This window comes from Bradyrhizobium sp. (genome assembly GCF_016213215.1).
Classification (GTDB): domain Bacteria; phylum Pseudomonadota; class Alphaproteobacteria; order Rhizobiales; family Xanthobacteraceae; genus Bradyrhizobium.
Window position 1 is genome coordinate 1 of the sequence record NZ_JACRAW010000002.1, and the last position, 57671, is coordinate 57671.

Annotated in this window: 47 protein-coding genes and 1 pseudogene (1 of these 48 running past the window's edge); 30 read left to right on the forward strand and 18 right to left on the reverse strand. The window is 62.7% G+C overall.

The features are described from left to right. Nucleotides 1-501: 501 nt before the first annotated feature. On the forward strand, nt 502-861 hold the full coding sequence (locus HY852_RS00095; RefSeq protein WP_291601477.1) for a rhodanese-like domain-containing protein: 360 nt from the start codon (nt 502-504) through the stop codon (nt 859-861). 41 nt (nt 862-902) lie between these two features. Here the strand turns inward: HY852_RS00095 and HY852_RS00100 are convergent, their stop codons facing one another. Further along, the gene (locus HY852_RS00100; protein WP_291601478.1) at nt 903-1961 is read right to left on the reverse strand and encodes a class I SAM-dependent methyltransferase; all 1059 of its coding nucleotides are present in this window, start codon (nt 1959-1961) and stop codon (nt 903-905) included. Nucleotides 1962-2296: 335 nt separating this feature from the next. Between HY852_RS00100 and HY852_RS00105 the strand changes: the two genes are divergently transcribed. After that, nucleotides 2297-3349, forward strand: a complete 1053-nt coding sequence (locus HY852_RS00105; RefSeq protein WP_291601480.1) for an AraC family transcriptional regulator — start codon at nt 2297-2299, stop codon at nt 3347-3349. 308 nt (nt 3350-3657) lie between these two features. On the opposite strand, the gene HY852_RS00110 is transcribed toward HY852_RS00105, so the two are convergent. Further along, entirely contained in the window at nt 3658-4260 is a 603-nt protein-coding gene (locus tag HY852_RS00110) for a CinA family protein (RefSeq protein WP_291601482.1), read from the reverse strand. A 3-nt stretch (nt 4261-4263) separates the two neighbouring features. Then, nucleotides 4264-5457: a bifunctional 2-C-methyl-D-erythritol 4-phosphate cytidylyltransferase/2-C-methyl-D-erythritol 2,4-cyclodiphosphate synthase gene (locus HY852_RS00115; RefSeq protein ID WP_291601484.1), complete on the reverse strand. Its 1194-nt coding sequence runs from the start codon at nt 5455-5457 to the stop codon at nt 4264-4266. A 285-nt stretch (nt 5458-5742) separates the two neighbouring features. Between HY852_RS00115 and dusB the strand changes: the two genes are divergently transcribed. The 10 genes from dusB to HY852_RS00165 all read left to right on the forward strand — a co-directional run bounded on the left by dusB (nt 5743) and on the right by HY852_RS00165 (nt 18567). Continuing rightward, entirely contained in the window at nt 5743-6744 is a 1002-nt protein-coding gene (gene dusB, locus HY852_RS00120; protein WP_291601486.1) for a tRNA dihydrouridine synthase DusB, read from the forward strand. Next, on the forward strand, nt 6741-7916 hold the full coding sequence (locus HY852_RS00125; protein ID WP_291601487.1) for a nitrogen regulation protein NR(II): 1176 nt from the start codon (nt 6741-6743) through the stop codon (nt 7914-7916). Before dusB ends, HY852_RS00125 begins: the two co-directional genes overlap by 4 nt. A gap of 9 nt (nt 7917-7925) precedes the next feature. Continuing rightward, nucleotides 7926-9368 (forward strand): nitrogen regulation protein NR(I), encoded by a 1443-nt coding sequence (gene ntrC, locus HY852_RS00130; protein WP_291601488.1) that lies wholly within the window; start codon nt 7926-7928, stop codon nt 9366-9368. A 229-nt stretch (nt 9369-9597) separates the two neighbouring features. Then, nucleotides 9598-11967, forward strand: a complete 2370-nt coding sequence (locus HY852_RS00135; RefSeq protein ID WP_291601489.1) for a PAS domain-containing sensor histidine kinase — start codon at nt 9598-9600, stop codon at nt 11965-11967. A 17-nt stretch (nt 11968-11984) separates the two neighbouring features. Beyond that, complete coding sequence (locus HY852_RS00140; protein ID WP_291601490.1) at nt 11985-13355, forward strand: sigma-54 dependent transcriptional regulator; 1371 nt, start codon at nt 11985-11987, stop codon at nt 13353-13355. A gap of 233 nt (nt 13356-13588) precedes the next feature. Continuing rightward, the gene (gene hfq, locus HY852_RS00145) at nt 13589-13837 is read left to right on the forward strand and encodes an RNA chaperone Hfq (protein WP_006613906.1); all 249 of its coding nucleotides are present in this window, start codon (nt 13589-13591) and stop codon (nt 13835-13837) included. 11 nt (nt 13838-13848) lie between these two features. Continuing rightward, nucleotides 13849-15228: a GTPase HflX gene (gene hflX, locus HY852_RS00150; RefSeq protein WP_291601491.1), complete on the forward strand. Its 1380-nt coding sequence runs from the start codon at nt 13849-13851 to the stop codon at nt 15226-15228. Between the two features lie 44 nt (nt 15229-15272). Further along, a complete protein-coding gene (locus HY852_RS00155; protein WP_291601492.1) occupies nt 15273-16193 on the forward strand; it encodes a hypothetical protein in 921 nt (306 codons plus the stop codon). 231 nt (nt 16194-16424) lie between these two features. Then, complete coding sequence (locus HY852_RS00160; protein WP_291601493.1) at nt 16425-17135, forward strand: hypothetical protein; 711 nt, start codon at nt 16425-16427, stop codon at nt 17133-17135. A 208-nt stretch (nt 17136-17343) separates the two neighbouring features. Continuing rightward, entirely contained in the window at nt 17344-18567 is a 1224-nt protein-coding gene (locus tag HY852_RS00165) for a TadE/TadG family type IV pilus assembly protein (RefSeq protein ID WP_291601494.1), read from the forward strand. 24 nt (nt 18568-18591) lie between these two features. On the opposite strand, the gene mazG is transcribed toward HY852_RS00165, so the two are convergent. Continuing rightward, nucleotides 18592-19407, reverse strand: a complete 816-nt coding sequence (gene mazG, locus HY852_RS00170; protein WP_291601495.1) for a nucleoside triphosphate pyrophosphohydrolase — start codon at nt 19405-19407, stop codon at nt 18592-18594. Nucleotides 19408-19531: 124 nt separating this feature from the next. On the opposite strand from mazG, the gene queC reads away from it, so the two are divergent. Next, on the forward strand, nt 19532-20248 hold the full coding sequence (queC, locus tag HY852_RS00175) for a 7-cyano-7-deazaguanine synthase QueC (RefSeq protein WP_291601496.1): 717 nt from the start codon (nt 19532-19534) through the stop codon (nt 20246-20248). Nucleotides 20249-20295: 47 nt separating this feature from the next. Here queC and HY852_RS00180 read toward each other — a convergent pair whose 3' ends face one another. The 4 genes from HY852_RS00180 to nthA form a co-directional block, all read right to left on the reverse strand. Then, nucleotides 20296-22794, reverse strand: coding sequence for a patatin-like protein (locus HY852_RS00180; RefSeq protein ID WP_291601497.1), 2499 nt, complete (start codon nt 22792-22794; stop codon nt 20296-20298). A 135-nt stretch (nt 22795-22929) separates the two neighbouring features. Beyond that, nucleotides 22930-23325 carry a nitrile hydratase accessory protein gene (locus HY852_RS00185; protein ID WP_291601498.1) on the reverse strand — a complete coding sequence of 132 codons (396 nt, stop codon included), beginning with the start codon at nt 23323-23325 and terminating at the stop codon, nt 22930-22932. Further along, nucleotides 23325-23984, reverse strand: a complete 660-nt coding sequence (nthB, locus tag HY852_RS00190) for a nitrile hydratase subunit beta (RefSeq protein WP_291601499.1) — start codon at nt 23982-23984, stop codon at nt 23325-23327. The genes HY852_RS00185 and nthB overlap by 1 nt, the downstream gene beginning before the upstream one ends. Continuing rightward, on the reverse strand, nt 23984-24610 hold the full coding sequence (nthA, locus tag HY852_RS00195; RefSeq protein WP_291601500.1) for a nitrile hydratase subunit alpha: 627 nt from the start codon (nt 24608-24610) through the stop codon (nt 23984-23986). The genes nthB and nthA overlap by 1 nt, the downstream gene beginning before the upstream one ends. 122 nt (nt 24611-24732) lie before the next feature. Between nthA and HY852_RS00200 the strand changes: the two genes are divergently transcribed. From HY852_RS00200 to HY852_RS00230, 7 genes are all read left to right on the forward strand, one after another. Continuing rightward, nucleotides 24733-25539 (forward strand): enoyl-CoA hydratase/isomerase family protein, encoded by an 807-nt coding sequence (locus HY852_RS00200; RefSeq protein WP_291601502.1) that lies wholly within the window; start codon nt 24733-24735, stop codon nt 25537-25539. 392 nt (nt 25540-25931) lie between these two features. Beyond that, nucleotides 25932-26252, forward strand: coding sequence for a DUF1476 domain-containing protein (locus tag HY852_RS00205; protein ID WP_291601504.1), 321 nt, complete (start codon nt 25932-25934; stop codon nt 26250-26252). Between the two features lie 210 nt (nt 26253-26462). Next, entirely contained in the window at nt 26463-27554 is a 1092-nt protein-coding gene (locus HY852_RS00210; protein WP_291601506.1) for a hypothetical protein, read from the forward strand. A gap of 278 nt (nt 27555-27832) precedes the next feature. Further along, nucleotides 27833-29032 carry a methionine gamma-lyase gene (gene megL / locus HY852_RS00215; protein ID WP_291601508.1) on the forward strand — a complete coding sequence of 400 codons (1200 nt, stop codon included), beginning with the start codon at nt 27833-27835 and terminating at the stop codon, nt 29030-29032. A gap of 346 nt (nt 29033-29378) precedes the next feature. Beyond that, nucleotides 29379-30398: a TRAP transporter substrate-binding protein gene (locus tag HY852_RS00220; protein WP_291601510.1), complete on the forward strand. Its 1020-nt coding sequence runs from the start codon at nt 29379-29381 to the stop codon at nt 30396-30398. A gap of 19 nt (nt 30399-30417) precedes the next feature. Further along, on the forward strand, nt 30418-32304 hold the full coding sequence (locus tag HY852_RS00225; protein WP_291601512.1) for a TRAP transporter large permease subunit: 1887 nt from the start codon (nt 30418-30420) through the stop codon (nt 32302-32304). A 26-nt stretch (nt 32305-32330) separates the two neighbouring features. Further along, entirely contained in the window at nt 32331-33974 is a 1644-nt protein-coding gene (locus HY852_RS00230) for an acyl-CoA synthetase (protein ID WP_291601514.1), read from the forward strand. 17 nt (nt 33975-33991) lie between these two features. Here HY852_RS00230 and HY852_RS00235 read toward each other — a convergent pair whose 3' ends face one another. From HY852_RS00235 to HY852_RS00260, 6 genes are read right to left on the reverse strand one after another with little or no spacing between them, the layout of a single operon-like run. Then, nucleotides 33992-34789, reverse strand: a complete 798-nt coding sequence (locus HY852_RS00235) for an MBL fold metallo-hydrolase (RefSeq protein ID WP_291601517.1) — start codon at nt 34787-34789, stop codon at nt 33992-33994. Then, the gene (locus HY852_RS00240; RefSeq protein WP_291601518.1) at nt 34786-35577 is read right to left on the reverse strand and encodes a TatD family hydrolase; all 792 of its coding nucleotides are present in this window, start codon (nt 35575-35577) and stop codon (nt 34786-34788) included. The genes HY852_RS00235 and HY852_RS00240 overlap by 4 nt, the downstream gene beginning before the upstream one ends. A 12-nt stretch (nt 35578-35589) precedes the next feature. Then, a complete protein-coding gene (gene metG, locus HY852_RS00245; RefSeq protein ID WP_291601520.1) occupies nt 35590-37605 on the reverse strand; it encodes a methionine--tRNA ligase in 2016 nt (671 codons plus the stop codon). Nucleotides 37606-37653: 48 nt separating this feature from the next. Then, on the reverse strand, nt 37654-38700 hold the full coding sequence (locus tag HY852_RS00250) for a DNA polymerase III subunit delta' (protein WP_291601522.1): 1047 nt from the start codon (nt 38698-38700) through the stop codon (nt 37654-37656). Beyond that, nucleotides 38697-39383: a dTMP kinase gene (gene tmk, locus HY852_RS00255; RefSeq protein WP_291601523.1), complete on the reverse strand. Its 687-nt coding sequence runs from the start codon at nt 39381-39383 to the stop codon at nt 38697-38699. The genes HY852_RS00250 and tmk overlap by 4 nt, the downstream gene beginning before the upstream one ends. A 1-nt stretch (nt 39384) precedes the next feature. After that, entirely contained in the window at nt 39385-40644 is a 1260-nt protein-coding gene (locus tag HY852_RS00260) for a D-alanyl-D-alanine carboxypeptidase family protein (protein WP_291601525.1), read from the reverse strand. Between the two features lie 155 nt (nt 40645-40799). On the opposite strand from HY852_RS00260, the gene HY852_RS00265 reads away from it, so the two are divergent. Next, nucleotides 40800-41753, forward strand: coding sequence for an alpha/beta hydrolase (locus HY852_RS00265; protein WP_291601529.1), 954 nt, complete (start codon nt 40800-40802; stop codon nt 41751-41753). A 16-nt stretch (nt 41754-41769) separates the two neighbouring features. Here the strand turns inward: HY852_RS00265 and HY852_RS00270 are convergent, their stop codons facing one another. Further along, on the reverse strand, nt 41770-42708 hold the full coding sequence (locus HY852_RS00270) for a septal ring lytic transglycosylase RlpA family protein (RefSeq protein ID WP_291601531.1): 939 nt from the start codon (nt 42706-42708) through the stop codon (nt 41770-41772). Nucleotides 42709-43485: 777 nt separating this feature from the next. Here HY852_RS00270 and HY852_RS00275 point away from each other — a divergent pair. Then, nucleotides 43486-43623, forward strand: a complete 138-nt coding sequence (locus tag HY852_RS00275; protein WP_291601533.1) for a hypothetical protein — start codon at nt 43486-43488, stop codon at nt 43621-43623. A 113-nt stretch (nt 43624-43736) separates the two neighbouring features. On the opposite strand, the gene HY852_RS00280 is transcribed toward HY852_RS00275, so the two are convergent. Beyond that, nucleotides 43737-45503, reverse strand: coding sequence for a methyl-accepting chemotaxis protein (locus HY852_RS00280; protein ID WP_291601535.1), 1767 nt, complete (start codon nt 45501-45503; stop codon nt 43737-43739). Between the two features lie 618 nt (nt 45504-46121). On the opposite strand from HY852_RS00280, the gene HY852_RS00285 reads away from it, so the two are divergent. From HY852_RS00285 to HY852_RS00315, 7 genes are all read left to right on the forward strand, one after another. After that, nucleotides 46122-47702, forward strand: a complete 1581-nt coding sequence (locus HY852_RS00285; RefSeq protein ID WP_291601537.1) for a methyl-accepting chemotaxis protein — start codon at nt 46122-46124, stop codon at nt 47700-47702. A 17-nt stretch (nt 47703-47719) separates the two neighbouring features. Continuing rightward, entirely contained in the window at nt 47720-48871 is a 1152-nt protein-coding gene (locus HY852_RS00290) for a hydrogenase small subunit (RefSeq protein ID WP_291601539.1), read from the forward strand. Beyond that, complete coding sequence (locus tag HY852_RS00295) at nt 48868-50661, forward strand: nickel-dependent hydrogenase large subunit (protein WP_291601541.1); 1794 nt, start codon at nt 48868-48870, stop codon at nt 50659-50661. The genes HY852_RS00290 and HY852_RS00295 overlap by 4 nt, the downstream gene beginning before the upstream one ends. Before the next feature lie 18 nt (nt 50662-50679). Continuing rightward, complete coding sequence (gene cybH, locus HY852_RS00300) at nt 50680-51372, forward strand: Ni/Fe-hydrogenase, b-type cytochrome subunit (RefSeq protein WP_291601542.1); 693 nt, start codon at nt 50680-50682, stop codon at nt 51370-51372. A gap of 18 nt (nt 51373-51390) precedes the next feature. After that, on the forward strand, nt 51391-51879 hold the full coding sequence (locus HY852_RS00305; RefSeq protein ID WP_291601544.1) for a HyaD/HybD family hydrogenase maturation endopeptidase: 489 nt from the start codon (nt 51391-51393) through the stop codon (nt 51877-51879). A gap of 579 nt (nt 51880-52458) precedes the next feature. Next, entirely contained in the window at nt 52459-54468 is a 2010-nt protein-coding gene (locus HY852_RS00310) for an acyltransferase family protein (RefSeq protein ID WP_291601546.1), read from the forward strand. A 175-nt stretch (nt 54469-54643) separates the two neighbouring features. Next, nucleotides 54644-56518: a caspase family protein gene (locus tag HY852_RS00315; RefSeq protein WP_291601548.1), complete on the forward strand. Its 1875-nt coding sequence runs from the start codon at nt 54644-54646 to the stop codon at nt 56516-56518. A 62-nt stretch (nt 56519-56580) separates the two neighbouring features. On the opposite strand, the pseudogene HY852_RS00320 reads toward HY852_RS00315, so the two are convergent. Continuing rightward, a pseudogene (locus HY852_RS00320) lies at nt 56581-56899 on the reverse strand (transposase); the annotation flags it as partial. Here HY852_RS00320 and HY852_RS00325 point away from each other — a divergent pair. Beyond that, on the forward strand, nt 56895-57248 hold the full coding sequence (locus tag HY852_RS00325) for a hypothetical protein (protein WP_291601550.1): 354 nt from the start codon (nt 56895-56897) through the stop codon (nt 57246-57248). The pseudogene HY852_RS00320 and the gene HY852_RS00325 sit on opposite strands and share 5 nt — an antisense overlap. 153 nt (nt 57249-57401) lie before the next feature. Here HY852_RS00325 and HY852_RS00330 read toward each other — a convergent pair whose 3' ends face one another. Beyond that, nucleotides 57402-57671, reverse strand: partial view of a DegT/DnrJ/EryC1/StrS aminotransferase family protein gene (locus tag HY852_RS00330; RefSeq protein ID WP_291601551.1) — the final stretch only. The gene runs 981 nt beyond the window's last position; the window shows 270 of its 1251 coding nt (coding positions 982-1251); its start codon lies beyond the right edge, outside the window; the stop codon is at nt 57402-57404.

A 57671-nucleotide genomic window follows, 5' to 3' on the forward strand; every position in this document is an offset into this window, starting at 1 on the left:
GCAAAACGCCTCCGCGGGCTTGACGCCAGCTTCGGGCGCCAGGACCACACGATTTGGCCGTCCGCGCACGTCCCCGCCCGGCTGCCGAAGGCTGGCGTGTGCTCACCCTCGAAGCCTTGAGCGAAGACGCTTTCAGCGCCGTTCGTCCACGCGAAAGCCTTGCTCACGGACTTGAGGTCCGCCCTGCAACGCCACTTCGCGCACGACGCAGTCGCGTCCACCGCATCCCAAGCCCGCGTTTCGTGACGACGTACGACCGCCCCTCGTATCGGGTGAGACGAGCGACCTATACGCCAAATCCGAATTCGGTAAAAGAGAAATGTTTTTGCCGCGGGGGCTTGACGGGTTTTGCGGCGATTTGCTCGTCGGGCGGTGGGGCAGCGGGCCGAGCCCTGCGATCAGCCGCCGTTGCAGGTTGCGCCGGGTGAATTTGTGCATATATTCAAAGGAATGAATGTAGGTCGGCTCGGCCGACGCGTTGCTTGGATAGGGGATCGGTTCATGGGTCTGTTCGACAGGCTGTTCGGCGGCGGCAGCGCGGGCAACCGCCTGCAGGAGGTGGACGCGGCCACGGTGCGCCAATGGCAGCAGAATGGAAATTGCCTGCTGATCGACGTTCGCGAGGACCGTGAGTTCCGGTCCGAACGAATTCCCGGTGCGCAGTTGGCACCCTTGTCGCGGCTGGAGCGATCCCTGCCTGCGGTGCCGGTGGGCAAGAAGGCCGTGTTCCTGTGCCAGAGCGGAGGGCGCACCCGGATGCAGGCCGGCCGCCTGGCCGACTGCGGACTGGATGACGCCTATGTTCTGAAAGGCGGCCTGATGAGCTGGAAGGCAGGCGGTTTTCCCACGGAGCGCGGGTAGCGCTCCGCGAGTTTCGCAAGCTTCTCATCAATTGCCTGGGCCTAGATCCTCGCTTCGAGAATCAGGTTGAAGGGTGTCTCTGTCGCCCGGCGGAAGCGATTCAGGCCGCCTTGTCGCGCGATGTCACGGAGCCTCGCTTCGCCGGCCTGAGCGCCGAGAGCCAGGCCAACCTCCTGGTCAAGCGAGGCCGGCGTGCAGATCATCGTCGAGGCGGCGTAGTAGACCCGCCCGACCGGAGTGAGATTGTCCTGCAAGCGGTCACCGGCAAAGGGCTCGACGAGCATGCAGGTGCCGTCGTCGCTCATGGCTTCGCGCGTGTGCTTCAACGCACCTATCGGATCGCCCATGTCGTGCAGGCAATCAAAGAAACAGACCAGGTCGTACCCTTGCGCAGGGTAGGTCTTGGCGTTGTGAACGTCGAAGTGAACGCGATCACCCAATTCAGCCTGCCTGGCGGCCCGCCGCGCAGCCTGGATCGAACCCTCGTGATAGTCGAAGCCGAAGAATTGCGAGTTGGGGAATGCTTGGGCCATCAACAGCGTCGATACGCCGTGTCCGCATCCGACATCGGCGACCTTCGCGCCTCGCTCAAGCTTCTCAACGACGCCCTCGAGCGCGGGAAGCCATTCCTGCACTAGGTGATGCTTGTAGCCGGTACGAAAGAAGCGTGCGGTGCCGCAGAACAGGCATTCGCTGCGCCGATTCCAGCCGACCCCTTTTCCCGTCTTGAACGCCTCTGAGATCTTCGGCTCGTCAAGAAATGTCGCGGCAACCACGTTGCCCACCGCACCGAGGAATACCGGGCTGTCCGCATCGGCGAGCGCCAGTGCCTGCTCGGGCAGCATCGAGAACTTGTCGGATGCGTTGTCATATTCGACATAACCGGAAGCGGCCTGGGCCGCCAGCCACTCGCGCACATAGCGTTCGCTTGTGCCGGTGGCACTGGCGAGTTCCCATGAATTCATCGGCCCCTTTTGCGCGAGCGTCTTGTAGAGCCCGAGCTTGTCGCCGACCAGCATGAGCGACGCGTTCATCGCCGCGCCCACGTCGCCGATCAACTTTCCCATGAATGCATTCAGCCTGTCACTATCGACGTCCATGCTGACCTCCATGAAACTTTGAGAACCGTGGCAGCGCTTGGACACTGCAGGCGCCGGCTCACTCGCAGTTCAGCGTCTCTTTTTGTGGGTCACGGTATTGGAGGAAAGGTTCAGCACGGCGATGTGCTTCGCGAGAAGCGATTAACCCAAAGCAATTGCGTCCATCGCGGAATGGAACATCGGGTTCCGTGCTCGCGATTGCGCTCCTCTTGCGCGCCTCTCTTGCCTACAATCTGCCTACAATCGAAGCTTGAGGTGAGATCTCTCGCGATTGCACGCCAATCATTCGGCTGTTCGCGCCGCAGCCCGGCGACGGACCCAGGACGGTTCCTGTCATGCACACCGAAAAATCCGGCCGGTTCGACTCGATACCGACCGCCACAGGTGGAATCGCCCGACTGGCATGCGCGCGATTGCGCGAACTCGGCAAGGCCGTCGCGGCCGTCGTGTCGAGGGCGGGGCTGACGCCGGAGGAGGTCGGCGATCCCGCCATCAGGCTGGAGGTGCATAGCCAAATCAAGCTCCTGGAATTGGCCGCCGAAGAACTCGAAGACGAATTGCTCGGGTTCCATTTGGCGCGCAGCTTCGATCTGCGCGAGATCGGTCTGGTCTACTATGTGATAGCGTCGTCAGAGCATCTTGCAGATGCGCTCCGCAATGCCGAGCGGTACAGCCGGATCATGAATGAAGGCGTTCGCCTGCGTTTCGGCCTGCATGATCGAACGGCCACGATCGCGCTGGATTACGTCAACGTCGACCGCCATGCCGATCGGCAGCACATCGAGTTTTGGCTGGTGACGCTGATTCGAATTTGCCGGAAGGTAACAGATGGCCGTTTGGCACCTTCGAGCCTGAAGATGAAGCATGTTCGAAACGGGATGCCCGCGGAATTCAGGACATTCTTCGGCAGCGATATCGAATTTGGGGCCGATGCCGATGCAATTTCATTTCCGGAGGCGATTGCATTGCTTCCCCTTGTGGGACGCGACGGCTACCTCAACGAGCTGTTGCGGCAGTACGCGGAGGAGGCGCTGGCGCACAAGCCCCGAGAGCGCCCCACGCTCCGTTCGAAGGTGGAGGAAGTACTGCCGAACCTTCTGCCGCACGGCAGAGCCGTAGCATCGCACGTTGCGCCGCGCCTCGCGATGAGCTCGCGAACACTGTCGCGCAAGCTTGGTGAGGAAGGGACTTCCTTCGGGGAGATCCTGGATGGATTCCGGTCGGCGCTCGCCAAGCGCTATCTCGACGACGAGAGGTTGCCTGTTTCCGAAGTCGCCTGGCTGCTAGGCTATCGCGAGGTCAGCTCGCTGACGCATGCGTTCAAGCGGTGGACCGGCATGACTCCAAGGCAATTTCGACTCGCCCGACCGGACTCAACTCAAGCGTAGGTTTGTCCTGTTAGCCGGCCCGCACCGGTCAGCTGGTGAATGCATCCGGGTGCTCATCGCGTATGCCTCCCCCTTGAGACGACGAGCATCGGGCGCGAAGTCGCAAATTCTTGGCCGAGGATCACAAGACTGGCGTGCCGGTGTTTGCTAGTCCCGCGGCCCCAATTGAGTCGGCGAATAGACTCATAGGCCCGGTGATCCAATGGCGCGAGTAGATTTGATGTTCCTCATTTCCATGGCTTGGCTTCTCTGCCTGGTCGGCGCCGCCGCCTGGCTGCTGATCGCGGGTTAGCGAACCCGCTTTTCGCTCATATCCGCGGCGGCCTTCGTCGCTTGACCGCGTGCCTGCGCGGCGAGCGGGCGATGCGCGGGCGCAGGCGGCTTGCGGCTTCGCGGCGCGGCTTTGTCAGGGCCTGCGCGGGGCGCGCCAATTCCGTCAGCATGCGCAGGGCTTCGACCACCGAACGCTGGCGCACCGCGCTGCGGCCGATGGCGCCAAAGCGGCATTCGCGATGGGTGATCCGTCCGTCGCGCGCTGCGGCGGCGAGATGGACGAGGCCCACCGGCTTTCCGGGCGTCGCGCCGCCGGGACCGGCGATGCCGGTGATAGCGACGGCAAGGTCGACGCCGGCACGTTCCAGGGCGCCGACCGCCATGGCGGTGGCCGTCTCCTTGCTGACTGCGCCGAAGGTCAGAAGCGTGCTCGCCTTGACGCCCAGCATCGCGCGCTTGGCCTCGTTGGAATAGGTGACAAATCCGCGGTCGATGACGTCGGACGAGCCGGGGATATCGGTGAGCGCGGCCGCGACCATTCCGCCGGTGCAGGACTCGGCGGTCGCGATCGTCAGCTTGCGCATTCGGCAAAGATCGAGCAGCGAGCGGGAGAGGGCGCGTGCGTCGCTGCCGCTCATGGCTTACTCGCTCCAGTTCTCGCTGAACGGCAGGCGGATCGTGGCGCTCGCGGTCGCCGCAATGCCTTCCTCGCGTCCGGTAAAGCCGAGGCGCTCGCTTGTCGTTGCCTTCACGGCGACGCGCGAGATGTTCACGCCCGTGATCTCGGCGATGCGCGCGCGCATCGCATCGCGCAAGGGACCGATCTTCGGCCGCTCGCAGATCAGCGTCACTTCGAGATTGGCGATCCGCCCCTCCCGCGCGGCAACGCGATCGACCGCATGTTTCAGGAAGCGGTCGGAGGAGGCCCCTTTCCACTTCGGATCGCTCGGCGGGAAATGCGAGCCGATATCGCCGTCCGCCAGGGCGCCGAGGATCGCATCGACCAGCGCGTGCAGGCCGACGTCGCCGTCGGAATGGGCGAGAAACCCCTTGGTGTGCGGCACGCGCACCCCGCAGATCATGACGTGGTCCCCCTCGCCGAAGGCGTGGACGTCATAACCGGTGCCGGTCCTGATGTCGCCGAGCTGTGCGGCAAGGCGCGCTTCCTCGCGCACGAAATCTTCCGGGGTGGTGAGCTTCATGTTGGCACCATCGCCTTCGAACGTCGCCACCGTCAATCCCGCCCACTCCGCGAGCGCGGCATCATCGGTGAAATCGGAACGGGTTTCGCGCGCCGCGCGGCGGTGGGCGTCGAGAATGGCCTCGAAACGGAAGGACTGCGGCGTCTGCGCGATTCGCAAGCGCGCTCGCCCCGGCGTGCCCTCGACATCACCGCCATCGCCGACGACCTTGATGGTATCGGCGACCGGAATCACGGGGATCGCGGCCCCTGTGCGACCAGCGGCTTCGATGGCGCGGGAGATCAATCCCGCAGAGACAAAAGGCCGCGCCGCGTCATGGATGAGGACGATGTCCGGCTTGTGCTTCGCCAGCGCCTCGAGCCCGGCGTGGACCGAAGCCTGCCGCGTCGCGCCGCCTTTGGCCGGCGGCTCGTGGCGGAGGCCCGCGACCGCAGAAACGAACATCGCCGTGTCATCCGGATTCGTCACGGGCTGCACTGCGAAAACGTCGGGGTGACAGCTGAACGGTTCCATGGCACGGAAAATCACCGGCCTGCCGCCGATTGAGCGATATTGTTTCGGCCCTCCGGCGCCGGCGCGCAGGCCGCGCCCGGCAGCGACAAGGACAACTGCTGTCCGCTCTGATTTTGCCATGGGACTGAACTGCTCAAACCGGGTGGTGATTGTCGGAAAACGAGTGGTCGGCGCGCACTGCCTCTAACACGCCGCGCGTTAGAAAACCGAGCGATTCCAGGGGCGCTGTGGAAAGCCAGTTCGTGTTGCGCTGCACTTGCAATAACGATAGAACTGTCTAAACAGTAGGCATGACGCTTGACTGCACAAGAATTGTGCGCAACATAGATCCAGACGGGCGCGATGAGGCCCTGTCCCAACCACGAGAGATCCGTGTCCACGGCGGTAAGTTTGCGAGCTAGGTCGTTGAAAATCGGCGATATTCCAGTCGTCAACCCGGTTCTTCTCGCCCCCATGTCAGGCGTCACCGACGCGCCGTTCCGGCGCTTGGCGGCTGATCTTGGCGCCGGACTGGTCGTCTCGGAGATGACCGCCAGCGACGAGCTCGCCAGCGGCGATCGCATGTCACGCCTGCGCTGCGAAGCGGCCGGAGTTGGACCCCACGTGGTTCAGCTTGCCGGCTGCGAGGCGCGCTGGATGGCGGAGGGCGCGCGCATCGCGGAGGCCGGGGGCGCCGACATAATCGATATCAACATGGGGTGCCCGGCGCGCCACGTAACAGGCGGGCAGTCCGGCTCGGCCCTGATGCGCAACCTCGATCATGCGGTGAAGCTGATCGAGGCCACCATCGCCGCGGTGAAGGTGCCGGTCACCCTGAAGATGCGCCTCGGCTGGGACGACACTTCGCGTAATGCTCCCGAATTGGCGCGGCGCGCGGAAGCTGCCGGCGTCAAGCTGATCACCGTGCACGGCCGGACCCGCTGCCAGTTCTACAAGGGTGCGGCCGACTGGGCGGCCGTACGCGCCGTCAGTGAGGCGGTCTCGATCCCGCTCGTTGTCAACGGCGACATCACCTCGTTCGAAACGGCGGTCGCCGCGCTCGCGGAATCGGGCGCCGACGCCGTCATGATCGGACGCGGCGCGCAGGGCCAGCCCTGGCTGCCCGGCCAGATCGCCCGCCGCCTGCAGGGCGGAGGCGCGGAAGATCTGCCGTCGCTGCCGCAGCAGCTCGATTACGTCAGCCAGCTCTATGAAGGCGTGTGCCGCCATTACGGGTTGCGTATCGGCCTTCGTCACGCGCGCAAGCATCTCGGCTGGGCGCTGGACGTTGCGGCGCGCTGCAGCCGCGCACCCGCCGAGCGGCTCAAGAGCTGGCGCCGCAACATCCTGACCTCGGATGATCCGCACCACGTGCAGCGATCGCTCAAGGATGCCTTCGACGATTTCGCATGGAGGGCTGCTGCATGAACAGAGTTGCCGAACAGCGGCCGCCGCAGACATCCGAGGGGGACGCGATCCTGAACGCCTTGCCCCACCCGGTGCTCCTGGTCGCGCCCGATGGCAAGATCGTCGACGCCAACATGGCTGCCGAATCCTTCTTCGAGATCTCGATCCAATTCTTGAAGCGCCAGTTCCTCCGGGATCTCGTGCCGTTCGGCACCCCGTTGCTCGCGCTGATCGACCAGGTGCGCACCAACAATTCGCCGGTCAACGAGTACAAGGTCGATCTCGGCACCCCGCGCAATGGCGGCGATCGCCAGGTCGACCTGCACGTCGCGCCCTTGTCGGAGCGGCCCGGCCATATCGTGGTGATGCTGCAGGAGCGCACCATCGCCGACAAGATGGACCGGCAGCTCACCCATCGCAGCGCCGCGCGCTCGGTGATCGCGCTCGCCGCGATGCTGGCGCACGAGATCAAGAATCCGCTGTCGGGCATCCGCGGCGCGGCGCAGCTGCTCGAACAGCAGGCGTCCTCGGAAGACCGGATGCTGACCCGCCTGATCTGCGACGAGGCCGACCGCATCGTGACGCTCGTCGATCGCATGGAGGTGTTCGGCGACGACCGCCCGGTGGCGCGCGGCCCGGTCAACATCCATTCGGTGCTCGACCACGTGAAGCGGCTGGCGCAGTCGGGCTTTGCCCGCAACATCCGCTTCGTCGAAGACTACGATCCTTCGCTGCCGCCGGTTCTCGCCAATCAGGACCAGCTCATCCAGGTGTTTCTCAACCTGGTTAAGAACGCCGCCGAGGCGGTCGTCGATCTCGGCAGCGACGCGGAGATCCAGCTCACCACGGCGTTTCGGCCCGGCGTTCGGCTGTCGGTGCCGGGCCAGAAGTCGCGCGTCTCGCTGCCGCTCGAATTCTGCGTCAAGGACAACGGGCCGGGTGTGCCGGAAGACCTGTTGCCGAACCTGTTTGATCCGTTCGTGACCACCAAGCAGACCGGAAGCGGGTTGGGCCTCGCTCTGGTCGCGAAGATCGTCGGCGATCACGGCGGAATCATCGAGTGCGAGTCGCAGCCGCGGAAGACCACCTTCCGCGTGCTGATGCCGATGTACAACCAAGGCAAATCAATCGATCGAAGCAGTCGAGACGGCGCGCCGGGTACGCTGTCGCATGCCTCTGAAGGTGCAAAATGAGGAACATCGATGCCCGCAGGTAGCATTCTCGTCGCCGACGACGATACGGCCATCCGTACGGTCTTGAATCAGGCTCTGTCGCGTGCCGGCTACGAGGTGCGGCTGACCGGCAACGCCGCGACGTTGTGGCGCTGGGTAAGCCAGGGCGAGGGCGATCTCGTCATCACCGACGTGGTGATGCCGGACGAAAACGCCTTCGACCTTCTGCCACGCATCAAGAAGATGCGGCCGAACCTTCCGGTCATCGTCATGAGCGCGCAGAACACGTTCATGACCGCCATCCGTGCCTCCGAGCGCGGCGCCTACGAATACCTGCCCAAGCCGTTCGACCTGAAGGAGCTGATCGGGATTGTCGGGCGCGCGCTGGCCGAACCGAAGGAGCGCTCGCCAAGCCAGGCCGACGATGCCGAGATGGAATCGATCCCGCTGGTCGGGCGCTCGCCCGCCATGCAGGAGATCTACCGCGTGCTGGCGCGCCTGATGCAGACCGATCTCACGGTGATGATCACGGGCGAATCCGGCACCGGCAAGGAGTTGGTGGCGCGGGCGCTGCACGACTACGGCAAGCGCCGCAACGGCCCGTTCGTCGCGGTCAACATGGCGGCGATCCCGCGCGACCTGATCGAATCCGAGCTGTTCGGCCATGAGCGCGGCGCCTTCACCGGCGCCAACAGCCGGGCCTCCGGCCGGTTCGAGCAGGCTGAGGGCGGCACGCTGTTCCTGGACGAGATCGGCGACATGCCGATGGAGGCGCAGACGCGCCTGCTCCGCGTCCTGCAGCAGGGCGAATACACCACCGTTGGCGGACGCACGCCGATCAAGACCGACGTGCGCATCGTCGCGGCGAGCAACAAGGACCTGCGGGTTCTGATCCAGCAGGGGCTGTTCCGCGAAGACCTGTTCTTCCGCCTCAACGTCGTGCCGCTGCGGCTGCCGCCGCTGCGCGAGCGTATCGAGGACCTGCCCGACCTGGTTCGTCACTTCTTTGCGCTTGCCGAGAAGGATGGCCTGCCGCCGAAGAAGCTCGACGCGCTGGCGCTGGAGCGGCTGAAGCAGCACCGCTGGCCGGGCAACGTGCGCGAGCTGGAGAATCTCGCCCGGCGCCTGGCGGCGCTCTATCCCCAGGACGTGATCACGGCTTCCGTCATCGACGGCGAACTCGCGCCGCCACCCGTCAACTCCGGCAGCAACGTGCAGCAGGGGGTCGACAATCTCGGCGGAGCAGTCGAGGCCTATTTGTCCTCGCACTTCCAGGGCTTCCCGAACGGACTACCGCCGCCGGGCCTCTATCACCGCATCCTCAAGGAGATCGAGGTGCCGCTGCTCACCGCCGCCCTGGCGGCGACCCGCGGCAACCAGATCCGGGCGGCGGACCTGCTCGGGCTCAACCGCAACACGCTGCGCAAGAAGATCCGCGACCTCGACATCCAAGTCTATCGCAGCGGCGGCTAGTTCCGCCTGTTATTGATGGTCATTCCGGGGTGCTGCGAAAGCATCAACTCACAGTGCGCAATTGTGCACCGGAAATCTCGGGATTCCGGGTTAGCTTGGTTGTAGCGCCCCGGAATGACGCGGGTAGCGGCGGATGCGCCCCGGAATTGTCGCAATTCGGCAACATTGTGATATGAATGCATCACTCCGCCGGGTGGCGGATCAGCCTTCAGCATCACATTTGGCCTGAATGATCAGCGCAGACACCCCGGCCGCATCCTTGGATACGTCCGCCGACGAGCCCCCGCCGAGGTCGGTGCGGCGGCTCTTGGCGCCGTTCGCGGTCGGCCTGGCGCTGCTGTCGGCCTTCCTCACCTTTATCGTCCTGACCGGACTGACACGCATCGAGCCGACCCGGGAGGTCGTCAGTTCCTTCCTCCTGATCAACGCGGGCTGCATCCTGCTTCTGGTCGGCATCATCGTCCGCGAAATCTGGCAGATGGTCCAGGCGAGGCGGCGCGGGCGGGCGGCCGCCCGGCTTCACTTCCAGATCGTCGGCCTGTTCTCGGTCATCGCGGTACTGCCGGCGGTGCTGGTCGCCATCGTGGCCAATGTCACGATCGAGCGCGGCCTGGACCGGCTGTTCTCGGGGCCGACCCGCGAGGTCATCGAGAACTCGCTGATCATCGCGCGCGCCTATACCTATGAGCACGCGCAGCTCATCCGCGGCGACATCCTGGGCATGGCGAACGACATCGCCCATGCGCGACCGCTATTCGACCAGGACCGCGCCACCTTCCGCGAATTGCTGACGGCGAGCGCGACGTCGCGCAACCTGCCGGGCGCGCTGATCATCGACAAGGACCGCAATATCCTGGAGACGGCGCAGACCGGCATCCAGCAGAACTTCACGACGCCGCCGGCCGAGTTCCTGAGCAACGTCAACGAGACCGAGCCGCAGATCGCGGTCTTTCCGGAAGCGAACTACGTCGCCGCGGTGATCAGGCTGAAAGCCTTCAACGACACCTTCCTCTATGTGGCGCGGCTCCTTGATCCGCGGGTCGTCGCGCAGCTCAAGCAGACCGAGGTCAGCGTCGCCGAATACGCCCAGATCGAATCGCGCCGGCTCGGGATTCAGGTCGCGTTCGCGCTGATGTTCGCCGTTATCGCGCTGACCATCCTGATGGCGTCGGTGCTGCTCGGGCTGAACTTCGCGAACTGGCTGGTCGCGCCGATCCGGCGGATCATGAGCGCGGCCAACACGGTTTCCACCGGCGACCTGCACGTGCAGGTGCCCGTGCACAAGTCCGAAGGCGATCTCGCCCAGCTAGGCGAGACCTTCAACAAGATGACGCAGGAATTGCGCAGCCAGCGTGACGAACTCGTCAATGCCAGCGACCTGATCGACAGCCGCCGCCGCTTCATCGAGGCGGTTCTGTCCTCGGCCAGCGCCGGCATCATCGGCGTCGATGCCTCGACCAGCGTCGGCATCCTGAACCGTTCCGCCGAGAAGCTGATCGGGCACGCGGAATCGGAGACGCTCGGCCATCCGCTGTCCGACGTGTTGCCCGAGCTGGACGACATGATGAAGGCCGCCCGTGAGGGCACCCAGCGTCTGGTGCAGGGTCAGATCACCATCGTCCGCGAGGGGCAGGAGCGCAACCTGTCAGTCCGCATCAGCGCCGAGAAGACGAGCCACTCGCGCGACAGCTATATCATTACGCTCGACGACATCACCGATCTGGTTTCGGCCCAGCGCACCTCGGCCTGGGGCGACGTCGCCCGCCGCATCGCCCATGAGATCAAGAACCCGCTGACGCCGATCCAGCTTTCGGCGGAACGCATTCGGCGCAAGTTCGGCAAGACCATCACCGAGGAGAAGGACAAGACCGTCTTCGACCAGTGCACGGACACGATCGTGCGGCAGGTCGACGATATCAGGCGCATGGTCGACGAGTTCTCGCGCTTTGCACGCATGCCCAAGCCCGTCATCGAGGGCGAGGACGTCGCCGACACGGTGCGCCAGGCCGTGTTCCTGATGAAGGTCGCGCATCCCGAAATCGAGATCGAGGCAAACTTCAAGGAAGATCCGCTGCGCGCGCAATTCGACCGCCGGCTGATCTCGCAGGCGGTGACCAACATCGTCAAGAACGCCACCGAGGCGATCGAGCAGGTCCCGGCGGAAGAACTGGGCAAGGGTCGCATTGATGTCGTTGTTTCGCGCGAGGGTGAAGACGTGCTGATCGACGTCATCGACAACGGCATCGGCCTGCCCAAGGTCGCGCGTTCACGGCTGCTCGAGCCTTACGTGACGACCCGGGCGAAGGGCACGGGGCTGGGACTTGCGATCGTCGGCCGAGTGTTGGAGGACCATGGCGGACGAATCGAATTGAAGGACGCATCCGACTTCAGGCCCGGCCAGCGCGGCGCATGGATGCGCATGCGCTTTGCCGTCTCGGGCCAGGCACCGAAGTCGCAGATCAAGGAAGCAACTCCCGAGGCCGGCGAACAGGTTTCGGAAGCCAAGCAACAGGAAACAAAACCGCCGGCAGGCGAAACCAACGGGCCGGCAGAAACGACTAACCATGCAACAAAAATCGAAGCCTCGACAGGCAGCTGACAAGGCAGGCGCGACCCATGGCAAGTGAAATTCTGATTGTCGATGACGAAGCCGATATTCGGGATCTCGTTGCAGGCATTCTGGAAGACGAAGGATTCGTTACCCGGACCGCGCGCGACAGCGATTCCGCGTTGGCGGAGATCGCCAATCGCAGGCCGCATCTGGTGTTTCTCGACATCTGGCTGCAGGGCTCCAAGCTCGACGGCTTGCAGCTTCTTGAGCAGATCAAGCGCGACAACCCCGATGTGCCGGTGGTGATGATCTCGGGCCACGGCAACATCGAGACCGCGGTCGCTGCGATCAAGCGCGGCGCCTACGATTTCATCGAGAAGCCGTTCAAGGCCGACCGCCTGATCCTGGTGGCGACGCGGGCGCTGGAGACCTCGCGGCTGAAGCGCGAGGTGAAGGAGCTGAAGCAACTGGCGCCGACCGCGAGCTCCTTGATCGGCCGCTCGCCCTCGATCAATCAGCTTCGGCAGACCATCGAGCGCGCGGCGAAGGCCAACAGCCGCATCCTGATCGTCGGGCCCGCCGGCGCCGGCAAGGAGCTCACCGCGCGAACGCTGCACCAGCAATCGAGCCGCGCCGACGGACCGTTCGTCGTCATCAACGCGGCGGCGATCACGCCCGAGCGCATGGAAGTCGAGCTGTTCGGCGTCGAGCAATCCAACGGCGAGCAATCGCGCAAGCCCGGTGCGCTCGAAGAGGCTCATGGCGGCACGCTGTTCATCGACGAGATCGCCGACATGCCGCGTGAGACCCAGAACAAGATCCTCAGGGTGCTCGTCGATCAGACCTTCCAGCGCTCCGGCGGCACCGCAAAGGTGCAGGTCGACGTCCGTATCATTTCCTCGACCGCGCGCAACCTGGAGGAGGAGATCGCGGGGGGGCGCTTCCGCGAGGATCTCTATCATCGCCTCTCGGTCGTGCCGATCCGCGTTCCTCCCTTGTCGGAGCGGCGCGAGGACATTCCGGAGCTGATCGACTATTTCATGGACCAGATTTCGGCGGCGACCGGCCTGCCGAAGCGCCAGATAGGTCAGGACGCGATGGCCGTGCTGCAGTCGCACGTGTGGCCCGGAAACGTCCGGCAACTGCGCAACAACGTCGAGCGGGTGATGATCCTCGCCGCGGGTGGCCCCGAGGTGATCATCACAGCGGACATGTTGCCGCAGGACGTCGGCTCGATGGTACCGGCCATGCCGACCAGCAACAATGGCGAGCACATCATGGGCCTGCCGCTGCGCGAGGCGCGGGAAGTGTTCGAACGCGACTATCTGATCGCCCAGATCAGCCGTTTCTCGGGAAATATCTCGCGGACGGCGGAATTTGTGGGCATGGAGCGCTCGGCGCTGCACCGCAAGCTCAAGGCTCTGGGCGTCGGGTGATTTTCGACCTGACTATCGCCTTTGGTAGGGTAAACGGGCAGTTTCGGGACTTTTTAGAGGGTCGAGCGGCGCGTGACGCGTGAACCGGCTTGCCTAATACACGCGCCTGTCTTCTAATCATGCTGCCGCGTTTCCGGAGGGGGATCTCAGGGGAGCCGGCAACCGGAACAGGCCCCGCGAGAGGGCAGCGACCGGTCCAAATAACAAGACGCACAGAATGCGAGACAAAAAAGATGGCGGCAGACCGCGCACAAAATCTACAAGACACCTTCCTTAATCACGTTCGCAAAACCAAGACGCCACTGACGATTTTTCTGGTCAACGGAGTGAAGCTGCAGGGGATTGTGACCTGGTTCGACAATTTCTGCCTGCTGCTGCGGCGCGACGGTCATTCGCAGCTGGTTTACAAGCACGCGATCTCGACCATCATGCCGGGCGCCCCGATCCAGCTGTTCGAGGGCGGCGAGGATGCATCGGCTTGAGAGTGATTTGATTGGAACCCCGGAATTTCGACGGGGAAGCTGACCGTCCACGGTCAGCGAGGGGCAGGCATACAGGGCGGGTGATCGTCGTCGGCCCTTACTTGCGGATGCGCCGCGGCGACGCCGATGCGCAAGCGGAGGGGCATGGATTGCGCGATGCCGAGGCCCGGCTGGACGAAGCCAAGGGCCTCGCCCGCGCTATCGATTTGACGGTCGTCGACGCGCTGATCGCGCCGGTCGGCCAGATCAGGCCGGCAACCTATCTCGGAAAGGGCAAGGTCGAAGAACTCGCCGGCCTTGTGGCCGGCCACGACATCGAGCTCGTGGTGATGGATTGCGCGCTGTCGCCGATCCAGCAGCGCAATCTCGAGAAGGCTTGGAATGCCAAGGTGCTCGACCGCACCGGACTGATCCTGGAGATCTTCGGCCGCAGAGCCAAGACGAAAGAAGGCGCGCTGCAGGTCGAGCTTGCGCATCTGAACTACCAGCGTAGCCGTCTGGTGCGCTCGTGGACCCACCTCGAGCGGCAGCGCGGCGGCTTCGGCTTCCTCGGCGGTCCCGGCGAAACCCAGATCGAGGCCGACCGCCGCCTCATCTCCGAGCGCATCTCGCGCCTGGAGAACGAGCTCAAGAAAGTTCAGGCGACGCGGCGGCTGCACCGTGCCGGACGCCAGCGCGTGCCCTATCGCGTGGTCGCCCTGGTCGGCTACACCAACGCCGGCAAATCGACGCTGTTCAACCGCCTGACCCGCGCCGAGGTGCAGGCGGCCGACATGCTGTTTGCGACGCTTGATCCGACCTTGCGCGCCTTGAGCCTGCCGTATGGCGGCAAGGCGATGCTGTCCGACACCGTCGGGTTCATCTCCAACCTGCCGACGCAACTCGTCGCCGCCTTCCGCGCCACCCTGGAGGAGGTGCTGGAAGCGGACGTCATTCTCCACGTCCGCGACATCTCGCATGAGGACGCCGAGGCGCAGCAGCGCGACGTCGATGCGGTCTTGCGCCAGCTCGGCATCAACCCGGACGACGGCGGACGGATCATCGAGGTCTGGAACAAGATCGATCGCTTCGATCCCGAGCAGCGCGAGAAGCTCGAGAACATCGCCGCGCGCCGGTCGGCGGAGCATCCGGCGCTGCTGGTTTCGGCCGAGACCGGGGAGGGCGTCGACGCGCTGCTCGCCGCGATCGAGCAGCGCCTGGCTGCCAAGCGCACGACGCTCGATTTGTCGGTCGATGCCTCCGACGGCGCCGGTATCAGCTGGCTGCACCGCAATTCGGAAGTGCTCGCCAAGGAGCTGCACGACGGCCGCTTCGACATGACGGTGCGGGTCGACGAGACCAAGCGCGACATCGTGGTGTCGCGCTTCGATGCCGTGCCGCACGGGCCCTGAGTCGGCTTTCGTGACCGCCGAACCGCTCCCTGGAGTGACGTCGAATGAGGCTTGAACTGCCCCTGTGGGCTTTGCTGCTGTTCTCGTTCGCGTCTTTCGTCGTCTCGCACTGGATCTTCACCGTTCCCGCGGGCATCGGCCTGGCGGTTCTTGGATGGCGCGGGGCTCCGTGGCTTGGGAGTTTTCGATGGCTGGCGTTCGGCGCCTCGGCGCTCCTGGCGATGCCGTTTGTTCTGGCCGCGTTCTTCGCAGTTCGCGACGAGATAAACGCGGCGACCGCTCGGGCGAAGTATCTGCGCACGCTCGAGCGAGATGAGACCGTCACCGGTCTGCCACTGTACGCCGGCACCAGGATCTGGTTCGCGGACGAGGCTCACACAACCATTCGCTCTGTCGAACTGCCACGCCTCACCACCATTCTGGAAGTACCTTTCACAGGGACGGTGGTGTGGAGCGAAACAGTCGAAACCTGGGCCGGCATGCTCGATGCCGATCACAGTATCGGCGGATGGCCCTGTCGCCGCGGATGGATCGAAATCGGACGCGACGGCACATTACGGCGCTGCGAGCTGGCATCGGCGCATCGTTTCTTCGACTACGAGCTGCCGGCTGACACAAAGGTCAGCCTTCTCGCAGCGAACAACGCGTGGAATTTCTCCATTCCGCAGGACAAGGGGCTTGCCATCAAGGCCTTGTCTGCGACGGCGCCGGGCGGAATTTCGCTTCAGGTCTCCGGCGAAGGGCGCCTGAAGGCAATCCATTCGGGAACCGGCCAAACCATCGTTGTGCACGGGGTCCGGCTGAACAGCATGAATGTCCGCTTCTCCGAGCAGGCGGCGTTTGGTGAGGCTGCGGAGCCGTTCGTGGTTGCGGGCGAGCAACAGCCTGCCGGCACTGCGGTCAAGATCGATCTCCTGGATGGCACCGTATCGCTCGCCGGGCCCAAATGGTGGTTGTCGGAATAACCACCGGCATCATGTGAACCTCGGAGCGCTCGCGAAGGACAAAGAGCCTGGGATCACTCTGGGCAACTGACCTTGCCTGACTTCGGTCTCGCGCTTCGACGCGACGATGTGTGGGGATATCTCCATGCGAGGATGGCGATGTCGGACCTTTGATGCCGTGCCGCACGATTGCGCCGCACGGGTGAGTCGGCTTTTCGGGAGCGCCGAACCGCTCACAGGAGTGACGTCGAGATGCTTGAACCGCCCCTGTGGGACTTGCTGCTATTCTCGTTCGCGTCTTTCGTCGCCTCCCACTGGATTCTCACTATTCCCGCTGCCGTCGGCCTGGCGGTTCTTGGATGGCGCGGTGGCCCGCGGCTCAAGAGCTTTCGATGGCTGGCGTTCGGCGCCTCGGCGATCCTGGCGATGCCGTTTGTCTTGGCCGTGCTTTTCGCACTTCACGACAAGATACGCGCGGCGAACGCCCAGGCGAAGTTTCTGCGCGGGTGGCCCTGCCGCTGGGGATCGGTCGCAATCTCGAGCGACCGCATGTGGGAGAGATGCGAACTCGCCTCAGCGCATGCTTTCTTCGATTACGAGCTGCCGGTTGGCACAAGGCTCAGTTACCTTTCAGAGACTGACGAGTGGTCTTTCTTGATCCCGGAGGGCAAGGGGCTTGCCATCAAGGCTCTGTCCGCAACGGTGCCGGGCGCCTTTTCGCTCGAAGCTTCCGGCGATGGGCACCTGAAGGGAATCACCTCGAAGGGCGGACAAACCATCGTCGTATATGGTGTTGTGCTGGGGACGATGTACGTCCGCTTCTCGGGGCAAGCGGTGTTCGGGAAGACTTCACAATCAACTGTGGTTGCGGGCGAGCAACAGCCTGCCGGCACTGCGGTCAAGATCGACCTCTTGACCGGCGCCGTATCACTGGCCGGGCCCAAATGGTGCTTGTCGGAATAACCACCGGCATCATGTGAACCTTGGAGCGCTCGCGAAGAGCGTGCAAACCGAAGCATCGAGCGTTACCGCCAGAGGACGCGGACCCCCGTAAATGTACGGGCGTATTCGCCCGGGGGTGTTCGAGCGAGGTTTCAGAATCTCGATTAAGGCATTCTTCAATGGGGGTTCCGCATTTAGAGCTACCTTAAATCGCTTCCTATATGCAGCCATGTCACTTCATCGACTCCTTGCCAGCCTTTGCCATCTCGTCAGCCGGTTCTGCCGTGCGAGCGATGGCAACATCGTGGTCAATTTCGCGATCGCGTGCATCCCGATCATCGGTGCAATGGGTACCGCGGTCGATTACTCCAAGGCCAACGACATCAAGTCCCAGCTGCAGAAGTCGCTGGATTCGGCGGTGCTCGCCGGCATCGTCCAGCCTCCCCAACAGCAGATCTCGACCGCGTCAGGGACCTTCGTCGGCAATTTCAATGCCCGGTACGGAACGAGTGCGACCGCATCATTCACGCAGAACAACGACGGGTCGCTGACCGGTAGCGCGACCTCCGACGTCCAAGCCTCCTTTCTGGCGGTGTTTGGCGTCAACTCAATTCCCGTGACGGCGACCGCGACCGCAAGTTCCCGTCAGTCGAAATCAGACGTCTGCATTCTCCTCGTCAATCCGTTGAGGACGCAGGCGCTGCTGGTGAACTCCGGCGCCAAGATCGAGGCGCCGAGCTGCGAAATTCACGTGCGGTCCACCCAAAGCCCTGCCGCCATCTTCAACGACACGCTGAATGTCAAGCGCATCTGCGTGAAGGGCTCGTTCGTGATCAAGAACGGCGGCGTGAAGCCGCCCGTTGAAACCAGTTGCGATGCAATCAGCGATCCTTTCGTCGGAAAGCTACCGACCGTGAGCGTCGGCGCCTGCGACCACAACGGTCAGGTCTACAATCCCGGTCACGTCACCCTCAGTCCTGGCGTTTATTGCGGCTGGACCAACTTCAACGGCTCGGGCGCGTTGACGCTCAACCCGGGGCTCTACGTCATCAAGAACGGCGGAATGATATTCAATTCCGGCTGGAGCGTCACCGGCACCGGCGTGACCTTCTATCTCGTCGACCAGAACGCGACGATCACGTTCAACGGCAACGTCACCGCGAAGCTGTCCGCTCCGACATCCGGAACCTACGCCAACATCCTGATGTTCGAGCCGAACGGACTTTCCAACACAAATCTGCCGATCAACGGAACGTCCGGCAGCCGGCTCACCGGACTGATGTATCTGCCGAGCCGGGATGTCATCATCAACTCGGTATCGAACATGAACACCAACAACGTCACGATGGTGTTCTCGACGCTGATCCTGAACCAGACCCACTGGTCGATTGCCGCGGGCGCGCTGTCGATGACGGCTTCGAGCGGCACGGGCAGCGCTTATCTTTCGAGATAGCCGCGGTTCCGCCCGGCGACCTCGTTACTCCTCACGCTTTGCCGCGTTCCACAGCGCGTCCATTTCTTCGAGCGTGGATTGCTCAAGCGAGCGCCCTTGCTCGGCAAGCTTGCGCTCGATGAAGGCAAAGCGACGTTCGAATTTGGCATTGGTGAAGCGGAGCGCGGCGTCCGGATCGGCATTGACGTGGCGCGCCAGGTTGACCAGCGCGAAGAGCAGGTCGCCGGTCTCCTCGGCAAGCTCCTCTTTGTCGTTGCGGTCGAGCGCGGCCTCGATCTCGTCGGCCTCTTCGCGGATCTTCTTCAAGACCGCGCGGGGATCGTTCCAGTCGAAGCCGACCGTGGAGGCTTTGCGCTGGAGCTCCATGGCGCGGGTCAGGGCAGGCTGCCCGGCCTTGATGCCCGACAGCAGCGACTTGTGCTGGTTCTGCTGAACCGGCCGCCGCGCGGCACGTTCGGCCTTCTCCTCGGCCTTGATACGATCCCACGCGCCCTCGACGTCGGTCGGGGTCAGGTTGCCGTCCGCATTACCAAACACGTGGGGATGGCGCCTGATCATCTTCCTCGTGATGGCCTCCACCACGTCACCGAAGGAAAAGGCGTTCTTCTCCTCCGCCATTCGGGCGTGGAAGACGACCTGCAGCAGGAGGTCGCCCAGCTCCTCACGCAGGTCGTCGAGGTCGCCGCGCGCGATCGCATCCGCCACCTCGTAGGCTTCCTCGATGGTGTAGGGGGCGATCGTCGAAAAATCCTGATCGAGGTCCCACGGGCACCCGGTGCCGGGAGAGCGCAAGCGCGCCATGATCTCGAGCAGGACGGAGATGTCGCGGGAAGGGGTCATCGGTCGGGCCTCGCAGGGAGCAGGCTTTATGCCGCAATTGCCGGGCGCGTCCCAGCCGGCGGACGCGGAACTGCCCTGATTTCCACCGCTTGGCCCGGACGTTAAGGAGTGCTACGGCCGACGCATGAACCAGCCCATTCAGTCAGATACCGCGCTCGTGCTGTTTTCGGGCGGACAGGATTCCACCACCTGTCTCGCCTGGGCGCTGAACCGGTTTTCCCGCGTCGAAACGCTCGGCTTCGACTACGGCCAGCGCCATGCCATCGAGCTCGCCTGCCGCGAACGGTTGCTGGTCGGCATCAAGCGCCTGCGCGCGGACTGGGCAGCCAGGCTCGGCGAAAGCCACACGCTGGAGATCCCGACGCTGGCGGCGATCTCGGAGACCGCGCTGACGCGCGACGTTGCGATCGCGATGGGCGCGGACGGCTTGCCCAACACCTTCGTGCCGGGGCGAAACCTGGTCTTCCTGACCTTCGCGGCGGCGCTGGCTTACCGGCGCGGCATCGCCAACATCGTCGGCGGCATGTGCGAGACGGACTATTCCGGCTATCCCGACTGCCGGGACGAGACGATCCGCGCCCTGCAATCAGCGCTGACGCTCGGCATGGCGAGACCGTTCGAGCTGCACACGCCGCTGATGTGGATCGACAAGGCACAGACCTGGAAGCTTGCGCATGAGCTCGGCGGGGCAGGGCTGGTCGGTCTGATCCGCGAGCACTCCCACACCTGCTATCTCGGAGAACGCGGCGCCGCGCACGACTGGGGCTACGGCTGCGGCCACTGTCCGGCATGCCAAGTGCGCGCGAAGGGATGGGGGGAGTATCTCGCGCGGGGTGGGTGACGGGCAGAAGCCGGTCCGATTGCCCGCGCTGCCATCGCCTGAAAGGATCACGTCTTCCTGGCGAGGTTGGCCGCTTCCACAGCGTCAATCGCAAGGCGCAGTTTCGCGATGAGCTCGGCACTGAGGGTCAGATTCTTCTCTTCAGCGTCGAGGATCTTGCGAAAACCGCGCAGCTTCAGCGCAAGAATCGACGTGCGCTGGTATTCAGGATCGATCCTTGCCGAGTTGCAGACAATATCGATCAACCTATCCAGGGCATGCAGGCGGCCGAGTAGATAGTCGTTCTCACGATAGCCCCGTGACAGGAACGCCGCGAAATGCCGGAAGCCGATGCCTTTGAGGCTGGCGGCACCACTGAATTCCGGCAGCGTCGTCGCATCCAGCGGGCTGATCCGGTCGACCAGGATCTCGTGGAGTTCGCCAACCTCGCGCCACGGCATCATCGGAAACATCAACACGTCCCAGAACGGAAATCCGAGGTAGTCGATCAGGATGTCGCGACGCGCATCCGGATGCCATGCTGCCGGATCGCAGGCGGCGAGCAGGTCGTCAATATCGCTGCTCCGGGATTCGAGGTCGATCTCCCGGGCCAGCTGGTTGACGAGGACGCCGATCGCTTCCCTATGTTGCTGTGCGAATGTCACCGCATAGGCCCGCAACTTTTCGGCATCGCCGGCCGCCGGAGCCGACCGAAACAGATCTTCGACCAGATCGCGGGTCGACTCTGCGAAGGCTCCTACGTCGGTACGGCGATTGAGATCCTGAATGCAGTCGTAGAAGCGCCCCTTGAGCTGGTCGATAGCCCGCCAATGATGCTCCGCAAAGGGGGCTCGATCGGCAAGCTGGTACAGCCGGTTTATCCCTTCGATCAGGAAGTGCAGGCGGCGCTTGCGGTAGTCGACGTCGAAATCCAGCAGGAACTTCGCCCACCTTGGAAGCCCGATTGGCGTTCCAGCTGTCTCCCAATGGTCCGCGGTCGCGCCATTCGCGCTGTAGACCGCGCCAGCCTCGATCGCCCAGACGTCGACAATCTCGGCGATCGTGCGTCCAAATTGCGATTGCGCCGGCGCACCGCGAATGCCGGCGATGAGGCTGGCAATGAAGACGCGGACCGAAGACAGCTTCAGGCGAATGTAGCCCTGATAGGCGAATCCGGCATCGCTCACCAATTGGGTGTTGATCTGCTCGCGCCAGGAACGGATTACGTCGGATCCGATCGGCCGGTCCGGAAGCGCACCGATGATCCGATTGACGGAGGCGCTGATGTTCGGCCTGGCATTCTCGACGATCTCGCGCATTCGCCTGATGCGGTCGTTGAAATCGGCGATCGAGCCAAGTTCGTCGGCAATCGGGTCCACACGCGGCAAATCGGATAATGCGCTTCTCAGCGTGGAGAAGAAGCCGGGGAGAGCGCGCCGGGCGGGTGCGGCGGTCCAGGTCGGATCGGGGTCGATATAGACCAGCCGGCGGTCCACGGGGCGGTACGCCGGCCGATCCCGGATCGCGGCAATGGCCTGCTCGAAAGGCCGGTTGTTGAGCACGCTGCCGTCGATGAAATAGATGGCCGTCGGGTCAACGTTCACGCGGGAATAGGGCGCGAAATTCCTCGCAAGGAACTGGCTGCGGCCCGGCCAGTCGATGTCGTTGCGAGCTACAAACTCGTCCATTTCCCTGATCTGAGCCGGCGGGAAAGCGCCGGGAAAAGAGGACGTCGCGCGCGCAGCGAACGCCAAAGCGGGCGCATCCTCCGCGAGGAAATCACTCCGGACCTCCCCGTTTGCCTGCCGGGAATAGCCGAAGTGCAGGATGTGGCGGTGCTCACGGTCGTGAATGACGGGCGGACTATGGATCGGAATTGATTGTTCAAAGCCGTGATAGTCGGTCACTGCGACATAGAGATCGAGCGCATGTCCGGCCGGCAGCAACGATCGCGCTCCATCGTGCCGGTCGACCATCGCGGTCACGGCGTTGTACATGAGTTCGGACATGCGCGAGCCGCTGAGGGGAGGTTTGAACCATCGCGAACGCACGAAGAGCGAAAGATTGCGACGGACTTCCGGATCCTTGACCGCCTCCCAAACGCCGACCGCATTCATCAGCCCGATCATGGGCCTCAAGATGAACTTGCTCGCAGCGTGGGCACGAGCCTCGTCGGCGAGAAGGTCGTTGACGTCGGCGTGATTGAGCCACAGGTCGCGCAACGCTCGCATCGGCAGATCGTGGCTGATCGCGCGTGCCAGCATGGTGCCGTTGATGCCGCCGGCGGATGCGCCGGCGATAATGTCGACAATGACCCGCAGTTCGAGAGTCTGGCCTATGTCCTGCAGCAGCTGGAAATAGATGTCGTCGGTATCGTATTCCGGATCGTCGCGGGGGAAGCGGTCGAAGAACTTGGTTTCCGAGCGCTCGAACCGATCCGGAATGGAATGCAGGACGCTCGATGCACGGACCAGCTTGAGAATTTCCCTGCTGATTCCGTACATGTAGACCGCAAGCGAGGTGCCGCCGAAGCAGACGAGCGCTATGCGGAGCTCTTTTTCTTTCAAGGAATCAGGTCCTTATCCCGACGACCTGAGAAAGGTACGCTTGCGCCGGATGCTCAGCAATGCTCCAGCCGGATGCGAAGTTGGCGCGGGCAAAGCGGGCGCGTTGAGCACGATCAGCTTCAATGGCCAATGCCGTCAAGCGATACCGGACGCAAAATCCTCCGGCCTCAGCTCGATCGGCTTGCCGTGCGGGGTGCGGTCGGCGGCGTGGTCCCAGGCGTCGCGATAGCGGTGCAATGTTTCGGTCGAAGTGACGCCCTTGGCGGCGACCAGCTTCTCCAGTGTCGCCAGCCAGTGCAGGTAATAGGTCTCGCCCGTGTCTGGATCGCCGGCGGCTTGCGCGCGGGCGATTTCCTCGCCCAGCGCGACGGTCCATTCCGGCCAGGTGAACAGGCCGCGTTCATGCAGCGTCACGGCGAGGGCGAAGGCATGGGCCTCCCACGGCGCATTGAATACCGGACCGTCGGCATCCTTCGGGATGCTCCGGACAGCTTGAACTGCCTTCTGCGCAGTTTCCGCGTTGGTCGGCATCAGGCCCGCTCCAGATAGGGTTCCCAGGCGTCGACCGATACCGTGAGGTTCGGGTCGGTCGCATCCGGCCACAGCTCTCTTGCCTCGAACGTCACGGTGTAGAGCCACTGCGGGTCTTCGCCGGCGCCCATTGCATTGCTGTCGGGGAAAACGTGGCAGCCCAACACGCGCTCGATCCGACCGATATGGCCGCGCACATAGTGCGGCAGGCGCGTATGCGTCGGTGGATGAATGTCTTTGGCCCGAATGCGGTCGCCAGCCGCGAACAGGGCAGGGCGCGCCGGCTCGCGTTCGGTCGGTCCGCCGCGCCGCAAGGTTGCTTCGACATTGTCGGCGGTGAGGATGCGGGCGACGGGTTTTGCCGCGTGCAGCGATTTTCCCGCTGCGATCTCGTCCGCGGCGATGAGCTGGCGCTCCAGCATTAATTGCTCGAGGCCCGCCAGCCAGATCTCGTAATAGCTCTTGCTGAGATAGTCCTCGGGCGGCCGGTTCTCGCGGGCAAAGCGCGACATGTCGATATTCCAGCCGCCCGGAGTCGCCATGGCGAGCGTGATCGCAAACACGCGACTTTCCCATTCGGCGTGAAACGGCGGCTCATTGGGTTCGGGCCGGACAGGACCCGACCAGGCCACGCCGCCCATGTCATGCGCGCCATCCATCAGGGAATCTCCCGTGGCTGTTTCGGGAAGCCGGTGCCGATCATGCTGTCGCGGGTGACAAGCTCGGCCAGGCGCTCTTCGCTCCAGCCCTCGGTGCCGGCGGGGCGCATCGGCAGGACGAGGTAGCGGATTTCCGCGGTCGAATCCCACACGCGGATATTGGTCGTCTCCGGCAATTCGCAGCCGAAATCCCCGAGCACCCCGCGCGGGTCCTTTACCACCTTCGAGCGGTACGGCGCCGACTTGTACCACACCGGCGGCAATCCCAGCACCGGCCACGGATAGCAGGAGCACAGCGTGCACACGACCATATTGTGCTGGGAGGGGGTGTTCTCGACCACCTGGATGTGTTCGCCCTGCCGGCCGGCATAGCCGAGCTCGGCGATCGCGGAGGTGCCGTCCTTGAGCAGGCGGGCGTGATAGGCAGGATCGGTCCAGGCGCGCGCCACCACCCGCGCGCCATTCCGCGGGCCGACCTTGGTCTCGTAGGTCTCGATCAGGAGGTCCAGCGCGGCCGGATCGAGATAGCCCTTTTCGGTGAGGATGCTCTCCAGCGCGCGCACGCGCAGGTCGGTCTCGGAAAGTTCCGAATGGTCGTGATCGTGGGGATGATCGTGACTTGTCATGGAGGCAAAGATAGGCGCAATCCTCCCGGCGTGTCGAGCCGTCAGGCTTTCCGAGGGCCGCGTGTTCCAGATGCCGTTTGTGCGCTAACATTGCCGGCAAACGCACCTCAGGAGGAGCCCGTATGACGGAATTCGTGAAGATCGAGAAAGGCCTCGGGCCGGAAGGGCGCATCGCGGTGGTGCGGTTCGACCGCGGCGACGGCATCAATGCCCTGTCGCCGGAGGCGCTGCGCCAGTTGACGGCGGCCGCGCGCAGCTTTGAGGACGATTCCTCCACCTCCGTCGTGGTGCTGACCGGCAGCACGGGTGCGTTCAGTGCCGGCTTCGATCTGAAGGATGCGGAAGGCCGCGCGCGCAAGGATATGGATCTCGGCAACCTGCGCCGGCATCTGAAGCTTGGGCCGCGCCTCACCCATGCCTGGCATGAGATGGAACAGATCACGATCGGTGCCATCGACGGATTCTGTATCGGCGGCGGCGTCGCGCTGGCGGTCGCGCTCGATTTCCGCGTCATGGGCCGTGACGCCCACATGCGCGTGCCCGAGATCGGGCTCGGCATGAACATGAGCTGGCAGAGCATTCCACGCATGCTCCACCTGATCGGCCCGGCGCGCACCAAGCAGGCCGTGATCCTGGCCGACCAGCGCATCTCGGCCGAGGAGGCCTATGAATGGGGGCTGGTAGAGCAGGTGGTCGATCCCGGCAAAGCGTTCGATGCCGCGATGGACCTCGCCCGCAAGGTCGCAAGCCAGCCGCCGCTGTCGGTCGCCATGACCAAGTTGACGGTGAACCGGCTCGCGCATGCGCTCGATGATCTTGCCAGCCACATGGACGTCGACCAGTTCGCGCTGGCAAGCCTGACGGAGGACCACAAGGAGGGCGTCGAGGCGTTCCTGGCCCGCCGCAAGCCGCAATTCAAGGGACGGTAGCGAGACGCCAACGACCAGCGAAGGTGATGGCCAAGCCCGCCAACAAGAGGGATTCCCCAGGCGACCTCCAGCGTGCGGATGAGGCGGATGCGCCATTCGCCCGCTACCTTGCCAAGCAGGCGCCGAGGCTCCGCTTGTTCCCGCGGTGACCGGGAAGGCGGAGAGCCTGCTGGATCTGCTGCCGCTGCGATGGAGCATCAGCCGACAAGAGCAATTCCAGGAAGAGGGCCGTCGGCCATACTGGCGGTCCGATGGCATCTCATGCTGGTATGGTGCGCGGACAATACCAACTCACGGGCCGGTGCATGACCGTTCCGGGTAGTTAGCAAGGCGGGCTCATCCACGCATCGAAGGAATACACTTTGGTATCGTATGGCAACGGGAGTGAAGTCATGACCCTGTTTGACAAGCGTGAACAAGGTTTTGAGGCGAAATTCGCGCACGACGAAGAGCTGAGATTCAAGGTGATGGCGCGCTGTAACAAATTGCTGGGCAACTGGGCGGCAGCCCAGCTCGGACTGTCGGGGGAGGCGGCTGCGGTCTACGCTAACGGGCTCGTCACGGCCAACCTGGAATCCCAAACAACTGATGAAACCCTGCGGAAGGTTTCGAAGGATCTGTCTGCCAAAGGCATTTCCGAGCAAGATGTGGCTCAGAAACTGAAGGAGTTCCTGCACATCGCCCTGGAACAAATTGAAGGCGCAGGCCGATGAGCCGCTGTCGTTATTGGCCCCAGGCGGGGCGCGGTTAGCGTCGGCCGGATCACGCGTTCGCCGCGTTGGCGGTGGCCGCACGCTCATGCCGCCCAGAAGCCCGAAGAGCAGCTTGGGGCATTTGTCCTTAGGGCCGCTCACGCCTGAAGGAAACGCCACTGCGCAACCAGCGCGACGCGGCTTGATCAAAATCAACGCCAGATAGATCCGTTGCGCGATACTTGCCATAGGAGGCGCGCCATGGCTCGAACTGCACCCTATTTCACCAGGACGCACGAGGATCCGGCAGTCTACCACAACCAGGACGACTGTCCGGACGGCACGCAGATCCTCGGGGATAACAAGGTCGTTGATGATCCGGTCAATCGGTCGCTCTGCTCGATGTGCGCCAAGCGTGGCTACGGGCACTACACCGATTGGCTCGCCACGCACACTGAGGACGCGGCCGAGCACTTGGACAAGAAGCTCGCGGCTCTACAGAAGCGCGTCCACGGGCGGGACGAAGCCTTGTCCCGAATTAAAGCCTATGACGAAGAAAGCGCGGAGTTTGCGGAGATAAAGGCCAAACGCAAAGCGCTGGAAAACAAAGGCAAGCTTACCGACGAAGAAGCCGCGACGCTTGGAGCGCTCAAGGAACGCTACGGCGAGCTTTACGCCGCCCTCCAAGCAAAGGCCGTTCAGCACAAGAAGGACCTCGATGCTCTCAAGCGTCTCGAAGGCGACGAAGCCAGGCATGACGAGGGGCAGATCAAGAGAGCCGAGGCGGAGGTCGAAGTGGCCCGGCGCAGCCGCGCGAACTGCGAGGAAGCGGCGACGGGGCTCGCAAAGGCTCATGCGGCAGCGATCCACGGCCGCAGCGACCCGGAGAAGGTCGAATTGATCGCCGACGTGGTCATGAACGAGGCCAGGGGGCAGGACCCCTATGTAAAGAAGTGCCTGGCCTACGCCTATCTGAATCTGACCGGCGGCGAACTGCGGCCGCCCAGGGGCGCAGAGATCAGTTATTTCACCCGCAGCAACATTCGGTTTGACGATCCGAAGGAAGGCGATCCGGTTCAGTACATCAAGAGTGTCGCGGAGAGCCTGGATGCAGTCCGCGAACGCCTGGACGATCCGAATCCTGAGAAGACCGATCCCACCGGTGGGGCCAATCATTGGGCGAGCCCGAAAAAACTGAGCGCGAAAAAGCGACAGGAGTACGATACCAAGACGGGCAGCTATAGCTGGTTGAACGGCGCCAAGAAGATCGTGCTCAAGGAAATCCCAGAGGAGACGTTCACCTTCTTCAAGACTAGCAAATAGGTCGGAGCGCTTGCGCCCTTGTTCGACATGCTGACCGCTCGGCGAGCCGCTCTCGATGTTGGTTCTGACGGCGGGCTCCGGACAGGTTTGCCGGGCCAATATCGGAATGGATCTTGAGCGAATGCGGGCCGGTCTTCGTCCGTCCTCATGAGGTCAGCACAAGCTGAAACGGAGTCGCAACTGCGGACTGCCGATGTTTCGATCCGCGGATCTTTGGCCTTCGGCACAAGATTCATGGCGGCACTTCAGCTATATGCTCCCCGGAAAGGGAGCTCGTTATGCAAGAAAAAGCCAAAGCCCGAGGGTTTGCGACTCGTGCCATTCACGAAGGCTACGACCCGCTCAGCTACCACGGTGCGCTGAATCCTCCAGTCTTCCTGACGTCGACCTACGCATTTGACAGTGCCGACACGGGAAGTGCCCGCTTCGCCGGCAAGGCGGAAGGCTACATCTACAGCCGCGTCGGAAATCCTACTGTCTCTATTCTCGAGACTCGGTTGGCGGCACTTGAAGAGGGCGAGGCGGCTCTTGCAACTTCGTCCGGCATGGGGGCGTTGACGGCGGTCATTTGGACGCTGCTCAAGAGCGGCGATGAGATCGTTGCGGATATAATGCTCTACGGCTGTACGTTCGGTCTTCTTGAACATCACATCGGCCGCTTTGGTGTGAAGGTGCTGTTTGCCGATCTGACCGACCCCTCCAAGCTCAAGGCGGCGATTGGCCCGCGTACGAGGATGGTCATCACCGAGACGCCGTCCAACCCGAACATGCGGATCATTGACATAGCGGACATCGCTGAGATCTGTCGGAAATCAGGAGTGCTGCTGGTCGTCGATAACACGTATTGCACACCGTATTTGCAGCGTCCGATCACGCTTGGCGCCGACATCGTCGTACATTCCGCGACCAAGTATCTCGGCGGCCATGGTGATCTAATCGCGGGCGCGGTTGTTGCCAGCAAGGCGCACATCGAACAGTTCCGCTTTACGGGGATCAAGGAGCTCAATGGCGCTTGCATCTCTGCGTTCGACGCGTTCCTGATCCTGAGGGGACTCAAGACGCTCAATCTGCGCATGGACCGGCATTGCTCAACGGCGGAAAGGCTGGCCGTTGACCTCGAGGGCCATCCAAACGTCGAGCGCGTCTACTATCCGGGCCTCGACAGCCATCCGCAGAAGGCCGTTGCGCGTCGTCAGATGCGTGCGATGGGTGGTATGATCGCGCTTGAATTGAGAGGGGGATTGGCCGCGGGACGAGCCTTCATGGACGGGGTCCAGCTTGCGACGCGCGCAGTCAGCCTGGGCGACGCGGAAACGCTCGTTCAACATCCGGCCAGCATGACGCACGCGACCTATGATCCTGATGAGCGCTCCAGTCACGGCTTTACCGACGGTCTGATCCGCCTGTCGATCGGCCTCGAAGACTACGAGGACATCCGCGCCGACCTCATGGGGGCGTTGGATCGAATAGGGCGCTAGAGGTCGTGGCCAGTGTTCGCCGCTTCGCCTATGTCCAAATACGGAATTCGCATAAGGTATATTATGGAATATATATTCCCATAGCTGGATCAGCTATTTAGCTCAAATTCCTGCCGCAGCGTATCAGCGGACGCGCATTCGTCGAGGCTTGCCGAACTATCTTGCCGGCAGCCTCAGCTCGCATGCGCATTCTCGTCGCCTAGCCTCAAACCGGTATTGCCGCAGCCGCTATCGGCTGCAATAAGCGGCATCTCGCGAGATCGCACATGACCCGGCTCCGGCAAAGGACGTCCGTCGAGATTGGCGTCTCACAAGAAACGGACAATTCTTCCTGGGAGCAAACAAGATGAGCTTTTCCCGTCGCACTCTTCTGAAGGCCTCCGCCGCGTCCGCGCTGCTGGGCGGCATCGGCGCGCCTTACGTGGCGCGCGCCCAGAGCGCCGAGTTCACGTACAAATACGCCAACAATCTGCCCGACAGCCATCCGATGAACGCGCGCGCCAAGGAAATGGCCGCCGCGATCAAGAAGGACACCAACGGGCGCTTCGACCTGCAGATCTTTCCGAACAACCAGCTCGGATCGGATACCGACATGTTGAGCCAGATCCGCTCCGGCGGCGTCGAGTTCTTCACGCTGTCTGGCCTGATCCTGGCTACGCTGGTGCCGGCGGCCTCGATCAACGGCATCGGTTTCGCGTTCCCGGACTACGACACGGTCTGGAAGGCCATGGACGGCGAACTCGGCGCCTATATCCGCGGCGAGATCAAGAAGTCCGGCCTCGAGGTGATGGACAGGATCTGGGACAACGGCTTCCGGCAGACCACCTCGTCGACCAAGCCGATCAACGGGCCTGAGGATCTCAAGGGCTTCAAGATCCGCGTTCCGGTGTCGCCGCTGTGGACCTCGATGTTCAAGGCATTCGATGCCGCGCCCGCTTCGATCAATTTCGCCGAAGTCTATTCGGCGCTGCAGACCAAGATCGTCGAAGGCCAGGAAAATCCGCTGGCAATCATTTCGACCGCCAAGCTCTATGAAGTCCAGAAGTACTGCTCGTTGACCAATCACATGTGGGACGGCTTCTGGTTCCTGGCCAATCGCCGCGCGTGGGAAAAATTGCCCGAGGACGTCCGCGCCATCGTCGCCAGGAACATCAACGCCGCCGGCGTCAATGAACGCGCCGATGTCGCCAAGCTGAACGCCAACCTGCAGCAGGAACTGGCCGGCAAAGGCCTGATCTTCAATCAGCCCAACACCGCCCCGTTCCGCGACAAGCTGCGCTCGGCCGGTTTCTACGCCGAATGGAAGGGCAAGTACGGCGATCAGGCCTGGGAGATTCTGGAAAAGGCCGTCGGCAAACTGTCGTAGACCGCCGGCGGGGGCCGTCATGGCTCGCGTGGAGATAACCGAAATCGAAGTGGGCGAGGTGGCCGTTCAGTCCCCTCGCCCGCCTTCCCTTACGGGTTTGCTTGAGTCCATCCTGGGCCTCGTGGTCGAGATCCCCGCGGCGATCCTGGTCGTCGCGGAGATCGTGATCCTGTTCGCGGGCGTTGTGGCGCGCTATGGCCTGCATCGACCGCTGATCTGGTCGGATGAGCTCGCGTCCATCCTTTTCCTGTGGCTCGCGATGCTTGGCGCTGCGGTGGCGTTCCGTCGTTCCGAGCACATGCGCATGACCGCCGTCGTCGCGAGTGCAAGACCTGCGCTACGGGCCTATCTCGACGTGGTCGCAACCTGCGCGGCGCTTGCCTTCCTGCTCCTCATCGTGTGGCCGTCCTACGAATACGCCTACGAGGAAAGCTTCATCACGACGCCGGCGCTGCAGATCCCGAACTGGTGGCGCGCCGCCGCATTGCCGGTCGGCATCTGTTTCATGGCACTTTTTGCCGTGCTGCGGCTGGCACGGAGCAGCGACTATCGGCTGGTTGCGGGCGCGCTCCTGTCGGTTGTCGTCGTAATCGGCCTGTTCTGGCTCGGGCAGCCATACCTGCGGCCGCTCGGCAACCTCAACCTCATCATCTTTTTCGTCGGCGTGGTCGGCTTTACGGTGTTTGCCGGCGTGCCGATTGCGTTCGCGTTCGGGCTGGCGATTTTCGGCTATCTGGCCCTGACGACGCATACGCCGGTCATGGTCCTGATCGGGCGCATGGATGAAGGCATGAGCCACCTCATCCTGCTCTCGGTGCCGCTGTTCGTATTCCTGGGGCTCTTGATCGAAATGACCGGCATGGCGCGGGCCATGGTGGCGTTTCTGGCGAACCTGCTCGGTCATGTGCGCGGCGGGCTGCATTACGTGCTCGTCGGCGCCATGTACCTGGTGTCGGGCATATCAGGCTCGAAGGCCGCCGATATGGCGGCCGTGGCGCCGGTCCTGTTTCCGGAAATGAAGCAGCGTGGCGCCCGCCCCGGCGACCTGGTTGCGCTTTTGGCGGCGACCGGCGCGCAGACCGAGACCATTCCGCCCAGTCTCGTGCTGATCACCATCGGCTCGGTTACGGGCGTATCCATTGCCGCGCTGTTCACCGGCGGCCTTCTGCCGGGCATCGTGCTGGCGATCACGCTCTCGGCCCTGATCTGGTGGCGCTATCGCGACGAGAATCTCAGCCATGTCCGGCGCGCCAGCGCAGGCGAGGTTGGAAGAACCTTCATCATCGCCCTGCCCGCGCTCGCCCTTCCCTTCGTGATCCGCTACGCGGTGGTCGAAGGCATTGCGACCGCGACGGAAGTCTCCACCATCGGCATCGTCTATGGCATCGTCGTCGGAATCCTGGTCTACCGCCGCTTCGATTGGCGCCGGCTGCTGCCGATGCTGGTGGAAACCGCGGCGCTTTCAGGCGCCATCCTGCTGATTATCGGCTGCGCCACCGGAATGGCCTGGGGCCTGACCCAGTCCGGCTTCTCCCGCTCGCTCGCGGCCGCGATGACCGGGCTGCCCGGCGGTGCGGCGACTTTCATCGCGGTTTCGATCGTGGCGTTCACGATCCTCGGCAGCGTGCTGGAAGGCATCCCCGCGATCGTGCTGTTCGGACCACTGCTGTTCCCGATCGCCCGCGCCGTAGGCGTGCACGAGGTCCATTACGCGATGATCGTCATTCTCGCCATGGGCATCGGGCTATTCGCCCCCCCGTTTGGAGTGGGCTATTATGCGGCCTGCGCCATCGGGAGGGTCGATCCGGCCGAAGGCATCAGGCCGATTTGGGGCTATCTGCTGGCGCTGCTCGTGGGACTGATCATCGTCGCGGTATTTCCGTGGATTTCGATCGGGTTCCTGTAAGGTTCAAAAAAAGCGGGAGGAAGCCGATGCGTGAAAACCATTACAATATCGGCCTGGACAAGAATCCGGCGAACTACGTGCCGCTGACGCCCTTGAGCTTTCTGGCGCGCAGCGCCGCCGTCTATCCGAACCATGTCAGCTCGGTCTACGAGGGCCGCAGCTTCACCTGGGCCGAGACCTATACGCGCTGCCGGCGCTTTGCCTCCTACCTTGCTGCCAAGGGCATCGGCATCGGCGACACGGTTGCGGCGATGCTACCCAACGTGCCGGCGATGGCCGAACTGCATTTCGCAGTGCCTATGGCGGGCGCGGTGCTGAATGCGCTCAACATCCGCCTAGATGCGCCCTCCATTGCCTTCCAGCTCGACCATGGCGGCGCCAGGATCATCCTGGTCGATCCTGAATTCGCCGGCGTGATCACGGATGCGCTGAGCCAGATGAAGGGGCCGAAGCCGTTCGTGATTGATGTCGACGATGCCTCGTTTGTCGGTGGCAGGCCGATCGGCCAGATCGAATATGAAGCTGCGGTCGCGCAAGGCGACGCCGATTTCACCTCGATCCTGCCCAGGGACGAGTGGGATGCGATCGCTCTGGGCTACACCTCGGGCACGACAGGCAATCCCAAGGGCGTCGTCACCCATCACCGCGGCGCCTACCTCAACGCGGTCAGCAATATCCTCGCGGCCAATCTCGGCCAGCACCCGGTCTATCTGTGGACGCTGCCGATGTTTCACTGCAACGGCTGGTGCTTCCCCTGGACGTTGGCTGCCGCCGCGGGCGTCAATGTCTGCCTGCGCAAGGTCGAGCCGACCAAGATCTTCGAGCTGATCAAGAAGCACGGCGTCACCCACATGTGCGGCGCGCCGATCGTCTACAACACGCTGATCAATGCGCCCGACGCCCCGAAGGGCAACGCCGCAAGGAGCGTGGTTGGCCTGATCGCCGGCGCGGCACCGCCGGTTGCCGTGCTCGAGGGCGCCGAAAGCATCGGCATCAAGCTCTGTCATGTCTATGGGCTGACCGAGGTCTATGGCCCCGCTTCCGTTTGCGCCGAGCAACCGGGATGGGATGACCTGCCTGCGCACGAGCGCGCAAGGCTGAAGCGACGGCAGGGCGTTCCCTACCCCCTGCAGGAAGCCGTGACCGTGCTCGATCCCGAGACCATGCGCGAGGTGCCACGCGACGGCGAGACCATTGGCGAGGTCATGTTCCGCGGCAATATCGTCATGAAGGGTTATCTGAAGAACGAGAAAGCGACCAGGGAGGCCTTCGCCGGAGGCTGGTTTCACACCGGCGATCTCGGCGTCGTCGACGAGCACGGCTACGTCATCATCAAGGACCGTTCCAAGGACATCATCATCTCCGGCGGCGAGAACATCTCGTCCGTCGAGGTCGAAGACGTCCTGTACAAGCACCCGGCCGTGCTTTTCGCGGCCGTTGTGGCAAAGCCCGATCCCAAATGGGGCGAGGTGCCGTGCGCCTTCATCGAACTGAAGGAAGGTGCCAAGGCGACCGAGGAGGAAATCATCGCCTATTGCCGAGGTCACCTCTCCGGTTTCAAGACGCCGAAAGCGGTGGTATTCGGACCGATCCCGAAGACCTCGACCGGCAAGATCCAGAAGTTCATGCTGCGCGATCAGGTCGGGTCAGCCAAGGCGATCGTTACATAGTCGGAGATCGAGGCCGGTTAGCCGATCGTCAGCCGCATGCCGTCATAAGCGGGCACGACGTGCGGCGGCAGCTTGTGGCGCAGCGTCTCGTAGTCGACGTCCGCCGCCATGTTGGTGATGATGGCGCGACGCGGCTTGAAGCGCTCGATCCAGGACAGCGCGTCGTCGATGCTGAAATGGCTGGGATGGCTGGTATAGCGCAGCCCGTCGACGATCCAGAGGTCCAGATCTTCCAGCGCACCCCAGCTCTCGGGCGGAATATCGTTGAGATCGGGCGTATAGGCGGCGTCGCCAATGCGAAAGCCGAGCGCGGGGATCTGGCCGTGTTGCACAGTGAACGCCGTTGTCTTCACCTCGCCGCCTCTTCCAACGATCGTCCGGGTCTCGCCCGATTCGATCGAATGGCGGACAAGAATGGGCGGGTAATCGCTGCCTTCCGGCGAGACGAAGCAATAGGAAAACCGCGCCATCACGTCTTTCGCGGTCGACAGATTGAAATAGACCGGGATGCGCTTGCGCATGTGGATCACGACCGAGCGCAGATCGTCCATGCCGTGGGTCTGGTCGGCATGCTCATGCGTCAGGAACACCGCATCGATGTGATCGACGTGAGCGTCGATCAGCTGCTCGCGCAGATCGGGCGAGGTGTCGATGATGATGCGCGTGGTGCCGTGCCCGGCAGTCTTTTCCGCCAACAGCGAGCAGCGGCGCCGGCGGTTCTTCGGATTGTTCGGATCGCAGGCGCCCCAACCGAGCGCCGGGCGCGGTACGCCGGCCGAGGAGCCGCAGCCGAGGATCGTCAATGTCAGCGTCATGCAACCCCTTTCGGGGCTGGCACCTTGGAGAACAGGCGGAAGAAATTCTCCGTGGTCTGGCGCGAGATCTCTTCGAGCGACACGCCTCTCGTCTCGGCCAGCACCCTGGCGACCTCAACGACATAGGCAGGCTCGTTGCGCTGGCCGCGGAACTTGCCAGGCGCAAGGTACGGCGAGTCGGTTTCCACCAGGATGCGGTCGGCCGGCAATTCTGCCGCCAGGGCGCGCAGGCTGTCCGATTTCTTGAAGGTCAGAATGCCGGTGAACGAAATCGACAGTCCCAGGGAGATCGCTTTCATCGCCAGTTCCCGCCCGCCGGTGTAACAATGCAGCACCGCGCGAAACGATCCTTTGCCCATCTCCTCTTCAAGGATGCGGCCGCACTCCTCATCCGCCTCGCGGGTGTGAATGACGAGCGGCAGCCCGGTGGCGCGCGCTGCCGCAATGTGGGCGCGGAAGCCCCGCTCCTGCGCCGCCGGCGAGCCGTGTTCGTAGAACCTGTCGAGCCCGGCTTCGCCGAGCGCAACCACCTTGGGATGCCGGGTCAGCGCGATCAACTCGTCAGGCAAGATGCCGTCTTCCTCGTCGGCGTGATGGGGATGCGTGCCGACCGAGCAATAGACGTTGTCGAAACGCTCGACGATCGCGATGAGCTCGTTCAGCCGCCGCACCCTGGTCGAGATCGTGACCATGCGGCCGACGCCGGCCGACGCCGCGCGCGCGACGAGCTGATCAAGATCAGCGGCGAAATCGGGAAAATCAAGATGGCAATGACTGTCGACGAGCATGGATCTCTGTGCTCACGCCGCATTCGGCTCGACATAACGGGGGAACACCGCTGACGGTGCCGGCAATGCGGTGCCGGGCGCAATGCGCCTTTCGCCGCCGAGCCTGGCGAAGCTGCGTTCGTCCGCCGGGATGCCGAGGCTGTCAAGCAATTTCGCCGAGGCCGCCGGCATCACCGGCTGGGTCAAGATCGCGATCTGACGCACCACTTCAGCCGTCACGTAAAGGACCGTCTTCTGGCGAGCCGGATCGGTTTTCGCCAGAGCCCATGGCGCCTCGCCCGCGAAATAGCGGTTGGCTTCCGCCACCACGGCCCAGACCGCGTTCAGATATTGATGGATCTGCTGCGTCGTCATCGCTTCGCGCGCCAGCGCGATCATGTCGTCTGCCTGCTCCAGCATGTTCTTGTCGTTCTCGCTGAATTCACCCGGCTCCGGCAGCACGCCGCCGAGCTGCTTGGCGATCATCGACAGCGAGCGCTGGGCAAGATTGCCGAGGTCGTTGGCAAGATCGGCATTGATGCGCGCGACGATGGCTTCGTGATTGTAGTTGCCGTCCTGCCCGAACGGCACCTCGCGCAGGAAGAAATAGCGCATCTGGTCGACGCCGTACTGGTCGGCGAGATTGAACGGGTCGACAACGTTGCCGACCGACTTCGACATCTTCTCGCCCCGGTTGAACAGGAAGCCATGGGCGAAGACGCGCCGTGGCACCGGAACGCCGGCCGACATCAGGAACGCCGGCCAGTATACGGCGTGGAAGCGGATGATGTCCTTGCCGATGATGTGGACGTCCGCCGGCCAGTAGCGCCAGTTGGGATCGTTCTCGTCGGGGAAACCGACGCCGGTGATGTAGTTGGTGAGCGCATCGACCCAGACATACATCACGTGCTCTGGCTCGCCGGGCACCTTGATGCCCCAATCGAACGTGGTGCGCGAAACCGAGAGGTCGCGCAGGCCGCTCTTCACGAAGCTGATCACCTCGTTCCTGCGCGACTCCGGACCGATGAAATCCGCCCGCTCATAAAGCGCCAGCAGCTTGTCCTGGTAGGCCGAGAGCCGGAAGAAATAGCTCTTCTCCTCGACCCACTCTACCGGCGAGCCCTGCGGGCCGAGGCGCACGCCGTCCTCGTTCACCCTGGTCTCGTCTTCGGCGTAATAGGCCTCGTCGCGCACCGAGTACCAGCCGGAATAGCTGTCGAGATAGATGTCGCCGTTGGCCTCCATGCGGCGCCAGATTTCCTGGACCGAACGGTGGTGCTGCTCCTCGGTGGTGCGGATGAAGCGGTCGAAGGAGACATTCAGCCGCTCGTCCATTTCCTTGAAGCGGCCGGCATTGCGAGCGGCAAGTTCCGCGGGTGTCATGCCTTCACTGGCGGCGGTCTGAATCATCTTCAGGCCGTGCTCGTCGGTGCCGGTCAGGAAGAACACGTCCTTGCCGTCCAGCCGCGCAAAGCGCGCGATTGCATCGGTCGCGATCGCCTCATAGGCGTGACCGATATGCGGCGTGCCGTTCGGATAGGCGATGGCGGTGGTGATGTAGAAGCTGTTGCGCGCAGGCGCGGGCGCGGGCGCCGGTGCTGCAGTCTGCGGGGCTGTTGCCGTCACGGGAGTCGGCCGCGCCTTGGCCTTCACCTTGGCTGGCGCCTTTTCTTTCTTGGGCGCGGGCGGCACGGTAGCTTCGATCACCGGCGCAGGCGTCCTCGCCTTGCTGACGGCTTTGTTCGCCAGCTTCCTGGTTTTCTTCCTCGACGCCGGCTTGGTGACCGATTTCTTGGCCGATTTCTTCGCCGATTTCTTGGCCGTTTTCGTGGTGGTCTTCCTGACGCTTTTTCTGGCCTTCGCCTTCCTGGTGCTCTTACCGGTGCTCTTACTGGTTCTCCTGGCGACGCGCGCCGACTTTTTCGCGCCCTTCTTCGCCCCCTTCTTGACGGTGCGCTTCCTGGCCGCGGCCTTCGCGGCGGCGCTTGCGCCCTTGCGCGACTTCTTTTGGCTCTTGCGTTTGACAGTTTTCTTTGGCGTCGCCACCACAAATTCCTCTACGGCTCGATCTTCGGAAATAATGATGCGGATACAGCGTCAGCGCGTCGCTTCGGCGAGCATCCCAAACACCGAAAAAACCAGCGGTTTTCGTTCCAGATTGTACGTCTCGGTATCGCGCGCGGCGCGAACGATCTTTTCCCATACCTCCGCCAGCCGTGCAAGGCGCGGCAGACTTGCATTGACATCGGCCTCCTCGGATCGCAGCCGCTCGGCCATCCAGCGATCAATGCTGTCGATGAAGGTGGCGAGGGCCGCGCGATCGCTGCCGCCGAGCGCATCGCCAAGGGCGTGCAGCTCGCGCGGATCGACACGCGGCAGGCCGGCCAGCAGCGCGGATATACGCTGCTGCAGAGTCAGGGCGTCGCCGCCGAGCAGCGTCAACGCGCGCGCGACGCTGCCTTCGGAGGACGCGGCGGCTTGCGCGAGGTCGGGATCGTCGGGTGCGAGGCCGGCGGCTTCGGAAGCTGCGCGGATCACACCACTGGTCGCCAGCGGCCGCAATCGCAGCTTCCGGCAGCGCGATTGAATCGTCGCAAGCACCCGCGCCGGGGCATGACTGACCAGGAGAAACAACGATCGCTGCGGCGGTTCCTCAAGAATCTTCAAGAGCGCGTTCGCCGCGTTCGGATTGAGCTCGTCGACGGTGTCGACGATGCAGACCCGCCAGCCCTCCGCCGCCGCGGTCGAGCCGAAGAATGCGATCGTCTCCCGCGTTTCGTCGACCGTGATCACGGTCCGCAGCACACCGCGCTCGTTCACTGTGCGCTCCAGCGCGAGCAGCCCGCCATGCGAGCCGGCCGCCACCTGGCGCGCAACCGCATCAGAGGGATCGACCCACAGGGTCTCGGCGCGCTTGACGCCTGGGGCAAGCGGGTCGCCATGCGCGAGCACGAAACGCGCCATGCGATAGGCCAGAGTCGCCTTGCCGATGCCCTGCGGTCCCCCGATCAGCCAGGCATGCGGAATGCGCCCGCTGCGATAGGCGTTGAGCAGGGCCGTCTCCGCCTCGCGATGGCCGAACAGGGCGCTCGTCTCGCGCGGATGGGGGATGGAGACCTCTCGTTCGGTCTGGCGCGCGCTCATGCCGTTGGAGCCGATGTTGGCAGCGTAAAGACATGGTCGCGCAATGCCTTCCAGACGCGGGCGGCGACCGTCTCCGGGTCGGCGTTGGCGTCGATCAGCACGCAACGCTGCTGATCCTCTGCGGCGATCTGGCGATAGGCTTGCCGGAGCTCTTCGTGGAACCGCAGGTTCTCGCCTTCGAACCGGTCCGGGGTGCCGTTGCCCCGCCGCTCGGCCGCGCGCTTCAAGCCGACCTCGACCGGCACATCCAAAATGATGGTGAGGTCCGGTTTCAGGTCGCCGATGGTGACGCGCTGCATCGCCTTGATGACGCCCATCGGGACGCTGCCGAGGCTGCCCTGATAGGCGCGCGTCGAATCGAAGAAGCGGTCGCACAACACCCAGGTGCCCTGGCTGAGCGCGGGCTGGATCACTGTGCGGACGTGGTCGTCGCGCGCGGCGGCAAACAGCAGCGTCTCGGCGTCGGGCCCCAGCAGCTTGCCCATGCCCGACAGGACGAGGTGCCGCATGATCTCCGCGCCCGGCGAGCCGCCCGGTTCGCGGGTGACGAGGGTCCTGAGCTTGGCGGCACTGAGCCGCTCGGCGAGCATCTTGATCTGGGTCGACTTTCCGGACCCCTCCCCGCCCTCAAAGGTGATGAAGCGTCCGCGTCCGGACGGCCGCTTGGCCTGTACCTCGCCCATATCAGAGCTTCTCGGCGCCTGCGCGGAAGGCCCCGATGACGAGCTCAGTCACGCCATCGAACGCCCGCCGCATGGTCGAACCGGCGCCTACCGCCTCCACCGCATGGACCGGTGTCTCCACCGCGACATTGGAGCCCCGCCACACCCGGACCACGCCGATCTGCTGGCCGGCCTCGATCGGCGCGCGCACCGGGCCGGTGTAGACGACGCGCGCGATCAATTTGTCATTGCCGTTCTTCTGCACCATCACTTTGACCGGCTCGCGGCTCGCCAGCTTGACCGAGCGGGCCTCGCCGCCGAACACCCTGGCGTAACCGACGACCTGGTTGGCCGGAATCAGCGTGCGGGTCTCGAAGTTGCGAAAGCCCCATTCGAGCATCTTCTTGGCTTCGGAGGCGCGATCGTCGGGATCATCCAGGCCGTTGACCACGACGATAAGCCGCGTGCCGTTCTGCACGACCGAGCCGACCATGCCGTAGCCGCCCTCCTTGGTGTAGCCGGTCTTGAGCCCGTCGGCGCCCTCGATCGCGTTGAGCAGCGGGTTGCGGTTCTGCTGCCGGATCTTGTTCCAGGTGAACTCCTTCTCCCCGAACAGCTTGTAGAATTCGGGATAGGCCAGGATGAGGTGGCGGGCGAGCATGCCAAGCTCGCGGACCGTCATCTTGTTGCCGGGATCGGGCAGGCCGCTGGCATTGGCGAAGGTCGACTTCGCCAATCCCAGTTCGCGGGCGCGCTTGGTCATGAAGTCGGACGCGAAGATGCGCTCGTTGCCGGCCATGCCTTCGGCGAGCGCCATGCAGGCATCGTTACCGCTCTGGATGATCGCCCCGTGGAGGAGGTCGTCGACGGAAACCTTGCTGTTGATCGCGGCAAACATGGTCGAGCCGCCGGAAGGCGCCCCTCCCCTGCGCCAGGCGTTTTCGCTGATCCGATACTCGTCGGTCAGCTTGATGTCGCCCTTCTTGAGGGCATTGAAGATGACTTCCGCCGTCATCAGCTTCATCATGCTGGAGGGCGCGCGCAGCTCGTCGGCGTTCTTCTCGAACAGCACGCCGCCGCTGGAAGCCTCGATCAGGATCGCGGTCGGCGCATCTCCGTCGAAGCCGCCCTCTTCCTTTTTGCCGCCCTGCACGCTCTGATTGGCGGCATGGAGCACTCCGGCCGAGCCGATGCACGCGGCAAGCGCGAGCGCGATCATCCCGCGCGCCAAAAGCCCAGCCGTGAGCCGGGTACGGCGGATCGGAGAGAGGTCGAATGCCATTGGCGAAGCCCTGAGTGCGGCGTTCTAACAGTTGGGCCATACGCAAACAACACGGGGCTTTCGCAGCATAGCCGAAGGTTGCGACATGTGCCGGACACCCCTATCGTGGCACCTTACGATTTTCGACCAAGCTCCTGAAACAAGGCGGAAAAGCGATGTCCTCCTCACGTAGCATTGCAGCCAACGGCATCGAGATCTTCGTTCGCGAAGAGGGACAGGGTCCGCTCGTCCTGCTGTGTCATGGCTGGCCGGAACTATCCCATTCCTGGCGCCACCAGATACCCGCCCTGGCGGCCGCCGGCTTCCGCGTCGTCGCGCCCGATATGCGCGGCTTCGGCCAGACCACGGCGCCCGCCGATATCGCGGCCTATTCGATTTTCCACACCGTCGGCGACATGGTCGCGCTGGTGGGCGCGCTCGGCGAAAAGCGCGCCATGATTGTCGGCCACGATTGGGGCGCGCCGGTCGCCTGGCATGCAGCACTGTTCCGGCCCGACATCTTTACGGCCGTGGCCGGCCTCAGCGTGCCGCCGCCGTTCCGCGGTCGCGGGCGTCCGCTCGATGTGCTGCGCCAGACCGGCATCACCAATTTCTACTGGCAGTACTTTCAGGAGCCGGGCATTGCCGAAGCCGAGTTCGAGCGCGACATCGCGCGCTCCATGCGGGTGCTCCTGGTCGGGCGTGGCCTTTCCGATCCCGTTTCCGGCCTGTTCGTCAAGGACGGCAAAGGCTTTATCGGGGACGCGACCGCGGATGGCCCGCTGCCGGAATGGCTGAGCGAAGCCGACCTCGCCCATTTCGTCGCCGCCTACCGGAAATCCGGTTTCCGCGGCGGTCTGAACTGGTATCGCAACATCGACCGCAATTGGGAACTGACCGCGCCGTGGCAGGACGCCCAGATCGGTCAGCCTTCGCTGTTCATCGCCGGATCGAGGGACGCCGTCATCACCGGCCTGATCGGCGCCAAGGCCGTCAACCAACTGGACCGCGTCCTGACCAATCTGAAGCAGAAGCTGATCATCGAGGGCGCCGGCCATTGGGTCCAGCAGGAGCGGCCCGACGAGGTGAATGCGGCGCTGGTCAAGTTCCTCAAGGACAACTCGACCTGAGCTTAGTCAGCGGAGCTCAGTAAAGGCCGCGGCCGCTCAACAGCTCGCTCTGGCTGCGCGACTCGGATGGCGCGAAAGCCGACACCGGCGCGGCATCGGACGCACGTCCTGCGTCGCTCTCGTAGGAAACGGAGCGCGGGTTGTCCAAGGTCCGTCCCCTCGAGCGGGCGCGGCCGGAAGCCGACATTTCCGAGGTCGCATTGATCGAGGCGACGTCGACGGTGGTATTGCCGAGGCTGTACGGTCTGCCCGATGGAAGCGGGATCTCGCCCCGAATCGGGCGGCCGGCGGCCGGCAGATCCGGCACGAACGAGTGGGCGGAGGCGACGCGAACCATCGAAGGCGCCGGCGCCGGCACGCCGGTGCGCAAAGTCGCCAACAACTGGCGATCGTCGGAGCCTTCGAGCGGTGCGCGGCCGACATATTCGACGCGCACCCGGGCCACGCCATTGCCTTTGAAATCAAGAAGTTCGGCGGCCTTGTTGGAAACGTCGATGAGACGGTTGCCGTGATAGGGCCCGCGATCGTTGACGCGCACGATCAGCGATTTGCCGTTAGCGACATTGGTAACGCGCGCGTAGCTCGGCATCGGCAGGGTCGGATGGGCCGCGGTGAGCGCGCCCATGTCGAAGACTTCGCCGTTGGCGGTGAGGCGCCCGTGGAAGTCGTCGCCATACCAGGAGGCCTGCCCCTCCGCGCGATAGTTCGTGTCTTCCTCCGGCACGTAGGTCCGCCCGGCAACCATGTAGGGCTTGCCGATGCGATAAGTGCCGCCGCCCTTGGGAACCGGTTCGCCCCAGGCCACGACGCGCGGGCTGGACGAAACGCCATACTTGGGATCAACGCGGCTGGCGAATTTCCCCGAGGAAGCGCAATTGGCCAGCGACAGACAAGCGGCGATCACAGCAACGCCGCGCGCTGCCCGCCAAACCGCATATGTCCGCAGAATCCCCATTCGCCCCAGATACCATTCCCCCGGATGTACGCCCACTTCGAGGCTTCGCCGGGCCTGTCCCAATGCGGCCCACCACCGCTTGGGAATGTGAAGATATCGCATCGCGAAGACGGCGGAAATGGGGATGACCTGGCCATGGTAAACCAATGGTTCGCAACCTTGCCCCGTCTGCCGGCCTCGGATGCCGCCGACGCGATCGCACCAAGCACCCTCGCCTGTCCCAGTTTCAGACAGGCCTGTTGCGGGAAATCCTCACTCCTCCCCGATTGCGCGGCGGGGCAACCGAATCCTTTTGACTGTGCAAGGCTGTACGCGTTTGCTCGCGATCGAGGGGCGCAACGGAAGTTCGCGATGATTGAGACGGTTTCAGCACTGATGGGCCTGGTTAGCGCAGGGATCTTCCTGGCCCACGCGCTTGAAGGGTATCGCTCGAGGGCGTGAATGCCCCGAGCTGCGGCACGCATCACCACTTTCAATTGAGCTTGTTCCTGAATTTTTTCGATAAGTCGAACGAGCATCGCGGGCGAAAGCGGCAGGTGTACCATGCGCAACCATGATCTGGTGTCCGACGGATTTCTGGCTTTGACCGCAGGCGGGCTCGTCCTGCTCTGCTCGGGACTCGTCGCATTGGCGTTCGTCTAGGCCGATGTTTCGCTGCCTCACGACCAAGCTGCCGCGCCTGCGGCAGTGCAGATCCTCGCTCTCATCTGCTTGATTGAATTTCGGCTTGCGGCGCCTCGACTTTCAAGGGGGCTATCACCAATGAGGGTGACGCGCATGCTCACCGAGAAGTTCTTCCTGGTGCTCGAGACGCTGATCCGGGCCGGCTCCCATGCCGAAGGAAGCCCTCGCGTGGTCAGCTGCTCGCCCCCCGTGGCGGTGAAGCTGTCGAACCACAACCAGTTCGGCGGCTGATAAGGCTGTTCGCTGCCCCACCCGTCGTCGACGCGCCGACGCCCTTGCGAACTCCCGGGCCGCAAGCACCCCCATGAAGGTGCGCTCGCACGATCGATCCTGCTTAACGGCAATCAGGCGGCCCGGGTCACACCATGCCCGCTATGGCGCCGCTCGGGCCCGTGATAATTTGGATCATGATGCTTGCGGCGATCCAGAGGGCCTTCACGCAAGTTGACGAAGAATTTTCGTACTTCCTGGGCAAGAACATCGGCCTCGCCGGTAAGCGACTCGGAACTGCCAAGCACCAGTTTGGAAGCGTCGGACGTATCCGTGATCAGGGCTTTGGCGCTCCCGACGTTCTTCGCCAGTTCTTCGTTTCCGCGGGCAGCAGATTGGGCGTTCTGCGAGATTTCCACGGTCGCGCTTGCCTGCTCTCTTACGGAACCGGCAACGGTCGCAGTCAACTGGTTGATCTCGCGCATTGCCGTGCCGATATCGCGAACCACGCCGACTGCAGCCGCAGTGGAGTTCTGGATTTCGGTGATATGCCCGGAAATCTCGGCCGTCGCCTTGGCCGTCTGACTTGCCAGTGATTTGACTTCCTGCGCGACCACTGAAAACCCGCGACCGGCGTCGCCGGCTCTGGCGGCCTCAATCGTGGCGTTCAACGCCAGCAGGTTTGTCTGCTCCGCAATCGCCTGAATGAGGGTGATGACGGTCCCGATCTTGTCGCTCGCCTGTACAAGCCCCTCCATCTGCTGGAGGGATTCCCGAGCCTTGACGTCCGCCGTCTGGACGATGTCGCTGGCCTGACCGATCTGGCGGCTGATCTCATCGATCGACGCGGATAGTTCTTCTGCCGCTGCCGCTACAGCATGCACATTCTGTGATGCATGCTCGGAGGCGTCGTTCGCCTTGATCGACTGCGAAGAGGCTCCCTGCGAGGCTTTGTTGATCCGCTCGGCCACAGTCTGCATGTTCGAGGCATTGGCTCGAACACGCTCGAGCGAGGCCTCGATGGATTTTCTGAATTGTTCGATTGATCCCTCGATGCGCGCGTTGTGCTCGTCGCGGCTTTTTGCGCGCTCGGCTTCCGCACGCTCCGACTCCAGCCTTCCGCGTTCCATCGCTTTCGTCTTTGACGTTTCGACGGCGGCCGCGATCTGGCCGATCTCGTCGCGCCTTCCCAGCCCGGGCAGAGCGATGTCGAACTGGCCATCGGCAAGGCGCAACACGGCTGTTTTCAGCGCGTTCAAGCGCACGGTAATGTCCCGAACGGATATGAATGCCGACCCCGCGACAAAGAACAGAACGATCGCGCTGACGATGAAGGCAATCTTCGCTGCGCGGTTACGCTCGACTGCGAGGTCGTCATTGTAGACCCCGGTTCCGATAACCCAGCCCCACGGTTCGAACAGTGAAACGAACGAACTCTTGTCAACCGGGTGATCGCGACCCGGCTTCGGCCACATGTAATCGACGACGCCCTGGCCTTGAGCCTTGGCGACCTTTACGAATTCCACGAAAAGGGCTTTTCCGTTTGGATCCTTGTAGGTGGAGAGATCCTGGCCGTTCATTTCCGGCTTCATCGGATGCATGACCATTCGCGGTTGCATGTCGTTGATCCAGAAGTAATTGTCCCCCCGATAGCGGAGTTTCCCGATCAGCTCCATTGCGCGCTTTTGCGCGTCTTCCCTGCTTACCTCTTTGCTCTCGGCCCGGGCGTGCTGCTCGACAATGATGCCCCTGGCGCTCTCGACCAGCGCTTTCAGTTCTTCGTGGCGGAGGTCTGTCAGTGAGTCGTTCTCAAAATGAAGAAGCGTCACAACAACGGCGGCTAGTCCGACTGCAAAGGCCAGAACCGCTCCATAGAGTCGTTCACGAATGCCAAAAACCATCCTAAGTCCCCCGTGATATGGATGGATCGAAGACCACGAAGACCCTGGGGCCGATTCAACCAGAAGTGATTCGCGCGCTTGAACATCAACTGTGCCGTACAGCGGTATCCAGAAGTTAAAGGAACGGTCCGTACTTCTACCTAGGACCGTTCGCCTGCTGCGTCTTGTGGATCGTTGACGACACTCGCTCGCATTTGGACAGCGGCACCCGTGGTGTTCCTTGTCGTGATCCGCCGGGCCGATCGACCCAGGCGCCCGCGAGATTGCGGAGACCAACGTCGACGCCGCGCTCTCCTGAGGTGAAGCATCAGTTCGCGTCGTCACGCTACAATCAGATCGAGAAGCGTTGTCGTTCGCAGAGCGTGACACTCTCGACAGTTGCTGCGCTTGCGCCACGCACCGGAACGCGCTGTTGTGTCACCAAACGTGAGTCTCACTCTCCCTCCGCATTCCGTGTTTCCATGTCCTACAATTTTCCTTCTGCTTCCCGCGCCTTTGCCGGCGGGAACGAACTGAACGCCTTCGGCAAGGCCGTTCGCGCGATGTTTTCGGGTTTTCGACAACGTCAAGCTTGCAACGGTCAGCAAGATCATCACGGCACTCACGGCGCTGCTGCTCGTGGTCGGCATCCTTGCAGTCGGCGTGACGATGAGAAACGTCTCTACCATCTCGGTCGTTTGGCGTGATTTCGACACCGGCCTGGGACGGCGGATCGACTTGTTCGCGTCATTGCGCGGCTATCTCGGCTACGGGGGGTTCATCCAGCACTGGGATGCCTGGCGCGGTGGCGACGAGGCCATGCGTGCCAAGGTGATGGAGGATATCCAGCATATAAAGTCGCTGCAGCCGGCATGGCTCGGCGCTCGCCCGAAGGAGGCCGAGAGAAAGGCTTTGCTGGCGATCATGGATACCGTCGACGCTTATCAAAGAGTTTTGACGTCGAACGCGAAGAACGAAACCGTCGATGGCGGAAAAATGCGTGAGGCACTGACGCAGATCGCCGACAGTTTGAAAGCCGAGCGCCACGACGGGGCTGAGCTTGTCGAGGATTCCGTGTGGAAACTGGGCTCGACCGTCGGCAGCGTCATGGGGTTTTCCGCCGTTTTCCTCATTCTGCTGTCGCTGTTCTATTTGTGGTTCACGCGCTTCCGGGTGGTTGTCCCCATACGTCTGTCCATGGAGGCGATGCAGCGCCTTGCCGACGGCAACAAGCAAATTGTCGTTCCCTATACCAACAAGAAAGACGAAATCGGCAATATGGCGCGCACGGTGGAAACCTTCCGCCAAAGCATGATCCACGCGGACGAACTGGAATTCTCCAAGCGGGCCGCCGACCAGGCCATCATCGCGCAAGGTGCGCGGCGTGCCGAGTTGACCGACTCCTTTGGAGTGTCTTCCGACAAACTCCTGAACATCGTCGATAACGCCGTGGCCAATGTGCGCGAGACGGCTGGCGATGTGCGTGTTCTCGCGGAAAGGACGGGCAAGGAAACCGAAGAAGTTACCCATGCCGCGCAAACGGCCACGAACAACGTTCGCGACGTAGCGGAAGCCACCGAACAGCTGAATGCCTCCATTCAGGAAATCGCCAGCCGCGTGGAGGAGTCGACGGCGATTACCCGAAATGCAGTCGATGGCATTTCGGCGTTGGACAAGACGATGGGAGAGTTGTCCACGGCGGCACAAAGAATTGGTGAGATTGTCGCCATGATCGAACAAATCGCCGGGCAAACAGATCTCCTGGCTCTGAATGCCTCCATCGAGGCGCAGCGCGCGGGGGCGGCAGGAAGAGGCTTTGCCGTCGTTGCCAACGAGGTGAAGGTGCTTGCCGGACAAACAGCCAAGGCAACGCAGGACATCGGCGGGCAGGTTCAGCAAATCCAGAGCAAGACGTTTGCGTCTGTGTCGGCGCTGAAGGAGGTCGCAGAAACGGTGACTAAGGCCGATTCAATCGTCGCCAGCATCGCCTCCGCGGTCGAGGAGCAGTCTGCTGTGGCCGGCGGAATTGCCAGAAACATTGGCGAGGCGGCCCGAAGCAATGATGCCGTGGCCGAAAGTATGTTGCGATTGTCTGCCCAGGCTGCCGACGTCGGCAACAAATCCGTGGAGATGGGCAGCGTGATCGAGCAGCTCGGCAAGGAGGCGTCGACCATGCAGAAGACCGTCCGCGAATTTCTCGGCGAAGTGCGCAAGAGTTGAGCCCCCAGGAGGAACGTATGGCAGATGCGATTGATCGTCCGCCTTCGCGCATTGTTGCGACGACCGCCGATGTTATCGCCGCGCGCGGCATTCCGCGGCGCGATTTTCTGGGCTTCTGTTCGGTCATGGCCATGATGCTGGGCCTGGGGCCGACAGGTTGGGCGACAGTCGCACGCGCCCTGGAGACCAAGCCGCGCATTCCGGTTTTGTGGCTGCACGGGCACGAATGCACCTGCTGTTCGGAGAGCTTCATCCGTTCCAGCCATCCACAGGTTTCGGATGTCGTGCTGTCGATGATTTCCCTCGATTACGACGACACGATCATGGCGGCTTCGGGCACGCAGGCGGAGTCCATCGTCGATGAGATCATGCGCGACTGCAAAGGCAGCTATATTCTTGCCGTTGAAGGAAACGTCCCGCTCGCCAACAACGGGTGGAACTGTATCGTCGGCGGACGTCCGTTCCATAAGGTCCTGAACGAAACAGCGCGCAACGCCCGCGCCATCATCTCATGGGGCACATGCGCTTCCTTCGGTTGCGTGCAGGCGGCCAAACCCAACCCTTCGCAATCCACGCCGATCTACAAGCTGGTCAAGCATGTTCCTGTCATCAACGTGCCGGGATGTCCGCCGATTGCCGAGGTTATGACGGGTATCCTGACCTACATTCTGGCGTTCGACCGTCTGCCCGAACTCGACACCAAGTTGCGCCCCAGAATGTTCTATGGCCAGCGCATCCACGACAAGTGTTATCGCCGCGCCCATTTCGACGCCGGTCAGTTTGTCGAGTCATGGGACGACGAAGGCGCTCGGCTCGGCTATTGCCTGTACAAAATGGGATGCCGCGGTCCGACGACATACAACGCCTGCTCCACGATCGGCTGGAATGACGGACTTTCCTTTCCGATCAAGTCCGGCCATGGCTGCATCGGTTGTTCGGAGGATGGTTTCTGGGATCGCGGTCCATTTTACGAGAGATTGCCGCATCTGCATCAGTTTGGCATCGAGTCAACCGCGGACAAGATCGGGTTGGGGGCAGTCGTCGGTCTTGGGGCTGCAGTCGCTGTGCACGCCGCCATCAGCGCCATCAAGAGCGTTGCCGAAAGGAGTTCGGGAAAGGAAGAGGACACCGGGCATCCGCGCAGCAATGAAACGGACAACAGGTCATGAGCCGAACAACTCCCAACGGTTTTGTTCTTGAGGAAACAAGCCGTCGCGTTGCCATCGATCCGATCACGCGCATCGAAGGGCATTTGCGTATCGAACTCAATGTCGACGACAAGAACGTCATCCGGAACGCTGTTTCCGTGGGTGCGATGTGGCGCGGGCTCGAGGTCATCCTTCAGGGGCGCGACCCGCGCGATGCCTGGGCGTTCGTCCAGCGCATCTGTGGCGTTTGCACCGGCGTGCATGCCATTGCCAGCGTTCGTTCGGTTGAAGATGCCCTTGGGATAGAGTTGCCGCAAAATGCCAACCTGATCCGCAATATCATGATGCTGACGCTCTACGCGCAGGACCATCTGGTGCACTTCTACCATCTGCATGCGCTCGATTGGGTCGATGTCCTTTCGGCGCTGCGCGCCAGTCCGGTCGAGACGGCGGCGCTGGCGCAGTCGATCTCCTCGTGGTCGAAGTCGTCGGCCGGCTATTTCAAGGACGTGCAAACGAAATTGACGAACTTCGTAGGCTCCGGGCAATTGGGGCCGTTCCGCAATGGCTATTGGGGGCATGCGGCGTACAAACTGCCGCCTGAAGCCAACCTTATGGCGGTGGCGCATTATCTTGAGGCGCTCGATTTCCAACGCGAGATCGTCAAGATTCACGCCATCCTCGGCGGCAAGAACCCGCATCCGCACTGGCTGGTAGGCGGCGTGCCATGCGCGATCAACGTGCACGGCACCGGCGCCGTGGGCGCTCTGAACATAGAACGTCTCAATATGGTGCGGGAGATCGCGAACAGGACCCGCGAGTTCATCGACCAGGTCTATATTCCCGACCTGCTGGCCATCGCGTCGTTCTACAAGGATTGGGCTGCGATCGGCGGAGGCTTGTCGTCGAAAAACCTGATGTCCTACGGTGAGTTTCCCTCGCATGCGAACAACTCGTCCAACGACAATCTGGGCATGCCGCGCGGTGCTATTCTGGGCGGCGATCTGTCCAGGCTGCACGAGGTCGACCTGAAGGACCCTGCCCAGGTCCAGGAATTCGCGTCTCATGCCTGGTACAAATACCCCTCAGGCAACGAGGGCCTTCATCCCTGGGACGGCGTAACGGAATGCGATTTCCGCCTCGGCTCCAAAGGCAAAATCGAGCAGGACCGCCTGATCAATGTCGATGAATCCGAGAAGTACAGTTATGTGAAGGCGCCGCGTTACAAGGGGGAGGCGATGGAAGTCGGCCCGCTCGCCCGTTTGGTGATCGCCTATGTCGCCGGGCGCAAAGACATCAAGGAATTGGTCGATGGAGCGCTGCGCAAGCTCGATGTTCCCTTGACCGCGCTGTTTTCCACGCTGGGTCGCACCGCGGCGCGCGGTCTTGAGGCGCAATGGGCGGCGGCGCGTCTGGTCGAAACCGTCGATGATCTGTTTGCCAATATCCGCAACGGCGACATCAATACCGCCAACACCGAGAAATGGGAGCCGAAGACTTGGCCGACCCTGGCCAAAGGCGTCGGCAGTTGCGAGGCGCCACGTGGCGCGCTGGGGCACTGGATCGTCATCAGGGATCAGAAGATCGCCAACTACCAGTGCGTGGTGCCGTCGACCTGGAACGCTTCATCGCGCGATCCGAAAGGCAACATAGGCGCCTACGAGGCCGCGCTTCTCGGCACGCCGATGGTGGATCCCGAGCGCCCGCTGGAAGTCCTGCGCACCATCCACAGTTTTGATCCTTGCCTGGCGTGCGCGACGCATTTGTATGGTCCGGATGGTGCGCCGCTGGCATCAGTCGATGTCCTCTAGCGGGATACCGAGGATGACATGACCTATTGCGAGATTCCGGACGACGGCACAATACCGCCTCCCATCGTCACGCATGATGCCCCATCGCGAATTTGCCATTGGGCATCGGTGATCTGCGTTCTCGCGCTTATCGTGAGCGGCTATTTTATCGGAGAGCCCCTACCCTCTGTCGGTGGAGATACGTCCGAACTTTATACGATGGGCGATATACGCTTCGTTCATCTCGCGGCCGGACAATTGTTCTCGGCCTTCTTCCTGTTTCGTGTGTATTGGGCCTTCCGGAAGAAAGGCTACGCACGGCAAATGTTCTTGCCGGATTTCTGGACGAAAAGCTGGTCGGATGGGATCGTCGCGCAAGTAAAATGGAATCTGATGTTGCTGCCGCGTTCGCCGCGCTATGTCGGGATAAATCCATTGGCGGCAACCACGGGTCTGTTGCTGTACGTGCTTCCGGCCGTGCTGACGATTCTCACCGGCTTCGCCATGCTGGCCGAAGTGGCCGGGCATGATTCCTGGCAATATCGCTTGTTCGGATGGATGATGATCATCTTTCCCAACACGCTTGATCTGCATCTGGTTCATCGCGTGTGCATGTGGATCATCGTCTTTTTTGTTTGTTTGCACATCTACATTGCGATCCGCGACGACATCCTGTCGCGTCAAACCCTGATATCGTCCATGTTGTCGGGCGAGCGGCTTTTCCGCCGTTGATCCGTTTGGGATCCCTTGATGCCCTCCCCTTGTCTCGTACTCGGCGTCGGAATTACTCTGTGGGCGGACGAAGGTGTCGGACCCCGGTTGATCGAGGTCTTGAGTCAACGGTTCGATATCCCCGGAGCTGAACTGGTCGACGGCGGGACGCAGGGGCTCTATCTCTTGCCGATTGTGTCGGAAGCGGAAAGACTGCTGGTATTCGACGCCGTCAGACTGGGACATGCGCCGGGCACCGTTGTCGTTCTGCAGGACGGGGAGATCGACACTGTGTTTCGTGGCGCGCTCTCCCTGCACCAAACCACACTGCACGACTTGCTCGGTTCAGCCCGGCTGATCGGGCAAAATCCCCGGCAGGTTGTATTGATCGGTGTCGAAGCGGAAGACACGGAGAACTGGGGCGGCAATATTACTATTACTGTAGCCCGCGCCATGGAGGAGGCTTTACGTCAAGCTGAGGCGGTATTGCGCGGCTGGGGCCTCTCTCTTATCGCCAGAAGTGACTAGCCGGAAGTTGGCCTATGGCTCAGCGACGGCTCAGCTCCGGGCATTCCTGGAGGAAAACGAATCGTTCATAGCGCGGATGCGCTACGTCGATCTCACTCTTTCCGCTGCGCTCCGATGACCATCACTGCTCGGCTCGGCGTGAGCGAGGGCGAGCTCCCGGCGGACTGATCGATGGTGTTTGCGGCGGCGTTGTCCACCGCGCGCCCCGAAGCCGCCCGAATCTCGATCGCAACTACACGCAACGGCGGATACAACGTCGACCAGCTGATCGACTATTCCATCCGGCATCCCCATGTCCCCCAGCCGGATGGAAGCTGTTTTCCGGCGAGTGCTGCCGAACAGGCGAGCTCTTGCCGTCGCAGGTGGCCCCCGTGCGGCGATTTCCTTCCCTTGCCGAAATTATACCGGCCGGTTTGCACATCACCGACGCCGGTATTTTACCGCCGATTCCAAGCTGGCCCAAATGGACAGCTTGGCGCGCAAGGCTTCCCGGCCTTTCCCGATTGACTCAGGCCCGATTGACTCCGGCTTTGCTTGAGGGTTGATGACGTAACCGGGGATACACGAACGAAAGTGGGCATGGCGGATTCGGGGGCCGTTCTTGCGGCAACAAGCAAGCATCAAAGTGCAGAGTCCTTCCGCCTGGATATCAACGCGCTGCGGGCGCTTTCGGTGGTCGCTGTCGTTGGCTATCACCTCCAGATTCCAGGGTTTGCCGGAGGCTTTGTCGGCGTCGACATCTTCCTGGTGATCACCGGCTATCTGATGACGGGCAAGGTGCTGAAGGACCTGGCGGCGGGTCGCTTCTCCTATTTCAACTTCGGCATGCTGCGGATGCGCCGGATCTATCCGGCGCTTGCGGTTGCAACCGCAGCAACCCTCGCCATTGGCTGGTTCGTTACCTTGCCGGGCGAATACCTGAAGCACCTGCTGCAGGCGCTGTCTGCGCTGACATTCGTTTCGAATTTTGCGTTCAACAGCGACAGCGGCTATTTCGCCAGGGCTGCCCAGACCAAGCCCCTCCTACACACATGGTCACTTTCGGTCGAGTGGCAGTTCTATGTCGTGATGCCTTTTGTGGCTTCGCTGGTATGGCGCCTGGCCTCAAAGTCGAAGGCCCAGATCAGCAAGGTGATAATCGCAATTGAGGTCGTTGCCGCCCTGTCACTGGCGTGGTGTTTGTGGCAGAGCCGAACCGACGCGACGGGATCGGCCTTCTTCTCCCTGCCCGCGAGAGCCTGGGAGCCATTGTCTGGTGGGTTGATCGCCGCTGCCGAGATCCGGCGGCAACCTGAACGTGGCTCGAAAGCGTGGCTGGAAACACCGATCATAGCCGCGCTGGGCTGGGCGCTCGTCGTGGGCTGCATCGCCTATCCTCTACCTGAATCCCGATGGCCGGGCGTGCTCACAATCCTTCCGATCCTGGGCGCTGCGATGATCGTCGCGGCGCGACAATGGGCCGGCGGAGGCGGCTTGCTTGCCATATCTCCGATCCAGCGCATCGGCGACTGGTCCTATTCGATCTATCTCTGGCACTGGCCGATATGGGTTTTTGCGCTCAGTTGGCTGTCGCTGCGCGGCTACAGTGTGGACGCGATGCAGAAGGCGTGGATGGTGCTTGCATCGCTTGTCCTCGGCGCGTCGTCATATCGCTACATCGAACAGCCGGTGAGAACGCGGCGGGAATTCTGGACGCCCCGCAGGCTGCTGGCGAGTTCTGGAGCAGCGCTCGCGCTGTACGTCGGGTTCGTGGCAGCAGCTTTCGTGAATCATGGTTTTCCCAATCGACTGCCGGAGTACCTGCGGCCAGCCGAACTGGCGAGAAGGACGAACACGCCGCGGGACGAGTGTTTCAGAAACTCGAATTCCACAAAGAAGGCGCGCGAGACTTATTGCAGCTTCGGTGCCGAAGCGACCCTCGGAAAGCCGACTGCAATCCTGTGGGGAGATTCGTTCGCCAATCAGTACCTCGAACCGCTTTCGTCGGCTGCGCTCGCAAGCGGAGTCCACGGGCTGATCGCCACCCAGAGCGGGTGCAGGGCCTTCATCGACGATGCCGGGCGCAACTCCGGAGATCAGCGACTGTGTCGGGAATTCAACCAGAGCACGCTCGCGTTCGTGCTGGAGCATGCTCAACCGAGCATCATTGTGCTTGGAGGCAACTGGGGAAGTGCCATCGAGACATCTGCCCTGGCCGACAGGCTGCTTGCTGCCGGCAAGACCGTCATCCTGATAATGCCGTTACTGAATATCGGTTTCGACGTGCCGCAACGGTGGATCGAAAGTCAGCTCCGGGCGGGAAAGGCCATCGACGAGTGGAAGGTGGACGCCGATCCCATCCTGACGATGAGCGACTTTCGGGCTGAGATCGCTCAAGGCCTGTCCAGGCACAGGGACAATCCTCGACTCGTGACCGTCGATCCGCAGTCGATGGTCTGCGAACGAGGTCATTGTTATCTGGTCAGAAATGGCCAGGCCAATTTCCGCGACACCGCCCACATCTCCAACGTCAACGCGATCCAGTACAGGGACATGTTCGAGGTGGCGTTCAGGTCGGCCCTCCGCGCCGAAACCGAAGCAAGAGAATAGCTCCGCGCTCAAAGTAGCAGGGTCCGCGGCAGAAAGTGGCCCATCCATCCGGTGTATCGACGCCGATAGCCGATGGGCTCTCGAGCGGCACGTCGCCAGTTGAAAGGCACCCTGCGTTTACGGCATGATTGCCCCGGCATAAGCCTGAACCGGAACGTGGCATCCTTGGTGGGAAATGACACGAACGCTCATTGCTGAGGCCTGGACTTTCGTGGTTGCGGTGGCGCTTGTCAGCCCATCGCCACTGTATGCGCAGTCGAAAAAGGACCTGAACGATTGCGACAACATGAAAGACTGGAACGTCAGAGTGGCGGGCTGCACGCGGGCGATCGAGGGCAGGAAGTGGCCCAGGTTCATGCATGTCTTTCATTTGCAAAGGGGAGAAGGTTATCAAGGTCTGGAGCAATACGACCGGGCCATCCAAGACTACACGGTCGCGCTCAAGTATAAACCCGGTTCTTCGAAGGCGCTCAGCGACCGCGCCACCGCCTACAGTGTTCTCGGCAATTTTGACCTGGCGCTGAAGGACGCCGACGCCGCCCTTCGGTCCGACCCTGGCAATGCGCTCGCCTACAACGCCAAGGGCGTGGCTCTGCTGCGCAAAGGCCAGTTCGACCCGGCGATCGATGCGTTCAGCAAGGGGATAGCTCTCAACCCCGGGATGGATGCCCTGTTCACCAACCGTGCCGCTGCATGGCAGTCCAAGGACGAAACCGATCGAGCACTGACGGACCTCGACTCGGCCCTGAAGCTCAGTCCGACCAATTTCCTGGCGCTTTCCAACCGTTGCCATGTCTGGAAGGTGAAGCATGAGTCGGGCAACGCGTTGGCAGACTGCAATCAGGCCATACGCCTCAACCCTGACCATGCCGTTTCCTTCTACAATCGGGCTAATGTCCTGTTTGAGCTTGGCGAACTTGAGAAGGCGCTCGCCGACTACGGACAGGCCATTCGCATCGATCCATCAAACGCCGGAGCTTACGCGGCGAGAGGCAACGTCTGGCGCAAGAAACTGAACCTGGATCGGGCGATCTCTGACCTGAACCAAGCGATCAAGCTCAACCCCAAAGTGGTGGCCTCCTACGTCACACGGGGGCTGATCCAGGAGGCGCAGGGCGACGTCCATTCCGCGCGGCAGTCGTTCAGGACTGCGCTAGAGCTTCCGGCCACGGTGAGCACTGCCGGCACAGGCGGCATGTATCTCGACTCCTTCGGCGATGACCAAAAGGTGGCGAAGGCGCGCCTGCTGGCGCTCGGAGAGGCCGGGCTAGTTCCAGCGGGCCCTCTTTACGCCGCCAAACCCGACGAGGCCAAGACGGCAGCCATCTCGGAAAGACGCATCGCCCTGGCCATCGGCAATGGTGCCTATGCCACTGCACCTTCCCTTCCGAACCCGCCCAACGATGCGCGTCTGATCGCAAGGAACCTCCGCAACGCCGGCTTTCAGGTTTCGGAAGGCGCCGACCTGAACCGGGAGGAGATGGAACGGTTGGTGGCTGACTTCATGAGGGGTGCCGTCACCGCCAGTGTAGCCCTCCTGTTCTACGCCGGCCATGGCGTGCAGATTGACGGTCAAAACTATCTTCTCCCGACGGACGCGAACACGGATGTGCAGAATCTCAAGAGCGAGCTGATGAGCCTCGATACAATTCTCGCCGGGTTGGATGACCGGTTGCGGGCCAACATTGTGATCCTGGATGCCTGCCGCAACAATCCGATGCTGGCTGAGGTCGCCGTGGCCGAGGGCAACCGGTCGATTGTTATTCGCGCGGGATTGGCTTCCACGTCCAATCTGGGCAAAGCAGGCACCTCAGGCGCAGGCACGTTGCTGGCGTTCTCGACGGCACCCGGGAGGGTGGCTCTCGATGGAGAAGGAGCGAATTCGCCGTTCTCCCTGGCCCTTGCGCGGCACATCAACACGCCGGGGCTGGAGGTGCAGCAGATGCTTACACGCGTGCGGACCGACGTCGTGGCTGCAACGAAATCCCAGCAGGTGCCGTGGTCGAACTCTTCCCTTCTGGGAGAGGTGTATCTGGCTGGCCGCCCATGAGGCGTCGCGCCGATCTGCTCGAGTTCACGGCTTCGAACCTATCTCATCGTCATCCCGCAGCAGCCGATGGCTTTACACGCCCGCCGTTCGCTCATCCCGTGGACATCCACCAGATGCGCGACAGCCTTCCGCTTGGACGCGGGCGTCACCCTTCTTTCCCACGAGGTCCTTCAAGGCCGCATTGTCCAGCATGGCATCGGCCAAGAGCCGCTTCAGCCGGGTGTTCTCGTCCTCCAGCGTCTTCAGCCGCTTGGCCTCCGAGACCTCCGTCCCGCCGAATTTTGCTTTCCATTTGTAGATGCTGGCGTCGCTCACGCCATGCTTACGGCACAGATCGGCGACCGAAACGCCGGCCTCGTGCTCCTTCAGAATCCCGATGATCTGTTCTTCCGCAAAACCGGCTGCGCTTCATGCTCTGGTCCTCGTCGTGGGCCAGAGCGAACTTCAAACTGGATTAAGACCGTGGGGCAAGCTCAAATGGAACGTGGTCCGCGAACGTGCGCGAACGGTGCTCCATCCCGAACAGGCTGAAATGCAGCAGGCGCTGAACAAGGCCCTCGCAGAAGTCCAGGAGGGGATGGCGGCAGCCAAGCGGGCTTTGCTGGACCGATGCGAGATGCAGGAGTACGAAGAAGGAAAATTCCGCTCGCTGCGAGAACCACCTCCGGGCCGGCCTCTTTCGTCGACTTTTAGTTTGCCCGCGAACGCGGCGGCCCATCTTCCACGATGACTCGTCATAAGCACCATGGACGAGCTCCAAAGGCTTGGACGAGGTCGCGCATGTCGAGCCGTTGATTGCAACCGGGGCATTTAACGAAGTGGTCGGCTTCTGTCTGAGCGACGCCACCAGCGGCGATGCCTTTGTTGCGGGGCAGCTTATCCCTCATGATGGTAAGCTCCGCTTGGGCGCCTTCGGCTTCAGTCCCGAGCTCATCGAATTTGCGCGCGACTTCATCGGCCGATCCGGCGCTGCAGAGGAACGCGGCAGCTTCCTCGACCGACCTGCCGTTCTCAAAACCGTCTTCAGCAAGCTACACACCCTGTCCACCTGCGCCTCGCTAAGCTCAAGTGCTGACGGGAGATTGAATGCTCTCGGGCTTATGGAATAAGCAGCCTTGTTGCCTTTTTGCGCTTCCTCCACCTTCGGATATCC

What these genes read in the sequence shown, in the direction of transcription:
- HY852_RS00095 (WP_291601477.1), top strand. Translation starts at nt 502, where the DNA reads ATGGGTCTGTTCGACAGGCTGTTCGGCGGCGGCAGCGCGGGCAACCGC.
- HY852_RS00100 (WP_291601478.1), bottom strand. Translation starts at nt 1,961, where the DNA reads ATGGACGTCGATAGTGACAGGCTGAATGCATTCATGGGAAAGTTGATC.
- HY852_RS00105 (WP_291601480.1), top strand. Translation starts at nt 2,297, where the DNA reads ATGCACACCGAAAAATCCGGCCGGTTCGACTCGATACCGACCGCCACA.
- HY852_RS00110 (WP_291601482.1), bottom strand. Translation starts at nt 4,260, where the DNA reads ATGAGCGGCAGCGACGCACGCGCCCTCTCCCGCTCGCTGCTCGATCTT.
- HY852_RS00115 (WP_291601484.1), bottom strand. Translation starts at nt 5,457, where the DNA reads ATGGCAAAATCAGAGCGGACAGCAGTTGTCCTTGTCGCTGCCGGGCGC.
- HY852_RS00125 (WP_291601487.1), top strand. Translation starts at nt 6,741, where the DNA reads ATGAACAGAGTTGCCGAACAGCGGCCGCCGCAGACATCCGAGGGGGAC.
- ntrC (WP_291601488.1), top strand. Translation starts at nt 7,926, where the DNA reads ATGCCCGCAGGTAGCATTCTCGTCGCCGACGACGATACGGCCATCCGT.
- HY852_RS00135 (WP_291601489.1), top strand. Translation starts at nt 9,598, where the DNA reads ATGATCAGCGCAGACACCCCGGCCGCATCCTTGGATACGTCCGCCGAC.
- HY852_RS00140 (WP_291601490.1), top strand. Translation starts at nt 11,985, where the DNA reads ATGGCAAGTGAAATTCTGATTGTCGATGACGAAGCCGATATTCGGGAT.
- hfq (WP_006613906.1), top strand. Translation starts at nt 13,589, where the DNA reads ATGGCGGCAGACCGCGCACAAAATCTACAAGACACCTTCCTTAATCAC.
- HY852_RS00155 (WP_291601492.1), top strand. Translation starts at nt 15,273, where the DNA reads ATGAGGCTTGAACTGCCCCTGTGGGCTTTGCTGCTGTTCTCGTTCGCG.
- HY852_RS00160 (WP_291601493.1), top strand. Translation starts at nt 16,425, where the DNA reads ATGCTTGAACCGCCCCTGTGGGACTTGCTGCTATTCTCGTTCGCGTCT.
- HY852_RS00165 (WP_291601494.1), top strand. Translation starts at nt 17,344, where the DNA reads ATGTCACTTCATCGACTCCTTGCCAGCCTTTGCCATCTCGTCAGCCGG.
- mazG (WP_291601495.1), bottom strand. Translation starts at nt 19,407, where the DNA reads ATGACCCCTTCCCGCGACATCTCCGTCCTGCTCGAGATCATGGCGCGC.
- queC (WP_291601496.1), top strand. Translation starts at nt 19,532, where the DNA reads ATGAACCAGCCCATTCAGTCAGATACCGCGCTCGTGCTGTTTTCGGGC.
- HY852_RS00185 (WP_291601498.1), bottom strand. Translation starts at nt 23,325, where the DNA reads ATGCCGACCAACGCGGAAACTGCGCAGAAGGCAGTTCAAGCTGTCCGG.
- nthB (WP_291601499.1), bottom strand. Translation starts at nt 23,984, where the DNA reads ATGGATGGCGCGCATGACATGGGCGGCGTGGCCTGGTCGGGTCCTGTC.
- nthA (WP_291601500.1), bottom strand. Translation starts at nt 24,610, where the DNA reads ATGACAAGTCACGATCATCCCCACGATCACGACCATTCGGAACTTTCC.
- HY852_RS00200 (WP_291601502.1), top strand. Translation starts at nt 24,733, where the DNA reads ATGACGGAATTCGTGAAGATCGAGAAAGGCCTCGGGCCGGAAGGGCGC.
- HY852_RS00205 (WP_291601504.1), top strand. Translation starts at nt 25,932, where the DNA reads ATGACCCTGTTTGACAAGCGTGAACAAGGTTTTGAGGCGAAATTCGCG.
- megL (WP_291601508.1), top strand. Translation starts at nt 27,833, where the DNA reads ATGCAAGAAAAAGCCAAAGCCCGAGGGTTTGCGACTCGTGCCATTCAC.
- HY852_RS00220 (WP_291601510.1), top strand. Translation starts at nt 29,379, where the DNA reads ATGAGCTTTTCCCGTCGCACTCTTCTGAAGGCCTCCGCCGCGTCCGCG.
- HY852_RS00225 (WP_291601512.1), top strand. Translation starts at nt 30,418, where the DNA reads ATGGCTCGCGTGGAGATAACCGAAATCGAAGTGGGCGAGGTGGCCGTT.
- HY852_RS00230 (WP_291601514.1), top strand. Translation starts at nt 32,331, where the DNA reads ATGCGTGAAAACCATTACAATATCGGCCTGGACAAGAATCCGGCGAAC.
- HY852_RS00235 (WP_291601517.1), bottom strand. Translation starts at nt 34,789, where the DNA reads ATGACGCTGACATTGACGATCCTCGGCTGCGGCTCCTCGGCCGGCGTA.
- HY852_RS00240 (WP_291601518.1), bottom strand. Translation starts at nt 35,577, where the DNA reads ATGCTCGTCGACAGTCATTGCCATCTTGATTTTCCCGATTTCGCCGCT.
- HY852_RS00250 (WP_291601522.1), bottom strand. Translation starts at nt 38,700, where the DNA reads ATGAGCGCGCGCCAGACCGAACGAGAGGTCTCCATCCCCCATCCGCGC.
- tmk (WP_291601523.1), bottom strand. Translation starts at nt 39,383, where the DNA reads ATGGGCGAGGTACAGGCCAAGCGGCCGTCCGGACGCGGACGCTTCATC.
- HY852_RS00260 (WP_291601525.1), bottom strand. Translation starts at nt 40,644, where the DNA reads ATGGCATTCGACCTCTCTCCGATCCGCCGTACCCGGCTCACGGCTGGG.
- HY852_RS00265 (WP_291601529.1), top strand. Translation starts at nt 40,800, where the DNA reads ATGTCCTCCTCACGTAGCATTGCAGCCAACGGCATCGAGATCTTCGTT.
- HY852_RS00270 (WP_291601531.1), bottom strand. Translation starts at nt 42,708, where the DNA reads ATGGGGATTCTGCGGACATATGCGGTTTGGCGGGCAGCGCGCGGCGTT.
- HY852_RS00275 (WP_291601533.1), top strand. Translation starts at nt 43,486, where the DNA reads ATGCTCACCGAGAAGTTCTTCCTGGTGCTCGAGACGCTGATCCGGGCC.
- HY852_RS00280 (WP_291601535.1), bottom strand. Translation starts at nt 45,503, where the DNA reads ATGGTTTTTGGCATTCGTGAACGACTCTATGGAGCGGTTCTGGCCTTT.
- HY852_RS00290 (WP_291601539.1), top strand. Translation starts at nt 47,720, where the DNA reads ATGGCAGATGCGATTGATCGTCCGCCTTCGCGCATTGTTGCGACGACC.
- HY852_RS00295 (WP_291601541.1), top strand. Translation starts at nt 48,868, where the DNA reads ATGAGCCGAACAACTCCCAACGGTTTTGTTCTTGAGGAAACAAGCCGT.
- cybH (WP_291601542.1), top strand. Translation starts at nt 50,680, where the DNA reads ATGACCTATTGCGAGATTCCGGACGACGGCACAATACCGCCTCCCATC.
- HY852_RS00305 (WP_291601544.1), top strand. Translation starts at nt 51,391, where the DNA reads ATGCCCTCCCCTTGTCTCGTACTCGGCGTCGGAATTACTCTGTGGGCG.
- HY852_RS00310 (WP_291601546.1), top strand. Translation starts at nt 52,459, where the DNA reads ATGGCGGATTCGGGGGCCGTTCTTGCGGCAACAAGCAAGCATCAAAGT.
- HY852_RS00315 (WP_291601548.1), top strand. Translation starts at nt 54,644, where the DNA reads ATGACACGAACGCTCATTGCTGAGGCCTGGACTTTCGTGGTTGCGGTG.
- HY852_RS00325 (WP_291601550.1), top strand. Translation starts at nt 56,895, where the DNA reads ATGATCTGTTCTTCCGCAAAACCGGCTGCGCTTCATGCTCTGGTCCTC.